Source organism: Levilactobacillus parabrevis ATCC 53295, assembly GCF_001434055.1.
Lineage (GTDB): Bacteria > Bacillota > Bacilli > Lactobacillales > Lactobacillaceae > Levilactobacillus > Levilactobacillus parabrevis.
On record NZ_AZCZ01000015.1, the window covers coordinates 1 to 57,671 of the forward strand.

Genomic DNA, 57,671 nt, shown 5'->3' on the forward strand with positions numbered 1-57,671 from the left:
GAGTCTCGTACAGACCGTTGTTATGTTATTAACAATTTAATACACAACAAACATATTACATGATGGTATGGCTCGGTAGCTCAGTTGGTAGAGCAATGGATTGAAGCTCCATGTGTCGGCGGTTCGATTCCGTCCCGCGCCATTTATGGTGGGGTAGCGAAGTCTGGCTAAACGCGGCGGACTGTAAATCCGCTCCTTCGGGTTCGGTGGTTCGAATCCACTCCCCACCATCATTATAGGGATATAGTTCAATGGTAGAACAACGGTCTCCAAAACCGTCGATGTGGGTTCAACTCCTACTATCCCTGTTTGTAATGTGATGGCGGTATTGGTGAAGTGGTTAACACACCGGATTGTGGTTCCGGCACGCGTGGGTTCGATTCCCACATACCGCCCTTAGATTGGTCATCTTGAATTATTTTCAGCTGATCCAATCAGATTGGATAGGCGATTATGGTGGTATAGCCAAGTGGTAAGGCAGAGGTCTGCAAAACCTTCATCGTCGGTTCAAATCCGATTACCACCTTTGACTGGGTGTATCCAATCAATATTTTTTTGCCGGAGTGGCGGAACTGGCAGACGCGCTGGACTCAAAATCCAGTGACCGTTGAGGTCGTGTGGGTTCGAACCCCACCTCCGGTATCACTAAGAACATGTTCGGTTTTCATAAAAGTAACGACAAGTCCTGTTCATTCAGGCTTGTCGTTTTTTTTATGACTGATTTTAACTAACAGCTTCGTCTATATTCTGTGTCCCGCCTGTGCCTCTTGTAACGGCCTACGGTTAGGCCTAAACTAAGATTATCATACATATATAGATAGGAAGTCTCAGGATAGTGAAAGCAAATAAACTGATTCGTTACGCGTTAATTGGGTTGATTGCTACTGGTGGCGGTATTTTATTGGAGCAAGAGCCTGCTCAGGCGAGTTACAACACCATGTTCGCCAGAGAAGGGTACTTCTCTACGCATGAGAAGGTGGACGCGACGTCTTCCTTTGATCGGAAAGTCAGCACCTATAAGTCGGTCTACATCACCCAGACGAAGCATGGAGCAGTTCGTAATGCCAGTCTTATGTTTTACAGCAAGCCACAGACCAGTAAATTCAATGGTTATGCGAAGCACTGGATCAATGTTCGCCAGTTGAAAAACGGCAAGGTCTACGCCTATAACGACAAGACGGTTTACGGTAATTATTTGGTGAGCTATCATCAGCTGAGCAAGGGACACGGCAGCAACATCAAGGCTGGATCACGAAAGGTCAACGTGCACTTCTCTAAGGCAGGGAACGTCCTATTTAAATACCAGAAAAATTTGCTCACGGTGCACTTGAGGAGTGGTCGGATCACACTCAATGGTAAGGCCACTCAGGCGCGGAATAACCGAGTCTTCAAGCGTGCTGTCCCCAAGCATGGTACTCGGGTAAATCGGCTGGTAGCGGACGCTAAACGCTATCTGAGCGTCCCTTATCGCTATGCTGGTCGTGATGCCTTTGGTGGGCTGGACTGTGCCTCGTTCGTTGATCAAGTCTACTTAGATGTCGAGCATCGTGACATCGGGGGAATGACTGGTGTACAGCAGAAACTCGGCAAACACGTGGCTGTCAGCAAGGCAAAGAAGGGGGACTTGCTCTTCTGGCAGATTGCTGGGCAAAAGTACACCTACCACGTGGCCATGGCGATTGGACACGGCAAGCTGATTGAGGAAGCGGGAAAGTCGGTTCATATTTCTAAGATAAGTCATCGTCATCCGCAGTTTGCTATTCATATGAAGTAGATGATAATAAACCGCTAGTACAGTGGAAGGATTTCCATTCTGTACTAGCGGTTTTTATTGGTGTATCGGGGATTTTTAAGCGGGCGTTTGATCGTAGTGATTGCGGGGATACCCGAAACCTTACAGGGGAGTTGGCGTCCTGCAGGTATTAAAAAATCCTAGCTGGACAGGCTAGGATTTTATCAGTCATATAAGAAAGTTGTTTTGTTAAATAGATTAGCCTTCGTAGGCGTCTTGTAAGCCGACCTTATCTTGATGGTCGATAGAAGCGTAACGATCGGAAGCGTACATTACGCTGGACTTGTCACCGGAGTGGCTCAAGCCTAAGGCATGGCCAATTTCGTGGGTGGCAACGTTGGTCCGTTGGCTCTTGGTGTAACCGTACTTAGTTAAGAGGCTCCGGTTCAACGTGGACTTAGCGGAAACGATTTGGTTGTTGTCGCTCTTCTTTAAGTAAGAGTAGTTCGTGTAACCCGCCAACTTACCGCTCTTAGTGCTTAATGACTTGGAAGAGGTTAAGGTAATGTCAGTTTTTTCGCCGCTCTTGGCAGCCTTTAATTGAACAACGCCAACCTTGTTCCAACGCTTAACGGCGTTCTTCCAAACGCTCTTGTAGTAAGAGGAGGAAGTGTTGGTCTTGTAAGTAATGGTGGTGTCATTCCAACTACCCCATGAAGGCGTTGGCTTGCTTGCGGATGCGAGGATCGTGGTACTGAAGCTTGCGAGGGTCAAGACGATGGTGGCGATTACTAAGACTGTCCATTTAACAACTTTCTTTAACATTTTAATGACCTACTTTCTTAATTCCGAACTATTTGTAATTCGGTTGTGTAATATCTTATTGACTATCGTTAGTATAAAGCGGGTCGTGGATCAGTTGTTATGCCACAATGACGAGTGTGGATAGTTTCCACGGGACAATATTGTGGAAGTGGATATAAACGACCAAAAAAAGCCCGTAACACCGCGAAAAGCGTTACACATCGGGCATTGTGGCCACTTGAAATATCGGTGCTAACTGACTATCTTTGGTTGTCCAAGCGCACAAAAAAAGACTGGATAAAGTAGAACTCTTTTTTTAGAGTCACTTTGTTCAGTCTGTTTAAAACGATATTTATAATCAGAGTGTAACGAACATTTGGTGGTAACACTTTCCCTATTGTGGGGTAATTAGCGATATTTGACGGCGGTTCCGTAAGCGGCAACGGATTGCATGTCTGTGCCAATGGAACCGGAATCAAAACGCATCATCACGACAGCATCTGCGCCCATGTCGATCGCGTTCTGTCGTAGTCGCTCGATGGCGATGTGGCGTGATTCATTCAGCATGGTGGTGTAATCCTTGATTTCACCACCGACCACGTTTTTCAAAGACGCACCGATGTTACGCATGATGTTTTTGGACTGGGTGGTCAGGCCAAAGACCTCACCTAGAACCTCGTAATCTTGTCCGGGAATCTTTTCAGTCGTTGTTACTAGAATTTCTGCCATAGTGTACATCCTCCTCAGATAGGTTACCCCTAATATACCGGTGTTGGGGGGGGAATACAACTTTGATAATTCAGAGAAAATCGTGCGAGAAAGGGGCTGGTCAAATCTCGAAGCCTTGGCAACGGATTTTGACTTGATTCGTCGGGATCTAAACTGCATGAATAGGCGATATCTGGCTGTATATCCAGTGGCACGACCCACTCCTCACCTTTTGCGGCTTAAAATCTTGCATATAACCGGTATCCTAGCGCCAGTATTAGCCAGACTGGCAATGTTATTAGCTGTTAATTGGGATAACCACATGTTAAGCTGTGACTTGTGGAGACCTAATAAGAGGTACCACCTAAGGAGAAAGCATGACGATAGAAGGCAGAGAATCACGACGTCCCCTGGAAGCACTAACGAACGAGACGCTGAATCAGCCATTATCACAGAAACAGCGCGACCAGATTGATACTTTCTTAGCTACCGAAAGGGCTCACCGGGAGGCTGTGATTGTGTTAGAGCAGTCGCTACACGCCCCCCTTGCGAACTACCATGATCAGCGGTTATTTTATCAGAACGTGAGTGACCTGACGCACTTTCGCCGGAACTTCTTCACGCGGATCGGTCGTTTCTTACAGAAGTCCGTTGCGGCAACCTATCAACTGGAGTTCTGGGATCGTGATTCCCATCAGAAATATTGTTTTCCACAGCATGAGCTGTCACGCGCGGACACCTGCGACATCAAGACGGGAACCGCGGTCGAAACGCTCACCTACGTACAACTGGACTATAAGATGCGGCGCACGTATGACATCCAAAATCATCACCTCTACCAGGTTAAAATGCAGTTTTACGTTGAAGGTCAGCCCTGTGACATGGTCGATGGGTTGATGCTCCTGCAGCAGCGGTTAGAGAGCCGTTCAGTGTGGCTCAAAGACGCCATTCTTCACATCAAGGATTTTACCTAAATCAAGTGACTAACCATCTGCTGCGAACGGTGGCAGATACATACGAAGGCAAAGAAAAAATCCAACCGCAAGCACGTTGCTGGTTGGATTCATTAGTTAGCTGACGACTGGGCAGCTAGGATGGTCGCTAATTTACGCTTAGTTGTGCCAACTTCGCCGCGTAACAGCGCTCTGTGACTGACAGGGATAATGTTGGCCATGCTGCGCTGATGGTCGCTAGCGTCTAAAATATGCTCATCCACAACGTAGATGATTGCGGGATTAACAACTAGATCCCAGTGGTGTTCAGCGTGAACGGATTGTGGTGATAGGGCTAGTGCGGTGATTAAGCTCTGACAAAAGCGATCAATCAAGGCAGCGTCCACAATGGTATTACCCGTTAACGTTGGCTGAAACTTACCACTTAGGATGTCACCGATCACTTTGATTTCAGGCATAGGGGTTCCTCCAATTTCAATGATGCCCCATTTTAACACGAGAACTCGGGGAGGGGGACCAAATACCTGTGAGCTTAGCGAAACTTTAAATTTACGCAACTAAATATTACTTTTCTGATGATTTAATCGAAAATCAGTAGGCCCAGGATGAGTTGGACGACACTGGTCGTGACCAGCCGGTAGTTATCGTTGATCTTGGGCTGGAGCCACCAATAAGCGACCGCTAACAGGCCGGCAATGACAATCTGACACGAGAAGCCGAGGGTAAGCAGTGTCAGTATCAAGATAGCGGGGGTGACGAGTGTCCAGCGCCAGTCGCGTTCCTTAGTTAAATAGTAAGGTTCGAAGAAGACCAGGTAGCTAGCGACTAACGGCACCATGGGCATTAGAAATTGCATTGCCAGGTAGTGATTGCGAAGAAAGAATAGGATCACCGGGACGCCACAACCGGCCAAGAAACTGAAGACTACGAGGCCATAGGCGGATTGCAGTCCCAATTGGGGAACGCATGCTAGGACCAGGAAGACGCACAGTAAAATCGCAAACAGTTGTAGCATATGATCGTGCGGGGCCGCCAGCAATCCCAACGTGGCTGCCGCAACCACGAAAATTGGACCGATGCGGGACTGAAAGTGACGTTTAAGAATCAGAAAGTAGCCAGCAGCGACGAGCATACCGTATCCACCAAGGTAGACCTTAATATTCGTAGCCAGGGGCGTTCCCGTTGCGGCGGTCGACCCGGCGACCCACCAAAGTAAATTTTGAAAAAAGGTGAAAATGAATAATTGTTGTACCGTCTTATTTTTTAAGAAGGCCATGATTGTGGTCATGGAATCGCTCCATTTCAACTGATTTAGTCTTATCCTTTATAATAGATATTGTTTTGACCCTGGTCAATCATTCTTTGCAAAAAAACGGCAAGGTTTCTTTTATCCCTCATTAATATATGTTAGAATGCTTAAGTTATGAGTCAATTCCCGATAGGATTCACGCATTCAGTGAAGCTGCCTTGTAACCGACTGGCGCGAGATTATCGGTCAACTCGTCGTCAACACTATCTAGGGGGAATATCCATTGCAAGAAAGACATTTATTTACGTCGGAATCCGTTTCAGAAGGCCATCCAGATAAAATTGCTGATCAGATCAGTGATGCCATCTTAGATGCTCTACTGGCTCAGGATCCGGATTCACGGGTTGCCTGCGAGACGTCCGTTACGACTGGCCTGGTGCTGGTCTTCGGTGAAATCTCTACCAAGGCATACGTGGACATCCAAAAGGTCGTTCGTCAAACCATTAAGGAAATTGGGTACACGGACGGTCAATACGGTTTTGACGGTGACAACTGTGCCGTCCTCGTCGCTATCGACGAACAATCACCCGACATTGCGCAAGGGGTCGATGACTCTTATGAAACGCGTGAAGGTGATGAAGATCCACTGGACAAGATCGGTGCCGGTGACCAAGGGTTAATGTTTGGTTACGCCATCGACGAAACGCCAGAACTGATGCCCCTCCCAATCACGCTGAGCCACGCTTTGATGCGTCGGATCGCCAGCCTGCGGAAAATGGGCACCATTGATTACTTACGGCCAGATGCGAAGGCAGAAGTCACCGTTGAATATGACGATGAGGGTAAGCCATTACGGGTCGACACCGTTGTCTTGAGTACGCAACACGATCCAGACGTTACGTTGGACCGAATTCGTCAAGACGTGATCGATCAAGTGGTTAAGGAAGTTATTCCCGCCCACTTGTTAGACGACAAGACGAAGTACTTCATCAACCCAACTGGTCGTTTCGTTATCGGGGGTCCTCAAGGGGATGCCGGTCTGACCGGTCGGAAGATCATCGTCGACACGTATGGTGGGGCTGCTCACCATGGTGGTGGGGCCTTCTCCGGGAAGGACGCCACGAAGGTGGACCGTTCAGCAAGTTATGCTGCGCGGTACATTGCCAAGAACATTGTGGCTGCCAAGTTGGCAACGGAATGTGAAGTCCAGATTGCCTATGCCATTGGTGTGGCGGAACCCGTTTCCGTTTCCATCAACACGTTCGGCACCGGGGTCGTTACGGAAAGCAAATTAGCTGCTGCCGTTCGTCAACTCTTTGACTTACGTCCAGCCGGCATCATCAAGATGCTCGACTTAAAGCGGCCAATCTACAAGCAAACTGCCGCATACGGCCACTTTGGTCGGACCGACATCGATTTGCCTTGGGAACACACGGACAAGGTCGATGCTTTAAAGGCTGCTTGCAAATAAGTACCACGATTAATTTCTAAAATGAAATCCCATCAGTTTGGCACTCCGCCGGCTGATGGGATTTTTGCGTTCGAGTTGTGTGGGTGAAGGTGGCGTTTCACGTTGCCAGGGGATTATCGGTTCTTAATAAACGTTTAGCCAAATCGGCTTGGGTTAAATGCTGTTGTTTCCGATGAACTATGAGCGATGTCTGTAATTTTAGCTGATCCATGGAAATCCGCCTCCGTTTACGTCTAGCATGCCACATTATGCAGAGCTTGTCTGTCAAAAGTCTTTGACATTGCCGTAAAGTCAGCACTTTGGCTTAGTTAGGTTAGAAAAAAACTAGAAGGTTGAAGATCCTGACCGTCAGCGCTGAAAAAAAACGCGACTTGTCGTAGCCTTAACGCGCAAGCAAAAAAAGACATTGGCTGGACCACCAGATTTATTTTCACCAGAAAGGTGTCCTTTCACCAGCAATCCGTGATAATATAAGATATTACTGTGTCAAACAGAATTTGGGAAGTAGCGCTGTTGGCTACTCAGTTTCGTTGTGTGGTGGGGCCCAACGGTAGGAGGAAAATTATGAAACAAACAAATGTTAAGGTCGTCACCATTGCCGTCTTTGTGGCAACCTTCATGTCTGCCGTTGAAGGAACAATCGTGTCGACCGCCATGCCGACCATCGTTGGTGACTTAAAAGGGGTGGCCCTGATGAACTGGGTCTTCTCCATCTTCTTACTGACCAGTGCCATTGCCACACCCATCTATGGTAAATTGGCCGATACCGTTGGCCGGAAACTGGTCTTTCTCGTGGGGCTGTTCATCTTTGTCCTGGGATCCACGTTATCGGGGATGTCCCACAGCATGGAGACGTTGATTGCTTGGCGTGCCCTGCAGGGAATCGGAGCGGGGGCCATCATGCCCGTGTCGTTCACGATTCTCGCCGATATTTACCCCGTTGAGCAGCGTGCCCGCGTGATGGGCCTCAATGGGTCTGCCTGGGGAATTGCGGCAGTTGTCGCACCACTATTGGGGGGATTCATTGTCGATCAACTGAGCTGGCACTGGATCTTCTTCATTAACATTCCAATTGGGATCGTGACCATGGGATTGATCTGGTTCTTTCTCAATGAGAACACAGAACGTAAGGCGTTTACCATGGATTGGGCCGGTTGTATCTGGCTGTCCGTGGGTCTCTTGGCAGTCATGCTGACGTTTCAGCTACTTGGTGAAGGGGACCTTAATATCGTGTGGGTGATTGGCGGCCTGATTGCTGCCATTGTCGCCTTTTGGGCATTTATTCGCCGCGAGAAGCGCACGGATGACCCACTGATTCCCATGGAATTGTTTAGCAACCGAACCTTTGTGGTCCAAAACCTGATTGCGGCACTCTTAAGTGGCTTTATCATGGGATTCGAAGTGTATCTCCCAACCTGGACGCAGGGGTTACTGGGATTGAAGGCCTCCGAAGCGGGATTTGCTATTACACCGAGCTCGCTGATGTGGATCGTTGGTTCCTTTATTGCTGGTAAATTATTAATGAAACGCTCACCATATCAGATTGTTAATATTAGTCTGACGCTGGTGCTGATTGGGGCGGTTATCATGGCGATTATTCCCGCTACCACGCCATTCTGGAGCTTCTTTGTCATTGCCGCGATCTGTGGGACTGGTTTTGGGATTACGATTACCACCACGACCGTGACGGTGCAGAGTAAGGTACCCGTGGCAGAGATTGGGGTGGCGACCTCCTTTAATACCTTGGCACGAACGTTGGGACAGACCGTGATGGTGTCCGTTTTAGGGATCGTCATGAACGTGGTGATGGCGCATGGCGTTGCCAGTCATCCCGGGACCAGCATGGCGATGATGAATAAGTTAATTAACCCACAAACGGCCAAGAATCTCCCAGCGCACCTGTTACCTACGCTACATGGTATTCTGTATCAAGGGTTACACCTGATTTTCATTACCGGGGCCTGCCTGATTGTGGTTTCATTCTTGGTCAACTTGCTCGACCGCCGAGGCACGCAGAGCTTAAGTGACCATCAAGCGTAATTATTCCCGTTTTAAGGGGAGATACGGTATAATAGTTCTAAATGACTGAGAGTGGAGGCGAAGAAAATGTTTGAAAATAATCATTCACGTTACGCCAGTTACGGTACCGTTGCGGCCTTGCCCGGCGACATGATCGACGCCGTTTGGGAGATCATCGACCAAGACCTCCAAGGGGTATTCCCGTTGGAGAATCTACTGACGTTTAAGCTGCATAACAACCAAGGGACGACTACGTTTGAATACGTCCAATTAGATGAAAATGATCATCCAGGAGCCCTGAGTGCGGGGTTCGATACGGATTTCGCTTATGCTCCCGAACTCCCAGATACTGTTCTGGCCTACGACGATGGTGACAGCCAGATTATCCTGCTGCCATCCGAAACGGCGGACCATTAAATTAAAAAACTCCCCCAAACCATTTCTGGCTTGCGGGAGTTTTTTGTCAATTTAGACCGTTGCGTCGGTCCGAATGTCTTTTAAGGCGTCATCAATTTGAGCCAAGACGAGTTCCGTATTACCTGGTTTGTCCAAGTCGTACTTTTGTAAGTCAATCTTGATCTTAGGACTGATGTCGTAGTCGGCGAACCAACCTTGGTAAGCCGTCCACATCTTTTTGTAGTAGGATTCCAATTCAGGATTGTTGTCGAATTGTTCGTAGTCCCGGCCACGCTTCTTGATCCGGTGAAGAATGGTGTCGAAGTCGGCGTCAGCGTAGACTAACAAGTCTGGTGCCTTCTTTGGGAGTTCGTTCAGTTCAGTCATCATGTTGTCGAGGAGTTGTAAGTAAACCTCGAGTTCGGTATCCGTAATGTTTCCTTCAGCGTTGTTTTCTCGCGTGAACAGGGCGTCTTCGTAGATCGAACGGTCGAGGACATTGTTGTCGTCCGCGAGGGCTCGTTTGATCATACTAAACCGTTTGTTCAAGAAGTAGATCTGTAGCAAGAAACCATATTGCTTTGGGTCCCGGTAGTAGAGTGGTAACACCGGGTTATCACCGACCGGTTCGAAGAATGCTTGCGTATTTAAATGTGATGCGATTTTTCCAGTTAGAGTCGTTTTACCGACCCCGATCATTCCAGCTGTAATTATCACCATGATAGCCCCTCTTTAATTAGAAATACAAGATATAGTGTACCATAAAATGACTGACTACTACATCTGCCGGGAAGAAAAATTTCCGCCATTTCCAGTACTTTGGTCATTGTTGTATAATGAAACCGTTGGTATTAGTGGATTAGGAGGTTGATTAAATGTATCAAGCAATCGTCTTTTTTGACTTGGATGGAACGTTATTTGACGACGACAAGAATGTTTTACCGACAAGTGTCGCAGCCATTCAAGAAATGCAACAACATCATATTCTACCAGTTATTGCGACTGGAAGAAACATTTTTGAGATTCAATATGTCCTGGATGCCACGGGAATCGATGCTGTGGTCAGTGCGAACGGCAGTTACGTCCAATATCAGGGTAAAAAATTAACTGCGGCCGTGATCGATCAGAAGACGTTAACGGCCATTACGGCCTTTGCCAAAGAGCAAGGTGATCCGCTGGGTTACTTTAACAACCAGGGCTTTCGCTTGAGTCAGGCAAACCAGGACACAACCGATAACTTTAAATTATTGCGGTTAGACGCGCGGGTCGATCCTACTTGGTATCAGTCACAAGACATTAACTTTTTGAACGTCTTCAACCGCGACAAGGAAAAAATCTACCGCGAGAAGTTCGCGGGGACACTGTCCTTCGTCCGCAACAATCCGCGCGCCTTGGACACCATGCAGACGGGGGTCACCAAACAGACGGGAATTCGCACGTTCTTGAAGGAAGCCGGCCTCGAGAAGGTTAAGACTTACGCCTTTGGGGATGGCTTGAACGACCTACAGATGTTTGATGAGGTCGATATCCCAATTGCCATGGGTAACGGGGTTTTCCAGGCCAAGAATAAGGCCGCGTACGTCACGGCTAGCAATATGGATGACGGCATCGTCAAGGGTCTGCGTCACTTCGGTTTGATCCAGTAAATCAGGTAACCAGTCTCGTTAGTATAGCGTATTTTGATTAGGAAGAATAGGGTCAAAAAGACGGGCGACACGTAGCCAATCTGCTCACTATTGCAGTGGGGGATGGCGGGTGTTGCCCTTTTATTGTTTAATTTGTGAGAACGTAAATTTTTCTAAAGTTGCCAATAAAGATGCGACTGATTGGCCATTTTTTACATTAGTACTAAGTAGGGGCAAAGCCAAGAGGGCGAAGGCAGCTGTCTTTTGACACACGTTTCTATACCTATAAAACAGCTTAATAAAAGGGCCCAGGGAGTTGGCCCAGGCCCTACTGATAGCAGATTGTTTATTTCAGATTGCGCGTTGTGATTAGCCTAACTTCTTTGCGATGTTCGCCAACGTTACGTCGGCCGTGTCGGCAAAGACCATGTCGGCGGCACCCAGTTCGGTGGCATCGCCGATTCCCAGTGAGACTTCACCGGCAGCGTTGATGGCTTGGACGCCGGCAGCGGCATCTTCGACCCCAATACATTGTTCAGGTGGCAAGTTTAACAACTGTGCCCCCTTGGTGTAGATCTCAGGGTCCGGTTTGCCATGCGTCAGGCTTGCTGGGTCGACAACCTTAGGGAAGTAGTCGGCCAGTTGTAACTTGTCCAAGACACGCGGGGCGTTCTTAGAAGCAGAGGCCAGGGATAATTGGTAACCCTTAGCCCGCAGATCGTCCAGGAAGGCCTTCATGCCAGGGAGAATGTTGGCGGGGGTCATCTTGTCGACTTCGGCCACGTAGTTTGTATTCTTCTTGGTTGCTAATTCTTCCTTTTGGGCTTGGGTGTAGTCGTTTTCCTTGCCCCCAGCCTTGAGAATCATTTCCAGGGAGTCCATTCGGCTAATGCCCTTGAGACCGTTGGCGAGTTCGTCGCTCCAGGCCACGCCGAGGTAGTCGGCCAATTGATGCCAGGCAGTACCGTGTAGGACGGAAGTATCGGTGATGACCCCGTCTAAGTCGAAAACGAATCCTTTAATATCAGCAAATTTTGTCATTGCGAAACACTCCTTAATATGAAATGGTTGCGGGTTGTTGCGGTTTTAGTGAAACTTCATGTTGACCAATAGTTAGTGTGGCGGCGTGATCGGCGGTTACCGTGACTTGACGGTGGTCGATCTCAAAGGTGTAACGGATGCCTCGGACCAGCTGGTGGAACCGAATGGCTCGCCAGTTTTCTGGCAAGTGGGGGTTCACTGTGAGTTGCGGTGCCAGGACATCAACGCCGGCGTAGTGCCGTGTGGACATCAGGGTAACGGCACCCATGACGCCGAGGTGGATGCCTTCAGCGGTGGTGCCGCCCTGAATGTCGTAATAGTCGGATAACAGGGCCTGTGAGAAGAGTTTCCACGACTGGTCCATGTTCCCCGCCATCGCCGTCAAAACAGCGTAGACGATGCGTGAGAGGGTGGAACCATGGGTCGTGCGGTCGAGGTAGAACTGGAGGTTCTTCATCAAGGCTTGCTGTGGTAAGTCATAGCCCAGTTGCTTGAGCAGACCCATGACGGCCGTAGCATCCAGACTGTAGAAGGCCATTAGCGCGTCGGCCTGTTTAGCCACCTGATAAGCGTCGGGCGTCTTACCCTCGGCCTTCAAGATGCGGTCCATCCGCGAGATGTCACCGTACTTCTTCTGATATTTGCTAAAGTCTAAGCGTGGGAGCTTAAAGTAACCCTCGAACTGCCCGATGATGCCATCTGGGTTGATATCGAGCTTGAGATGGTGGCTCACATCGGCGACTTCTTTGATCACGTCTTGGTTAAAGCCGGTCTTCTGGTCGGTGGCGGCAACCTGTGCCTGTGGTAAGGATTGCCGTAAATCAGTCAGCTGATTGAACAGCCAGGTGACCATCAGGTTGGTATAAGCGTTGTTGGCCAGTCCGGTTGAGTCGGCATTGGGATAATTTTCGTGAAATTCATCGGGACCCATGACCTGGTCGATCGTATAGCGACCGGTCTTGGTGTCCAATTTGGCCTTGCTGAGCCAGAACTGCGAGATTTCCTCCAACATTTCCAAACCGTAGTCGGTCATGAAGTCGGTGTCGCCGGTGATGTGCGTGTACATGATCACGTTGTAGGCCACGGCCAATGAGACGTGACGTTGCAGTGAGGAGTAGTCCGGATCCCAGGTGTTGGTCAGCGGATTCAAGTGAACGACTTGCGATTGCTCGTCGCCAACCTCACCAGATTGCCACGGATACATGGCCCCGGCGAAACCCGCGTCCTTGGCGTTCTGCTTAGCTGCGGACAGCCGCCGGTAACGGTACATCAGAAGTTGCTTGGCGAGTTGCGGATCGTGTAGTGCGTAAACGGGAAGATCAAACATTTCATCCCAGAAGACGTGGCCGCGGTAGGCTTCACCGTCGAGTCCTCGGGCGTTGACGGAAGCATCGATCTTGCCAGAGGCGATGGCCTGTGCCGAGGAGAACAGGTGATAGAGATTGACCCGGGTTAACTTCTGCGCGGTAATGTCTCCGGTGATCTGGATGTCGGCGCCGGCCCACCGCTGCTGCCAGTAGGCCGTTGAGCTGGCCAGGGTGTTGTCAAAGCTGGCTTGTTGAAGGTCAGCTGTGGCGGTCGTCATAAGGTCTGTCTTGGTTTCACGGCTGGTGAACAGGACCACGTTTTTTTCAAAGGTGTAGGTTTGATTAGGTTGGACGGCGACCGAGCGCATCTGTTGAATGTGTTGTTCGGCATTTGGTCGGGTATCGACTGGCGCATCGAGGGCCTTGCCGGGACCAACCAGCTGGGAACCAAAGATGAAGTTAACCTTGGAGGAGCGTGTGTGGCCTTCCAGGTAGATGGTATCGGGCTGTTGACCGGTGCCGGTTACCTTGATGTGGTGCTGATCGAAGGCGGCATAGCGGTCGACGTTACTGTTGATAACGCTACCATCAATTTCTGAATAGATCTGCAGGGTGCCCGCAAAGTTGAGGGGGGTCACACTGTAGCGAATGCCGAGACGATGCCAGTCCTTCATATTGGCGAGTTTCGTTGTTCTGATCTGTAGACTATGGCCAGTGGGAAGTTGAACCAGCATGGTCGTGGTTAAAGCCCCAGTATGGAGGTCAAGACTGCGGTAGATGTCTTGAATGTCGCTGGCTTTGATCTGAAATGGATTCTGATGGTCAACGCCAAAGGTCAGGGCCTGTGCATTGGGCAGGTTGACCAAATCCTCATTCGTCACCTGGCGACCGTTGATGTTAGTCGACAGTTGGTCGTAGAGACCCGCGGCGTACATGCCAGGATAGTTGTCGTGATCGGCATGGGCCTCGGTATAGGCCCCTCGTAGACCGAAGAAACCGTTGCCCACGGTGAGCATGGCTTCTTGGCCATAGTTGCGCTTACCTTGGTACTGGCCATAGTAGTCGAGGTGCCAGCTCAGATAGTTGCGCTTGGCAGTGAGAGCCGCATTTAGCCCTTGGTCAGCAATGGCCTGACTGCTGACGACGGGGATGTTAAGCATGTTGGTAATGGCAAGACCGATGTCGATTCGTTGGTGATTGATACCGACGACGGTGTCAGAGAAGGGGTAGCTCAATGCATTGTCGATGACGGCAGCGTCCACATCGAGCCCCGCTAACTTTAGTCGGAGGTTTTCCAAATTTTCACCGATAGCTTGATCCGAGTTGTAGGCAATTGTAAATTGACGCTGGGCAGCGGGTTGGCCGGCCGGTGCGTAACTCACCTGCAAGGAATTGTCTAAAACGTGTAATGTAATTATTTTCAAGCTTGATCGTCGTCCTTTCTGCTAAAACTTAGCGTATTATTCACTATTTATCTTAGGTTACCCACTGACAATAAGCAATTAATTCCCCTTAATTTTGTTAAAATTTACGTGAAGTAAAACGCTAAAGCGGCGCTGTTGCAAGCGATTGCACGATTCGAACTTTTACCTATTGGTTCGACCAATTGAGTGACCGAGCATCGGTAAAATAGGCTTCGATAAATTGGCAGAAACGTGGTAAGCTTTTGATATTGAATTGTGAAGGGAGCTAACGCTGTTGAAAGTGTTAACGATGATCCTAATTGTCCTGGCAACTGGCCTCATTATTGGCGGCACCCTCTGGGGCTTGCTGGCGTGGGCCCTCGTTGGTTGGATAAAGGTTGCGGTCGGTTTTGGTGGCTTGTTGCTGGCAACGGTCGTCAATTTCTTCTTATATTGGACGCTGTGGCCGCATCGACCTTTTGAAGATGACGATGAATAGGGAATTTTCCGGAAGACGAAACGCTTAAAAATAGACACAAAAAAAGCCATTACGATAAGTCGCAATGGCCAAAGAGTAAGGTTACAACATAATTGGGGGATTATGTTGTAAAAATTTCATCTACTTTGGGGGAGTAAAATGAAATCTGTCTGTTGAATGAGGACAGAAGCCTCACGCGTAAGTTGAAGGTTAGTCCAAACTTACCCGCAACCCTATAGTAACGCAGAACAAGAAAAAATGCCATTAAAAAATAAATATTTGGCAAAACTTTTGCGGTTTTAAGGGTGACCCGAGAAACGGCGGTAACCTAGATGGGTTACGGGTTTGTTCGGCAAAAAAACAAAGTGATAGAGGGAATGATAACGTGCAAATTAAGCAGCAACCAGTTAGCTATTGGAATTTTGGATGGGTCCTGATTATGATTGTCGTGACGTCGGTGGTTCAGATTCCACTGAATTTTATGGCGCACGGCACGACACTCCATCGCGGATTGTGGGCAGCTGGCTATCTGGTCGGGTTTACCGTGGCAATCGCGCTGGGTGCTTGGATCTTCCAGCGTGTGCATCCGGTGCACTGGCAGCGATTGACGCGTCAGGACTGGCAGTTGATGGTCAAGGGCTACGCGTTCATTATTGCTGCAGAGATTGTTTTAAACGTGGTCAATAACGTCTTCTTTGGTGAAACCAGTACGAAGAACAACGCCCTGATCGCGGATATCATGGGTCACAGCTCCTTGACGCTGGTGATGCTCAGTCTAACGGCTGTGTTGGCCTCACCCTTTCTGGAGGAACTGACCTTCCGGGGGATTCTGGTCGGGGGATGCTTCCCAGCCAAGATGTTTTGGCTACCGGTTATCACCAGTGGTGTCATCTTCTCGCTGGTCCACCAGAGTGACAATATCATCAGTTGGCTGATCTACGCGCTGATGGGGGGCACGTTCGCCTACATTTACCGGAAGACGGATAAGCTCCAGACAACGATCATTTTGCACGGCTTTAATAATTTGATTGCCGTCGCCGTGATGATTGCGACGCTGCGCTAAGATAATTGGGTGAATCAGAATCGGTGATTGCTTGCTCCAGAGGGGGCAGTCGCCCACCGGAAGCAACAGCTTTTAACCAATAGAAACAACAAAAAGGCCAACGCACTCACAAATGGGGGCGTTGGTCTTCTTTATTCGACGGTGTCGACTTCTTTTGTAATGAGCCGCTCGTTGCTGACCGTATCGAGCTGTTGCTTGACGGTCACCAGTTCAGTCATCATTGAATCAATTTCTTCTGACGACATCCCAAGTAGCGTTTGACATTGACCAATTCGTGAGTAGACTTCGTCACGCTTAGTCGTGGCCATTTCAGTCAAGTGAATCAGGACTTGGCGTTCGTCGGTTTGGCTCCGAACCCGGGTGACCCAACCTTGCTTTTCAAGTCGCTTCAGCAGCGGTGTCAACGTACCACTGTCTAATTCCAAGCGTTCACCAAGCTGGTGAACCGTCAGAGGCGCCTTTTCCCACAGAACAAGCATTGCAATGTATTGGGGATAGGTTAAGCCAAAGGGTGCTAAAGCACTCTGGTAAAAATGATTAAATTTCTTGCTGGCCGAATAGATTGAAAAACATAACTGTTCATCCAACAATACGGGGTTAACGTCTGTCATCGTATTGGCCTCCTTTCGTTTACTTTCCAGTGTATTGTATACAATTAAATTGCCGCTGGCAAGTAAAATACCTCAGCTTGCCCGCCATGGGCCTATCTGGTCGCGTGAATAACCAAAAGGCGAGACAATTCAGCAAAAATGTAACATCACAATAATTATATAGCATATCTATAGGTAAATACAACGATTGTTGACGAAATTAGTTTTATTACACATTTAAAATTTAGGGGAGTAGTTAGTTCGTAAAGGGTATGTGTGGTTGTGCCCAGTAACTTACGATAACTTAAAAACTAAACCACTATTGGTGATCAGGCCGTAATGCTAACTCGGCAGGAAACCTTGTGAAAATATGGTTAAAGTGGTCAATTGATTACCTGGTTGATAAGACCGTCTAAGTATACCAGAAGATTTAAAAATAAAAAGTTAAATTTTATAGATATGATAATGAAAGTCTAGTGAAAGGAATGTGGCTTGGTGCGCGGTGGGGAAGCATCAACGTTGATACTGAATTGAATACTGGGGATAAAAAATAGGAGCCTTGCTAGACGTTAATCTAACAAAGCTCCTATATCAGGTTATTCGTGATGCCCCGAGCAGGATTCGAACCTGTACTTGATCTCTCAAACAGCGACCTGAACGCTGCGCGTCTGCCAGTTCCGCCATCGGGGCAACTCAACAACAAGTAATATATTACACTATCCGTGTATAAATGTGAACCCTTAATTTAAATTTTTTTTATTTAGGGAATTTAACGGCCGTCCCGTAGCCGTGAACCACTAGAAATTTTGGGGCAACATTCATCTGGGCGATCTCGGTATTGAAGCGAACTTCAATCAGACCGTCTGCGCCCATTTCTTGTGCTTTCTTCATCAACGCTTGCTTGGCCTCATCGAATAGGCCATCGAAGAGTTCGAATTGATCCGGCTTTTCCGACCGCAACATGGTGTGTGTCGTCGCGGTCAGGATGCCTTGGATCTGGTGGGACCGGTTTAAGCCCCCAGTTGTCATGAACATCTGTAATTCCTCCTCATTTTAAAACCTGGTAATGGCGTTGCAGGAGCAGCATGCAGGCCGCGCCAATGATGACGCCTGTGCAGTTAGTCAGAACGTCATTGATGTCGACCCAACGGCCCAGACCGACCAGCCAGTTAAAGATGGCCTGACCACTCTCAAGCGTCAAACCAGTGGCAAGACCGGCGAGTAGCCATTGGCGCCACCGATGCTGACTATGGTTGTATTGCCAGATAACGCCTTGCGGAATGGTCATGACAATGTTCAGCCAAAATGACAGGTCGACACTGGCCGGTTGCAGGGGCCAAATGACCCAAGTGCCGCCAGCAATCCAAAAAGTTTGAATTTGGCCAACACTACTCCCCAGCGTAATAGCGACTGGCGTCCACGTCAGGGCGTTTAGTCCCCAGCAACCCAGCCACCACCAGATTCGGCGGTAACGTCGCTGATGCCAGTCCCTGAGGCTCAGTATGGCCCACAGTAGGCTGACACCAATAAATGGAATCCATCGGACCATGTTTAGCGCCTCCTAACATTTCCAGTATACCGATTTGCTGGGAGGGGGACAATTGCTTTTGAAGATTTTATTTTTGCGGATTTGCCGCGAATTGGCCGGTTAGGTTCGATTTCTGCTTGGAAAATCATTTTTGAAAAACGTCCTTGCCATATTCCTTGATCATGGCCTTCCGCCAGTTGCTGTACGTCAGGTAGGGGCCCATTCCTAATTCGCCGGTCTTTGGATCAAGGTACTGTCGATTCGTAGTCGTGGGGAGATCACCCGTACAGGGCGTGGCGATGCAACGACAGCCTTTGTGAAAGGGCGGGTAGTTGATGCCTGGTCTGGCTTCGTCCGTCCGATAGACGCGGCCATCCTGAGCGCCACAGTCCGGACAAGTCTCCTGATCGAGAACGCAGGTAATCTGGTAGTAATCGGTATAAGGCGTCCCGACCGGCTGTTGGGCTTGCGTAACTTGCGGCCGGTTAAGCCCAACTGAGCGCCCAATCTGTGGAAATAACCAGTAGATGATAGCCAAGACCAGTGCGATCACCGTTGACCACGTGATGGCGTATCCTAGTGTATAGAAGATGATGCCAAGAACGACATCCAGAATTAGAAAGACGATAACGCTAATTGAAATACCGCTTCTTTTTTTCACGGGATTGCCTCCATAAGTAGATTTTGAAAGCCCTATCACTGTATTATACACGAGACGCTCGCCAATGTGCGAAACAGTTCGCTGGCACGACGATTATCGCGGGCAGTTACCCGAACTGACGACTACTTCGAGGTTAAAACGATAGTTAAGCCGTAACCCTGAATTTCCAGAGTAAGTAGGGTAGAATGAAAACATTGACTAATTTCGAAAGGGGTCCCTCGTTTTTATGACGAATCAGTTACCGACTAAGATCAAAGTTCGTGGTGCAAAGGTCAATAATCTCAAGAATTTGGATGTTGATATTCCGTTGAATAAGTTTGTGGCAATTACTGGCCGCAGTGGTTCCGGCAAGTCGTCCTTGGCCATGGGGGTGCTCTATGCCGAGGGGGCCCGGCGCTACCTCAATGCGCTTTCAACGTTTACGCGGCGGCGCATCAATCAGATGGGCAAGGCAGCGGTTGAATCCGTTGAGTATCTGCCTTCCGCGTTGGCACTCCGTCAGCGGCCACAGGTTCCTGGTGTGCGCTCGACCGTGGGGACAATGTCGGAAAGCCTCAATATCTTGCGGCTAGTCTTTTCACGGCTGGGGTCACCCGTCTGTCCGAATGGGCATCAGGTGCCACCAACGCTAGCAGTGGCCGAAAATGATGGCTACGTGACCTGCCCAACCTGTGGTGTGACTTTTCGTGCGCCCGGAGCTGAAGACTTCGCGTTTAACTCCGACGGTGCTTGCCCGACCTGCGGCGGTTTAGGCGAGGTGCGGCAATTGGATTCATCGCTGTTGATTGCCAATGAAGACCAGACGATTGAAGAGGGTGCGGTTGCATCCTGGCATTTGCCCGGACGTAATTTTATGCCAATCGTCGCCAACGCTATCGGTATTCCTATCGACGTGCCATACAAGGATCTGAGTGCGGCCGATAAGCAGCGTGTCTTGCACGGTCCTAAGCAGAACGTGGCGATTAACATTCCTAGTAGTAAGGGCAAGATCTTCCATATGGACAATGCGGTCTACGAGAATGCCTTTGCGGCGGTTGAGGATAGCTTAGCCACGACCAAGAATGAACGAACAATTGCGAAACTTAATAAATTTTACACGTTTGACACCTGCCCAACTTGCCACGGTACGCGGTTGAATCCGAAGCTGCTAAAACAATTACTGAATGGTAAGAATCTGGCGGAGGTCAGTGATTTGCCAGTTAAACAGCTACGTGAGTTTGCCGGCACCATTGTTGACTGGCTTCCCGCTAAAATGCATAAGCTGGGAACGGACCTCGTCGATGAACTCGTGCGTAGCCTGCAGCCGATGGTCGACTTGGGCTTAGATTACCTGACACTGAGTCGCCCCGGTGCGACGCTGTCCACTGGTGAGCTCCAACGAATCCAGTTGGGCCGGACCCTGCGGAGCGCAACGACTGGCGTCCTGTACGTGCTAGATGAACCCTCAGTGGGCTTACATCCGGCTAACGTGACTGGACTAATCAAGGCCTTTAGAGGATTGGTTGCACAAGGCAATTCTGTGGTGGTCGTGGATCACGACACCCGGATTATTGGTGCGGCGGATTACGTGATTGAAATCGGTCCTGGTGCCGGGAAAAATGGTGGCACAGTGGTCGATCAGGGGACGGTCGCCGAGGTGGCGCGGAGTCCACATTCACTGATTGCACCATTCTTGAACGGGACGACGCAACTGCGTGAGCGGCCGATGCTGAGTGATCAAGCACTCTGGCAAAAGGGACAGCTCAGTCTGGAAGTGCAGCACCGGTTTAACATCGATGACGTGGCGGTGAAGTTTCCGAAGAATCGGCTAACGACGGTCACGGGGATGAGTGGTGCTGGCAAGACGACGATGATTCTCGACAGCTTGATTCCGGCGATTGAAGCCGAAGTGGCCCATCGGCCGTTACCTAAGCACGTCACCCAACTGGACCGCGCGGGTATTCGTCACGTGATCAAGGTTGACTCGGTTCCCGTGGGAAAGAATGTGCGCTCAACGGTAGCAACCTATACGGATATCTTGAATCGCTTACGGAAGCTGTTCGCAGCAACACCAACAGCGCAGGAACGTGGCTATACTAATAGTCGCTTCTCGTATAACGTTAAGGCTGGGGCTTGTCCCACGTGTAACGGGACCGGTCAGATTTCTCTAGATGTTCAGTATCTGCCGGATATTACGGAAGTCTGCCCGCAGTGTCACGGTCAGCGCTACAACCAAGAAACGTTGGCCGTGAAATGGCAAGGGTACAGTATCGCCGATGTTTTGGCCTTGTCCGTTGATGAAGCCCTACCCGTTTTTGCCGAAGAAGCGGGTATCGAACAGACCTTACAGACGCTTCACGACATGGGATTAGGTTACCTGTTACTCGGTGAAAGTACGCCGGCGCTCTCCGGTGGGGAGGCCCAACGTCTGAAGCTGGTGTCTCGCATCGGTAAGCGGCAGAACGGCACGTTGTTTATCTTTGATGAACCCACGGTCGGGTTGCATCCCCTGGACATTCAGCAGTTGGTCAAGGTCTTCGATCAGCTTCTGCAGCAGGGGGCCACGGTCATTGCCATCGAGCATGACTTGGATCTGATTGCCAACGCGGACTATGTGATCGATATGGGTCCCGGTGGCGGGATTGCTGGGGGACAACTGGTCGCAACCGGTACACCGGCCGCGGTCAGTGAGAACCCGGCGAGTGTGACGGGACGGTATTTGAAGGCCCAGTTAGACCTATTCGCCTAAAATTTAAGACAAAAAAGGGCGCCGACGAACCAATCTTCGTCGACGCTCGTTTCATCTAGATTAAAGTTTCTTGGAAATTTGGTAACGCTCGCTGGCCGCGTGGCCGGTCTGGCCATTTCCCAGTTGTGATTCTGCTAGGAAGATATCAAAGGAAGGCTCACCTTTTTCGCTCTTCACTACCAAAACGTGACCGGCATCGGTGTGCCGTTCTTGATAGATCTGCGCCGATTGGACGGCTTCGTGATAATCGTGAAAGTTACCAATTGAATCGCCAGGATTAAAGAGTACAACTTCATCCATTATAATCATTCCTTTCAGGGCTAGCTGCTAATTTCATTATACCGCACTTGTCCTGAAAACGGTATCAATTCACAAATTCTGGTCCATGGTAAATGACAGCTGTGACTGTTCAGCGTTGGCACAGAGCAATTTGCCGGCTTGATTTTCAATTTCTGTCGCAAAAAGTTGTGCGGTAGCCGCGTTGAAATGGCCTAAGCTGGTGTCATCGTTCGCTGTCAGCGCATCGCCAGCGGTCACACGCTGAATCCCCAATGATTGGGTGTGCTTCAGGAAATCCGCAATGAGCTGGCGATTCTCGTGATAGTGCGCTTCACTCAGATCCTCTAGCAGTTTGCCAGCCCAATAGGGGTTTTGTGGCGAGAACTGCTGATTGGCGGCCGCATACGCCGTGCCGAGCTGGTCGCCGTTGGCGTAGAAGGGGACGTAGGGATTGAAGGCGGGGTTGCCAAAACATTGCCAGATAAGACCGGCTAACTGAGGAATCACGTGACGTCTGATCTGCAGGATGTGGGAATTTTCCGTGCGTGAAAGGCCAATGGCACGGTAGAGGTGGCGTTCGGTTTCGGTGCCATCGCCAAATGGATCGTAGGGCGTTTCCTGGTAGTGTGAACCGAGTAACTCCGCAACGTCCGGCACGCTGATCTTGCGTTCCGCATGACGAATGAAGGGGAGTTCCTGGTCGGTCGGATTTTCAAAGGCACTCGGCGTGAAAAGCTTGTGTCCGTACCAGACTCGTGGCGTATTGTAGTGAGCGTCGAAAACGGTTTGGGTGCCGAAGATGTGGCGGGAGTTGAACCGATTACCGTCCGGGTTAAGATGATTGCGCTGAACGAAGTGCCGGATACCGGTAGAAGTCAGAAAGTCACCGGGACGGTCGAAGTCGATATCCTGAATGGCCAATTGATTGGCGACCACGGCGTACATGTCGTCGGGGATGCGCTGGGCAACCCAGTGATGACCACTGACGATTTCCATGTACCAGACCTCATCGCTGTCGCTAAAGAGAACGCCGTTGGCCTCGGCAGCGCCGTTGGTTTCAACCAGTTGGCCTAGTCGTTTGACACCAGCTTGAGCTGAGTCCACGTAAGGGAGAACGACCGTGACCATCGCGTCTTCAGCAATACCGTCGTCGACGAGTGGATCTACGCCCAGCACGCGGCTGTTAGCGTAAGCGGATTCCGTGGCGCTCATGGCGACGTTGTGACTGTTAATGCCGCTCTCAGCGTAATCACCCTCACTCGGATCACTGTCGGGCACGGCGGTGTAGTGAGCCGCGTGAACTGGAAGAGTGGTGGTGAAGTGATTGTTCTTAGAAATAAAAGTCGTGTTCGGATTGTCGGTTGCTGGGTGCACGACCGCTTGTTTCGGCCAGATGGCGACACCGTTGTCCTCGTTGCGGGCAATCAAGGGGCTACCGTCGATGGTGGCTAGCTTGCCGGCAAGAAATGAGGTGCAGGCCTGGTGGGTTTGACGAGTCATGGGGGTTCCTCCTTCAAAAAGTGCGTAAATATAAGATTCACTATAGCATATTTTGACCGAATAAGCCGTTGACCACCGTTTCTATCCAATTGTTTGCTAGAATAGACTCTGGATAGCTACCGAATTTTGAGAGTGGCGACTGATTAGGCGTCAGGATGGCAAGAGTAGTCACTTCATAGTGGCCGGAAAGCAAGATTTTAAAGGAGATGTCGTGATGGAAAGTGTCCATACGCATGAACATTCGATTGAACGAGAATTAGAGTGTGTTTCACAGGTGCCGATTTTTCAGCGGTTGTCTGCCGAACAGATGACCTCGGTGGCACAAGTGACTCGCCCGATTCATGCCGAAAAGGGCGGTGCCGTCTTTAGCACGGGCGAGGTCTCACAAACGCTGTACATTGTTAATCAGGGACAGGTTCGCTTGTATCATTTGGCCGAGGATGGCCGAGAACAGGTTTTACGGGTCCTGAATCCGGGAGACTTCGTTGGTGAAATTGCGTTGTTCACGGACGAAATCCATGCGTCCTACGCTGAAGCAACCAAAACAACCGAGCTGTGTACCATTTCGCGGGCCTCGCTGACGGCACTGATCAAGAAGTTGCCGCCACTGTCGATGGCCTTACTGGGTGCTTTGGCCGACCGGCTGAAGTCCGCCGAACGTCAAGCAACATTGTTGGCGATTCCAGATGCGTTACCTCGTTTGGCAGGATATTTACAGGAACTCACCGGCCATACGACGGGCACGGTTGACTTACCGATGAGCAAACAGGATCTGGCTGCTTATCTGGGGATGACGCCGGAATCGTTGAGCCGCAAGCTGAGACAGCTGGCAACGTCCGGAATTATTGAGACGATTGGCCGGCGGCAGGTCAAAGTAACCGATTCCATTAAACTCAGCGAATTAGCCCCATCATAGGCCATTTTCAGCGAACCGTTTAAGAATCCTTAATAATATGGTATTCCCGAAATAAATTTGCTAAAATGATGGGTGTTGTGTTTCATTTAAATCTTAATGAACGACCAAATTAGACTTAATAATAAACAGGAAAAAGGGGATACGCACATGTGTGGATTCGTTGGCTACGTGAACCAAAAGGATGTTCCGGCTACCACGATTAATGATATGGCAGACCGCATCAAGCACCGGGGGCCAGATGACGAGGCTTACTTCAGTGATGACCAAGCTGTCATGGGTTTCCGTCGCTTGTCGATCATTGACTTGGCTCACGGTAAGCAACCAATGTACAACCGGGACCAGACGAAGGTCTTAACTTTTAATGGTGAAATTTATAACTATAAAGAAATTCGAGCTGACTTACAAAAGCTCGGCTACGAATTCCAAACGGACGTGGACTCTGAAGTTTTGATCCACGGTTATGATGCTTGGGGTCCTAAGTTATTGGACCGGCTTCGGGGAATGTACGCCTTTGCCATTTACGACAAGACGAAGAACGAAGTCTTTGGTGCCCGGGATCATTTCGGTATCAAGCCAATGTACTACTATGACGATGGTAAGACGTTCCTGTGGGCCTCTGAAATCAAAGCGTTCCTCGAACATCCAAACTTCAAAAAGGAATTCAACGAAACCTTATTGCCAATCCACTTGAGCTTTGAATTTATCCCATCACGGGACACCATGTTCAAGAACGTCTACAAGGTTTTACCTGGACAATACTTCATTCACCACGCAAACGGCGAAACGGAAACGCACCGTTACTTCAAGTTCAACTACGATCACATCGACAACAGCCAAACGGTTGAAGAGGATGCCAAGAAGATTCGCGGTATCGTTGACGAATCTGTAAAGACCCACATGATCGCCGATGTTGAAGTTGGGAGCTTCTTATCCAGTGGGATCGATTCTTCCTACGTGTTGAACGAAGCTTCTAAGCTTAAGCCAATTCAATCCTTCTCCTTAGGGTTCAAGAACTCTAAGTACAGTGAACTGAGTTGGTCCACTGAGTTTGCCAAGGAAATCAAGCAGAAGAACACGCCACTCTACATGACCGGGGAGGATTACTTCGATATCCTGCCAACTATCATGTACTACATGGATGAACCATTGTCTAACCCTTCAGCGATGCAGTTGTACTACCTGTCTAAAGGGACGCGTGAATCCGTGAAGGTTGCCCTGTCTGGTGAAGGGGCCGATGAATTCTTCGGGGGCTACAACACGTATCTCGAAGCGATTCCATTCGAACGTTACCAGAAGTGGGTGCCAAAGGGGATTCGGAAGATGCTGGGTGGCATCGCCGAAAAGTTTCCTCGCTTCCATGGGCGGCGGTTCCTGGTGCGTGGTGCGCAGCCATTGAGCGAACGCTACTACCGGGTCAACTACGTCTTTGACTACCATGATCGGAATAAGATTTTGAAGAATCCTAAGCTCAACCAAGATGCTGGTGCTTACACTAAGCACTTGTTTGATGACGTTAAGGGCTTGGATGAAATGACGCAAATGCAATACTTTGACATCAACACTTGGTTGCCTTATGACATCTTACACAAGGCTGACCGGATGAGTATGGCGAACTCCCTGGAAGTACGGACCCCATTGGTTGATAAGGAAGTGGCGAAATTCGCCGCAACTATGCCAGTGAAGACGCGGATTCACACGGATGAGACCAAGGTTTCTCTGCGGACCGCTGCCGAGGCCGAATTGCCAGAACGGGTAGCGAAGAAGGAAAAGATGGGCTTTCCATCCCCAATCGCTACTTGGATCAAGACGGAACCTTACAAGTCACGAATTATTGAAGCCTTCAATTCTGACGTGGCTCACAAGTTCTTTGATACCGAAGCCTTAATGGATATCTTGCGTGAACACATCAACGGTAAGTCCAGCATGCAAAAGATCTTTACCATCTACACGTTCATTCTCTGGTATGAAGTTTACTTCCCAGAAGACACGACGGCTAAGACGATTGATCTGGTCCACCGGACGCAAGTTTAATAATTTACGATGGCGCCGTGCATTTACACGGCGCGTACATAACGCTCAAGGTTGCTATTGGACTCGTCCGCTAACAACCTTGCTTGCGTTTCATCAGATAAAAGTAGTTGTGAAGGGACTTTTAAATAGTTATGGAAAACAATGGCGTAAAATTCACCCCAATCTTGTTGGGGAGTGACTTCAACGTTTACGGGATGGCCCGGTCATTTTACGACCTGTACCATGAACCCGTTCAGGCCTTCGCCAGCATTCAGTTGGCCCCGACCCGCTACACCAAAGTGGTTAATTTGGAATTGATCCCCGGCTTCGATGAGGACCCCGTGTGGATTGAAACCATGCGGAAACTCAAGGAACGGTATGCCAATCATCCCGAACCCGTTATTTTAATTGGCTGTGGGGATGGTTATGCCCAACTGATCAGTAAGCACAAGGCTGAATTGGAAGATGTCTTTATCTGCCCATACATTGATTACGATAAATTGCGGCACCTAAACAACAAGGAAAACTTCTATAAGGTGTGTGACCAGTACGATTTGCCTTACCCGGCAACGCGGATCATTACCAAGGATGAAGCAACTAGTGGCGATATCGAGCAGCCTTTCGATTACCCGGTTGCCTTGAAGCCAGCTAATAGCGTGGAATGGCTCGACGTGCACTTTGAGGGTCGGAAGAAGGCTTTCCGGATTCAGAGTGAAGCCGAGTTCAAGGACATCGTGGCCAAGGCTTATGCCAATGGCTACACGTCCGATCTGATCTTGCAGGACTTCGTGCCCGGTGATGATAGCAACATGCGGGTGCTGAACGCCTACGTGGATCAGCACCACCACGTGAAGATGATGTGCTTGGGCCATCCCCTGTTGGAAGATCCCGCACCATCGGCCATCGGTAACTACGTGGCCATCATTCCGGAATATAACGAAACGATTTACAAAAACATCCAGACCTTCCTGGAAGCCATCGACTTTACCGGTTATGCCAACTTTGACATGAAGTATGACGTCCGTGACCACAGCTTCAAGTTGTTTGAAATCAACTTGCGGCAGGGGCGGAGCAGTTTCTTCGTGACGTTGAACGGCTACAACCTTGCGGATTGGGTCGTTAAGGACTATGTTAAGGGTGAACTGGTTGATGCACCGACTGTTTACGGAAACAAGGATGAGAGCCAACACGCCCTGTGGCTGGGAGTTCCTGTCAAGGTTTTCAAGCAGTACACGCGTGAAAATGCCGACAAGGAACGCGCCCTCAAGCTGATTGCAGCGGGCAAGTATGGCACCACGTATCGTTATGATCAGGATATGAACCTGAAGCGTTGGGCCTTAATCCAGTGGATGCAACACAACTACACGGTCAACTTTAAGAAGTACTTCGCAGAAAACAAGGGGTAATTGCCATGCAAAAATTCTTTACGATTATTGGCGGCATGGGCACCATGGCCACCGAAAGTTATTTACATCAATTGAACTTACGGACGCCGGCTCACGCCGATCAGGAGTATTTGAATTATATTTTGGTCAACCACGCCACGGTGCCGGACCGGACGGACTATATCTTGGATCACAGTCAGCCCAATCCGTTACCGAGCTTGTTAGAGGATATTCAGCAGCAGAGTCAGCTGAACCCGGCATTCTTCACGTTGCCTTGCAACACGGCGCATTATTTCTATGACGATCTGCAAGCGGCTACCGACATTCCCATCCTGCACATGCCACGCGAGACGGTTAAGGAAATCAAGCGCCGGTATCCGGATGCCAAACGTATCGGAATTACCGGGACGCGAGGAACCATTGCCGATAAGGTCTACGAGGATGAGGTGCAGGCGGCCGGGTTAACGCCCGTTCTGCCAACGGATGCCATCGAAGATGAGACGATGACGCTGATCTACCATTACATTAAAGAAAACAACGAAGTCAACGCCGACCTGTTTCATCGCATCATTCGTGAAATGATGACGGAACAGCACGCCGACGTGGTTATCTTGGGCTGCACGGAGCTTTCACTCGCTCAGGAACGGGAACCCGAGACGACTTTCCCAACGGCCGACAGCCAATCTATTTTGGTCGACCGGACGCTGGAACTGGCTTTGAAGATGCGCGAAGCATAAATTTCGACAGTCAAAAACGGACCTGCTCATAACGAGCGGGTCCGTTTTGCTTACAGGCAACTATTATCGAAAGGCTAAAGTTAGGCCCAGACCAACCGTGATCAGACCCACAACGCCCAGTACCCAGTAGATCAAGTGGGGGGTATCACGTTCCATTTTGCGGCCAAAACTGACTTCAATCAGCGCGATGGTGGCAATCCCCAAGACAAACTTGAGACTGATTAACAGGGGGGCGTGACCGAACGTTCGAATACTCAGGACAACGCCACTAATGATCATGACCAGGTAGGCCAGTCTCGCCAGTAGTAAGAATTGCGTCACGCGTTTTTCCGAGTGACGTGTTAGACCGAAGATCACCAGAATCGTCAGGATGATCCAGGTCCAAAAATGTAAGGCTAACCACATCGTAACCGCTCCCTTAAGCACTATTTACGTCCAGAGTACCATATTGGAGGGGCGAAAGTGAACTAATTTACCCGGTGATAAACGACTTCGGCTAATGGACCATATTGGTTGGTAGTCATTAGCTGATAATTTTGGGGCTGTGTGAGCTCGCCGAATAGGCGTTTGCCAGTACCCAACAGAATGGGCGCAATCTGAATATACAGGTCGTCGACGAGGTTAGCGGCTAGAAGTGGGGTGAGGACGCCGCTGCCACCGACAATCCAGACGTTACCCGACTGCTGAGCCAGCTGAGTGGCCAGAGTGACCACGTCCGTTGACGTAAAGGTGTAGCCGGGCTGGGATGGTCTAGCCTGACGAGACAGCACGTAGCTGACCATAGCGGGATTGTGAGGATTCAGTGGACTTCCTGGCGCCATGGTTTGAACCGCCTCGTAGGTGACCCGGCCCAGGATGGCGCTCGACATGGCGGCGAGGGTGTCAGCGCCCACGTCGGCGGGAATGTTCGGCAGTCCGGTCAGCCAGTCAATGTTATCATCCGTGGTCGCCAGGTAACCATCGAGAGAAATAGCACCGTAGAATTGAATTTTACCCATGTAAGGTCACTCCTTTAGTCAAAAGGGGCGCAACCCCCATGGTGTTGCGCCCCTTAATGTCTATTTGTTAGTTTAAGTTCAGGCTCGTGGACTTGGCCCAGTAAGTGTTACCAGCAACGGCAACACGGTACCAAGTTGATCCATCGCTGGACTTATAGCCCTTTTTATTGATCTTGGCAGTAGTTCCCGCCTTGAAGTCTTGCGTGTGGGCCATCGTCTTGGACAGGTAGTCTGAGTTCAGGACGTGGTTGTATAACGCATAGTTCTTGGTGGTCTTCAGGGTTGGCGTCCCGTTAGCGTCACTGTAGCTGACCTTAGGGAAGTTCAGCACCTTGTTGTAGACCCAGTACTTGTAACCGGAGTTCTTGCTGAAACGAATCCGGTACCAAGTACCACTCCAGCCGCCCTTTTTGACGCCTCGGCTATCGACGTAGACCTTGGCCCCGCGATAGTCGGAACTCAGGTTGGACCAGCCAATCTTCCGGGCGCCATTCGTGCCTTTAACGTGATTGTAGACGGTCCAGTTGGTGTAGTTGTTGGCCAACGTAGCCGTTTCGTTGTTCCCGCCGTGGTAGTACTTCACGGTCTTAGGCTTAGCTACCGTATGCTGTGTGGATTCGTCGGGAGTCTCGTCAGTGGTCGTGTTATCCGTGGTGCCACCGAGACTTGCATACTGTGACTTAACCAGGCTAACAAAGTCAGTCATGTTGTAGGTTGTGCCGAAGTACTTCCGAGCGTTAGTGGACCAGTAACCATCGGGATCGGTATGGTTCGTCCCACCCAGTTGATTAGAGACATCGTGGTGGGAAAGAACTGTCGTGTACCGCTTTGGTGTTAATCCATACTGTTTAAGAATGTAAGCCGTGTAGTAGGCCGCATTGTTTAATTCGGAGGCGAAGGCTGACTTTGAGTGAACCTCGACTTGTTCGAATTGCACGTAACGCTGGTTGGCTACCGGGCCAGCTCCCCAGCACAGGTACTTCGTGTTGGCGATGTTGATGATGTTACTGGCATCAACGAAGGTGTGCACGAAGGCGTTGTTATAGTGGCTAGTCATGTAGCTGATTTCACCAAAAATATTGGAATTAGGGTTGGCCGTTTCGTGGACGACGACCCCTTCAGGCTTGTTGTGCCGGTACTTATTTTGAGGCAAGACCGATTGGTAGGCCTTTTTGATCTTGGGGGTGCTGTAATCTTGATTACCAATGTAGGTATTGATTGCATTGGCACTAGCGGTCGTGGATGACCAGAATAATCCCAGACATCCCGCCGTGAGGGCGATTCCCCGAATCGTCCAGCGTTGCCATTTCTTCATAATAACTTCTCCTCCTACTGAGTATCTCTTATCTTAAAAAAAGATGTAACGCAACGACTCGATTATAACGTATTTTTCAAAGGTTGAATATTGAATAGCTTATGGGGTGATCTATCGGTGAAGTTCGGAGTTTCGACATGCATAGTGAGAAAAGGGCGGATAGTGTCGCTAACTGTCGGATTCTTGCGTGTTTTACATGATATTTACAATAAAAGTTCGGAATTAACTGTTTGTTTCAATGTTCTTACAATTCTGTGGCAGAAATGGCAGACGCATTTGCTTGCGGTCACGCCAGAAGTTGGCTATAATTATTATTTGCATACGAAAGGAGCGACGAACAATGGCTGATGAAACGACTGATACAACAGAGATTAAGATTGGCGATTACGTTGCGGCAAAGAAGTTTGGTCCCCTGGAACACAATTTCACGGGTGAAGTGACCAAAGTGTATGATAATTCAGTTTTAGTTGAGATCCGCGACTACGATCCAGCTGATAAAACGGCGGTCGGGGACATGAATAACCGTGCCGTTGTACGTAAGTCAGCTGCTAAGATTACGGGCAACAAAGCAGACGAAAACTAGTTTTTAACAATTTTTTGAATTTATTTGCAAAAAGATAATGACAACTCACAGATGGTATGCTATACTTTTCTGTGTTGTGCGGGTGTAGTTTAGTGGTAAAATTCAAGCTTCCCAAGCTTGTGTCGCGGGTCCGATTCCCGTCACCCGCTTTCGAATGGGGCGGCCTTTAGGGTCGTCTTTCTTATTATTCGAAAGCACCTCAGACGAATTAGTACGGTGGGTATAATTTTCAGCGAATCCGGGAGGCTGTGAGCCGGGTAATTTCACCATCGGAACGGAGCGGCTGAGTCAATTAAATTGATCATTTAAGTGGACTTTTAAGTCAATCAGAGTGGTACCGCGGGAAATCTCGTCTCTTACAAATATTTTTGTAGGGGACGTTTTTTTATCCCACCGGTGAAATGATGTAAACTAAGAGCACAACGTCATTGATGAAGTGAATTATAGGGAGGAAAATTAGCATGGATTACAAACAAACAGTTACTGCAGCCTTAGCCCAAGCCCTCGACGGCCAATTGACCGCTGACGAGATCAGCGCCAAGCTAGAACGGCCAAAGACATCTGACAAGGGGGACATGGCGTTCCCAACGTTTACGCTGGCTAAAGTTTTACACCGCGCACCCCAACAGATTGCGCAGGACTTAGCTGACAAGCTGGATACGACTGACTTTGAAAAGGTCGAGGTCGTGGGTCCTTACCTGAACTTCTTCTTTGACAAGGGCGCTTACAGTGAAGCTACCCTGGACACGGTTTTGACGGCCGGTGCCAGCTATGGGAAGAACGAAGACGGTAATGGTGGTAACGTGCCCATTGACATGTCTTCACCTAACATTGCGAAGCCAATGTCCATGGGTCATCTGCGTTCAACGGTTATCGGAAATTCGATCGCTGAAATCTTGACCAAGAACGGTTACCATCCAATCAAAGATAATCACCTGGGTGACTGGGGGACCCAATTTGGGAAGCTGATCACCGCCTACAAGTTATGGGGGAATGAAGCCGATGTGAAGGCTGATCCTATCAACAAGTTGGTTGAATATTACGTGCGTTTCCACAAGGAAGACGTCGACAAGCCTGAATTGGACGACGTTGCGCGGGAATGGTTCAAGAAGTTGGAAGATGGTGACGAAGAAGCCCACCGTCTGTGGAAGTGGTTCCGTGAAGCTTCCCTCCAAGAATTCAACGACGTTTATGACGAATTGGGCGTGAAGTTCGATACCTACAACGGTGAAGCCTTCTACAACGACAAGCTGGAAGAAGTTGTCCAGATCTTAAAGGACAAGCACTTACTGGTTGAGTCACAAGGCGCCCAAGTGGTTGATTTGAGCAAATACGACTTGAACCCAGCCTTAATCTTGAAGAGTGACGGGGCATCCCTGTACATCACCCGTGATATCGCCACGGCATTGTACCGTGACCGGACTTACGATCCAGCTAAGAACCTGTACGTGGTTGGTTCCGAACAGACTTACTACTTCAAGCAATTGAAGGCCGTTCTGAAGGAAATGGGCGTTAAATCTGCCGACAACCTGCAGCACGTGCCATTTGGCCTGATCACCGTTGACGGAAAGAAGTTATCGACCCGTTCTGGCCGGATCATCTTGTTGGCCAAGGTTCTGGAAGAATCCGTTAAGTTGGCTGGTGAACAGATCAACGAAAAGAATCCAGAATTGGCAAACAAGCAAGAAGTTGCCAAGCAAGTTGGTGTTGGGGCCATTGTCTTCGGTGATTTGAAGAACGAACGGACGAACAACATTGACTTCGTATTGGCTGACCAATTGAAGTTCGAAGGAGAAACTGGTCCATACGTCCAGTACTCCCATGCTCGTGCCGAAAGTATCTTGCGTAAGGCATCTAACGTTGACGTGCAGGCAGCTGGCAACCAAATCACGGACCCAGAGGCTTGGGATACCATCAAGACGTTGGCTGACTTCCCAGCAATGGTCAAGATGGCTTGCAAGGAACTGGAACCATCCGTCATTGCCAAGTACGCCATTCGCTTAGCGAAGACTTTCAACAAGTACTACGCGCACTCCAAGATCCTGACGGAAGACGCCGAATTACCAGCACGTTTAGCACTGGTCAAGGCCGTTTCCACGGTTCTGAAGGAATCCTTACGCCTGTTGGGTGTTCAAGCACCGGACGAAATGTAGGCTCATAATAAATTTAAAAGTTTAGAAAAGACGATCACCAACTGGGCATAGGCTGAGTTGGTGGTCGTCTTTTTGTGGTGTGGTCACTTGAAAGCTAATTCAACGTTCCTAGTTTCTCGGGACTGGCACCGTTGGCAACGAGCTGGTTGAACTCGGCGTGAACGGCTGGGTCTACTTGGTTGGTACCCGGCAGATAGTGGATGCTTTCGGTGCCGGCCTGAAGCGCCGTCTTGTAGTACCACTTCTTCCACCGCAGGAAATCTAGGGTATGTTGGAGCCGAGCCATCTTGGCTTCCAGCTTAGCCTCGTGGTCGTCTAAGAAATCGTAGCGCGCCTGTAACGTGGCATCCCCGGTCATACAGAGGTCGATGAAGTCCCCGATTTGCTTGACGGGCACACCGGCTTCCTTGAGGCAGACGATGACTTCTAGAAAATTAAAGTCGTTATCCTTGAAGCGCCGGCGCCCGGCAGCATTGCGATCGACGAAGGGTAGCAGGCCCTCCTTATCGTAATAGCGAAGGGTATAGGGGCTGATGGCGAGCTTATCCGCGACTTCCCCGATTGAGTAGCTCATCAGAAAATCTCCTTTATTTTTCAAATTGGTGTTGACTTAGAGTTAACTCTAGATTATATACTACGATTATTCAAGTTATTTCGGAAAAAATAGGAGGATTTATCTGATGTTAAATGCAAAACCATTAGTTGTCATTACCGGTGCCAGTTCAGGATTTGGCGCGGAAGATGCAAAATTATTCAATGCTGCAGGCTACCCCATGTTACTATTGGGTCGGCGTGTAGAGAAAATTAAGGCGTTGCCCCTGAACTTTGATAACGTTCTGGTGGATGCCGTTGATGTGACTGATCAAGCAGCTTTGGCCGCCGCGATTCGTCAAGCTGAAGCACAGTATGGGCCCACGGACCTGTTGATCAACAACGCCGGCGTCATGTTATTGGGAAACGTCACCCGTCAAGATCCTAAGGAATGGCAGACGATGTTAGATACCAATGTAATGGGCGTCTTGAACGGTACGCAAATCGTGTTACCAGGCATGATCGAACGCCAACACGGAACCATCATCAACATGTCGTCAATCGCTGGATTTAAGGCGTTTGCCAACCATGCTGCCTACGTTGCCAGCAAGTTTGGTGTTCACGGCCTGTCGGAAACGATTCGTCAGGAAGTGGCCAACGATAATGTGCGAATTTCCTTGGTTGCGCCGGGTGCTGGTGAGACGGAATTACTGACGCACGTGACGGACGCCAGTGCCTTGAAGGACTACGAAGCCTGGAAGGATACTATGGGTGGTTTAACGTTAGACCCGAAGTATGTGGCCCAGACGGTGAAGTTTATCTATGACATGCCACAGGAAGTTAACGTCCGTGAGATTGATTTAGCTGCAACGCGTCAGGATAGCTAGAGAGCTAGTTAATGGCGTTTGTAGCTATTATCCTTGTTAACTGCTATTTCAATTGGAAATTGATGACTGGATGATTCACTAACGTCGTGATTAAGCTTTAGCATAGCCGAAGGTGGTCAGAGATGGCGCCAGCCGTGAAAACGGTGTTAGGCCGGGCGATTGTTTCTTCCCGGTCTTACACCGCGGGACGCGTTTGGAAACTCGCATGAACTTGGCGAGGTTTCAAACCGAGCCGGAAGCCAGGTTTTCAGGCTGCAGGCGGTCCCCACAGCAGGTGTAATCCCTGGCAGCCGCAAGCGGTAATTTTTAACCAGTGCAGTTCGTTAAGAAGTTTCCCGTTCCTGAGGAAGCTTCTTTTTGCGTTGAAAACGAATATTTGGTACACTTGCTTTATAAATATGCAGAGACGTGTGGCTAAATTCCGCATCCTTTGTTATACTTAATGCAATTTTATGCGGGAAGGGTGGTCGCAATGAAGAAAAGTATGCGTCAATCACGTATCGAGCAGCTGATCAATCAATATCCGATCGGTACGCAGGAAGAGTTAATGGAACACCTCGAGGAGGTTGGCATTCAAGCTACGCAGGCCACCATCTCGCGGGATATTCGGGAAATGCAGATTGTTAAGGCCCAGGATGGTCATGGCCACTTGCGCTACACAATTTTCAAGGCAGGTAATCGTAGCGAGGAAGAACGGCTACGGGAGACCATCAACGAGGTCGTTACGGGCCTGACCCGGGTTGAATTCGTCAATATTTTGAAAACGCTGCCGAGCAACGGGAACCTTTTAGCAGCGATCTTTGACGACTTGAATTTACCAGAGGTGGCCGGAACACTAGCGGGACATGATACCATCTTCATTATCAGTCCTAGCGCCGAAGTGGCGGTCAAGCTCCACGACATGATCGCAGACGAAATGAATCCGGACATCGTCCATTAAACTTACCAGATAATTTGAGAAGGCGTAAAGCGAATAGCCGTTCGCTTTACGCCTTTTTGCCGATTCGGTAAACTTAGTGATCGGAACTGGTGTAGGTCCTGTAGCAACCCAAAGTTAAGCTATTTTAAAGGTTCGTAAAGTTTTCGGGAAACGCCGGGCGGGGCAATGGACTATGCTAAAATAGTGATATTACACGCGGCAGGTTTATTTAGAATCATGTGTGAGCCGTGAGTACGCGTTTGTCGCAAGGCAACACGACTAGCTAACGGATACGCAAGCCAGTGCCGACCGTCCGAACTGATAGTTTGGCGGGGTTAGCCTAACCTGAGTATTCAATTCTAATTGAGATAAGAAGAGGCTATTTATGAATAACCAACAACCTAATCAGAACTTTTGGTCAGGCTTCAAGGCCCGCTTCAAGTACATCTGGCATCGATTCCAATTAACCCGGTGGTTGATCGTCATTGTGATGAGTGGGTTCTTGGTGTTAAGTGGTTACCTGACGTTCATGGCTAAGACAGCCAACGTCGGTGACCTGAAGGCTGCACTGGAGAATCCAACGCAGATCTATGACCGCAGTAATCAAAAAGCCGGGACGCTGTATTCCCAGAAGGGGACCTACGTGCCATTAAAGAGTATCTCGCCGAGCGTCCAGAGCGCCGTCATCTCGACGGAAGATCGAAACTTTTATCATGAGTATGGGTTTTCCTTCAAGGGATATGCGCGGGCTCTACTTTTGTATGCCAAGAATAAGATACTTCGACACAACTACATCAGTGGTGGGGGAAGTACCTTGACCCAACAACTGGCTAAGAATGCCTACCTGACGCAGGAACAGACTTTTACGCGAAAGTTTAAGGAACTCTTTTTGTCGATTGAAATTGAAAATGTTTATACCAAAAAGGATATTCTGTCGATGTATCTGAATAACGCTTACTTCGGTAACGGGGTCTGGGGCGTTCAGGACGCGGCCGAACGGTATTTTGGCACCTCAGCCGAACAGCTGTCTGTGCCCGAGTCTGCTGTCCTGGCGGGGATGTTGACCTCACCGAGTGCGTATAATCCCATTGACCATCCGCAGGCATCACGCGCCCGGCGAAACGTCGTGCTGGGACTGATGGCGGAGACTGGGGCGATTACCTCGGACCAGGCTAAGCAGTATCAAGCCACCGCGCTAACCACTAGTGATAGTTATTCCTATAAGAATACCTATAAGTACCCGTACTTCTTCGATGCCGTGATCAACGAAGCCGTCAGCAAGTATGGCCTGACCGAATCGGAGATCATGAACAAGGGGTACAAGATCTACACGACGCTGGATCAGTCTAATCAGCGGCAGATGCAGACCTTGTTCAAGAACACTAGCTACTTCCCAGCCAATGCGAGTGATGGTACCAAGGTCCAAGCAGCCAGCATCGCCATTGATCCGGATACTGGTGGTGTTGAAGCGGTCGTCGGGGGTCGGGGTAAACACGTCTTCCGGGGGTACAACCGGGCAACGCAGATGCAGCGGCAACCGGGATCGACCATCAAGCCACTGGCCGTTTATACGCCAGCCTTGGAGAACGGGTATTACTATGACTCAGAATTGACCAACAAGAAGAAATCGTATGGGTCTAACAAGTACACGCCAGAAAATTATGGTAACCAGTATACCGGAAAGATGCCAATGTACCAGGCACTTGCGCAGAGTGCCAACGCACCGGCCGTGTGGTTACTGAATAAGATCGGTGTGGACAAGGGATATGAGTCTGTGAAGAAGTTTGGCCTACCCGTGACGAAGTCCGATAAGAATTTGGCGTTAGCGCTGGGTGGCTTGAAGACTGGGGTATCGCCACAACAGTTGGCGCAGGCCTACACGGCATTTGCCAACAACGGGACCATGACCTCGGCACATTACATCCGCAAAATCGTGGATGCTTCGGGGAACGTGGTCGTCAGCACGGATGACAGTCAAGCTAAGCGTTCTAAGGTGATGTCGCAGAAGACCGCTAAGCAGATGACTAGTATGATGATGGGTGTCTTCAACTACGGGACTGGGACCAGTGCCAAGCCTTACGGGTACACGATTGCCGGGAAGACCGGGAGTACCGAAGCCGATGGGGATGCCGATGCGACCCGTGATAAATGGATCGTTGGTTACACGCCTGACGTGGTCGTCACGACCTGGGAAGGGTTTGATAGTACCAGCAGTAAGCATCACTTGGAGAACGTCAGTGGTACCGGCGAAGGCCCACTGTTCCAGGCAGAAATGCAAGGCATCCTGCCCAACACTAAGGGGACGTCGTTTACTACCAAGGATGCATCGACTCTGGCTAGAGCTCAGAATTCCGGAACGACTTCCGCGTCTAGTGACATCTGGGATCAGGTTCAAAGCGGAATCGATAACGCTGGTAAGTCATTTAACAACGCTGCCGATACGGTTAAAGCTTGGTGGGAAAAGGCGAAATCCTACGTGGAATAGCCGATTCTCGCTGGGGTTGCATCGGAAAGCATGGTACAATAGTTGGTGATTAACTTATCCGGGCGAAGGCCCATCAAGGAGGAACACTAATGGCAGACATGCACGCACTGGGCGAACAAGTAGCCCAAACCTTGCAAGAAACGCAAGAATTCAAGGATCTTCAAGCAGCTTTCGACACGATGAAGGCTGACGATGAAACGTACAAGTTGTTTAAAGAATTTGAACAAATTCAAATGGACTTACAACAAAAACAAATGACGGGTCAACAACCTACGGACGAAGACATGAAGCACGTCCAAGAAGTTGCCGGTCGCGTTTCCGAAAAGGATGCCATCAAGGCCTTGATGGATAAGGAACGGGGCGTTAACGACCTGTTGACTGATTTAAACAAGATGATTACCGAACCCATCCAAGCTATCTACAAGGGCTAGGCAAAAAGAATCGTCGGCGCAACCATTCCGTTGGGAAGGTCGGCGCCGACGATTTTTTTACCCGACCATGTTTTGGAACGGGTTCAGAGGAGATTGGAATTTATTGTTGGTTGTGCCTATCGTTTTTGGTTGAAGTTTGTGCGGGTGAAACCTCGTGAAGCTCACAAAGGCTTTAAGTCCAACACCATAGATAATGCTGGGTGGCAATTGCGTTCGATCAGAGATTAATGAGCTGACTGTGTGAAACTAAATTCGCATGGTGATTGTGCAAGTAATGATTGGAGACCACAATATAAGCCGTGAGGGGGGCGCAAATAGACTCAGCCGTGGGAATTCTCTTAGCAGCTGGTTTTGCTGCTTAGAGAATTGGTGCTTTGAAACTCGGTCCACAGAGGTTCAAAGCAAGTTCAGAGACCGCTCTTTGGCTCTGGACGTCCGCCCCAGCGTTCCAGTCTATTTGCGCCCCCCGGTAAGGCGCGGCAAAAATCAATGGATGTTTCTTCCAATCTAGACTTAACCCAAAGGAAATAAGGAAAGGCAGGCCCGAACCATGAAATTCATTCATGCGGCTGATTTACATTTAGATAGCCCGTTTTTGGGGCTGCAACATTTACCCAACGCCCTGTTGGCGCAAGTGCGGGCATCAACTTTTACTGCGGCAACTAAGGTTTTTGACAAGGCGATTGCCGAACACGTGGACTTTGTGCTACTTGCTGGAGATCTCTTTGATCGGGCGGAACAGAGCGTGGCCGCGCAGGCCTATTTATTCGAGCAGTTTGGCCGACTCAATGATGCGGGAATTCCAGCGTTGATCAGCTTTGGGAATCACGATTATCTCGCCGATCAGCATCAGACGGTGGCGTATCCGGCCAATGTGACCGTGTTTGGTCCGGAAGTCGGCACACAAATGCTGACGTTAGCTTCTGGAGAGACCGTGGCGATCAGTGGTTTCAGTTATCCGCAACGCTGGGTGCCGGAGGATCAAGTCATTCAATTTCCCACGCACGCGGCGACAGACTGGCACATTGGCATGCTCCACGGCGCTGTCAGTACGGGGAGTGGCGACCACTACGCGCCGTTTACGGTGGCCGAGTTATTGGCAAAACACTACGATTACTGGGCGCTGGGCCATATTCATCATCGACAGGCATTGAATGACCAGCCACCAATCCTGTACGCGGGAAATACGCAGGGGCGGGCGATCACCGAGACGGGCACCAAGGGCGCTTATTTGGTGACCAGCCGGACTGGCCAACTGGTCCCAGAATTCTTTGAAACGTCGACAATCAACTGGGAAATGGCTAACTTGTCTGGCGGCGATTCCCTCCAGGCCTTGAGTCAGCAGCTAGCGGACTGGTTAACGGCGCATCCCGCGGACCGCACGACACTCACGGCCGTCACGGTCCAATTGACGCAGCCACTGACCGGTGAGGATGCCGCGCAACTTCAGAGTGGGGATTGGTTAGCGCTGTGGCAACGAACGCAGCAGCGGGTGATGCGAGCAGCTCAGCGCTACGTGGTTACGGTTAATGTGGCGACCCAGATGGCTAGTGTTGCGGCGCCCCAACTGGACCAGCATTATTGGGAACAGGGAGCAGCTGGCGTCTTTACGCCGGAAAACTTACAACAGCTATTTGGCAAGCTCAATCAGGATCCCGCATTGGCAGAGTGGTTCACGCAGCCACAGACAACGAAGGCTGTGGAAGCTCTGGCGCGGCAGCAATTAGCAGAATTAATGGGAGAGGAGGGGAACCATGAGGCTTAACCAGTTGACGATTTATGGTTTTGGTAAATTTCATGATCGGACTTTTCCGCTGAATGCAGGCTTAAACGTTCTGTTGGGGCCAAATGAGGCGGGAAAGTCCACGCTGACGCAGTTTATCAGCGCCATCCTCTTTGGTTTTCCCACGAAGAAGCATCCGGAACTCCGCTATGAACCCCTTGATGGCAGTCGGTTTGGCGGTGAGATTGCTTTCACTCAGGACGGAACGGATTACCTGGTCAGCCGGGTCGATGGTCCCCGTGGGGGTAAGGTGACATTGCGCAACGTGACGCTTGATTTGGCCCTGCCAGCTACCACACTCACTCACTTGTTGGCGCCGGTCGATGCTCAGCTCTTTAGCAACGTTTACGCAATCAATGAGCCCCGTTTGGGAACCGTCTTTGCGGCGTCTAAACAGGCACTGATCGATCGGTTACGTCACGTGGGGGCTGTCGGCAGTGACTTCTGGTTGGCCCAGGCGCATCAACTGGATGATGCGGCGGATGAGTTGTATAAGCCGCAGGGCCGCAAGCCCCGCCTGAATCAGCAACTTCAGGAGTATCAAGATTTGACGGAAAAATTAAATCGGGCGAATGCCAGTTATGCGACCTATTGGGAGCTTTTACAAACGCAACAGCAACAGCGTTCGCAGCAGAAAGACATACAACGACAACTTGCGGTGCAACGGCAGGTAGCTAACCAATACGATCAGCAGTTGTCACTGTGGTCGACATATCAGCAGTGGCTAGACTTGGATGATACGGCTGTGCCAGTCGTCAGTGGTTTTCAGCAGAACGATGCCACGACTCTGGAACGATTGACCAATCAGGTAAATGCCACGGCGGCGACTCTTCAAGGAGACCAGGAACAACTGGCGAGCTTGCAAGACCAGGCCCAATTACCGCCACTCTTTCAACAATACTTATTAGTCGCGGGCCAGGTCGACCCCCTGATTGCGCAGTTTCCCGATGTAACGATTGCTGCGCGGGAGCAGGAACGTTTGCAGACCGATCAGGCAGAGCTTCAGCGGCAGGCTGGTGATATTGAACGCCAGTACGCAAAGCACGGTCAGATGCCACGGGCGTTTTCACTGGCAACCACGCAGCGGGTTCAGGAGTTAACCGCGAGTCTATCGTTGGCAAACCAGAAGCGCCGGCGGCTCCAGCAACAACTGAATCAACTTAACGAGCAGTACCGTCAGCAACAGCCAACCCGTCAGCAACGTCAGAATCCGCTGGCCGATAAGCAGGTCGGTTGGTTGGCAGCGGGATTGATCGTGCTGATTGGCGCAATGTTTCTTCCCGGCGCGCTATTTAAGCTGGGCGGTGCGTTACTTGGTGTGGCCGTGGGCTACTATGGTGTCTTCATCGTGGATAGCAGTACGCCAGCCAGCCGGCAAATGCAGACGTTAGAGGAGGATATCCGTGACGTTCAGGCGCAGCTACGAGAGGGTGGTAAAGCTATTGATCACCTGACTCAGCAGCTCGATGATATTGGGGATGCTCACGGTCTAGGCGACTTGGCACCTGCACAGTGGAACGCGGCTCAGGACGCCATCGTGATGTGGGATCGCCTCACACAACGTTTGGAGAATGTAGCCGAGCAGTTGGCAACGGTGGTAGCAACGGTCACGGACTTTCAGGCAGCCGTTCGGCGGGTACTGCCGGCGGCGACAGCGGCCGATTTTACGAAATTGGCGCGTGAGTTACAGGATTTACAGAGCACACAACAACGCTTGCGAACCCAAGAGAGCGATGTCACGGCGGTAGCTAGTCGGTTAAAACGCGACCAGAATGCGCTAGACCAAGCTCAACGAGCCGTCACGACCTTTTTACAAACGCGTAATTTACGAAGCACGGATGCCTTTTATCAGCAGTATCAGCAGGTGCGTGAACAGGGGAATCGGACGCAACAACGGGCAGCCTTGGCCGAGCAACTGGGTGCGCGTAACTTAGCGGCACTTCAACAGGTTGCTAGCCACGCGGACCTCAGTCAACGTGCGCAGTCGGCGACGACACAGGTCGCAGATTTACAGCAACAGTTAGATGCCGTAACGGAACAGCTCGCGACGATTGCTGGTCAGCTAGACCATTTGACCGCCAGCGGCACGCAGGCTGGCTTACGACAAAAGTTAGCGAACCTGGCGGCACAGATGCAGGCGACCGCGCAGCAGTGGCTGGTCGATCGCCTGGTGAGTCAGTGGATCGCGGCAACTCTAGCAGCGGCATCCGGCGACCGTTTGCCCCAAATCGTCAAAACGGCTAGCCAATTCTATGGTAAATTAACGGAAAACCGGTATACTGAAATTGAACTCACACCAACCACGCTCCGGGTCAAACGTGCGGATGGTGATTGGCGTACGGTGGGACAATTGTCGCGGGGAACGGCCGAGCAGCTCGACTTCGCCGTGAAATTGGCCTTCGCTGTGGTCATGGCGCAACAGGTGGCTATGCCGGTAGTCATCGACGACGGCTTCGTTAATTTTGATGCCGATCGGCGACGGGCAGCTTACCAGTTACTGGCAACCATCAGTGACACGATTCAAGTGATTCTATTGACCGCGGATGACGGGGTCGCAGATAAATTACCCACAGAAAATTTAATTCGATTAACTGATTAGGAGGGTCTAACATGGCGGCAACAAAACAATTAATGGACTATGCAGTGGACGAAGCGGTCGACTTATTTGTGTTATTAAAGTCAGCGGACGTCCGGATGGCTAAGAATGGGAAGCAATACATCGCTTTGATTTTTGAGGACCGATCTGGGGAGATCTCAGGTAAGTACTGGGATGCTTCCGAAGAGGATGTCAAAAACTACGTGTCGGGGCAGGTCGTGCACTTGCAAGGTAAGCGGGAGAATTACCAGACCCATCCGCAAATTAAGATTTTTCACCTGCGGTTAGCCAAGCCAGGCGAGCCAACCGATCCAGAAATGTTTATTGAACAGGCGCCAATGGACCGGGCAGCCATGGAAGACTATATTAACCAAACGATTTTTGAAATTACTCAGCCAACTTGGAATCGGTTGGTGCGCAAGCTTCTGGGGGAATATCAAGATCAATTCTTCACGTTCCCAGCGGCCAAAAGCAATCATCACGCATTCAAGGGGGGACTAGCCTTCCACACGATTTCAATTTTGAAGTTAGCCCATTCGGTAGTCAAACAGTATCCAGATTTAAACGCGCCGTTGCTCTTTGCTGGTGCAATCCTGCATGATCTGGGCAAGACGATTGAGTTGTCTGGGCCGCAGTCAACGACCTACACCTTGGCCGGTAACCTGATTGGCCACATTGTCTTGATCGATGGTGAATTGGTCCGGGCTTGTGATCCACTCAAATTGGACCCACAGGCTGAGGATGTCTTGCTGTTGCGGCACATGATTTTGAGTCACCATGGCCTACTAGAATACGGCTCCCCCGTGCGCCCAGCTCTGCGTGAAGCCGATGTGCTCCACCAACTGGACGAATTGGACGCCTCCATCATGATGTTGGATACGGTCGTGGACCACACGGAACCAGGAGAATTCTCGGAACGAGTCTTCGCTTTAGACGGCCGTCGCTTCTACCGGCCAACGACGGATGCACCGGAAAAGAAGCAGGATTAGGACGTAAGATTTAAGTCAGACATGGCTCAAAATTTTTCGATAACATCTGAATAGAATAGAAAATCACGCCAGTTAATTTTGGGCGTGGTTTTTATTTCAAGTTATGGTGTCTTTGAGTGGTTATAGTAATTGATTCAATCTGGGGGATGGGCGGAGAGGAAGTACTACTTAGACGATGAGGACAAGAACAGCGATTTTTTAGCAAGTGTCAGCCTTGAGGGCGGTGAAAATAAACTCAGCCGTGGGAATTCTCTTAGTGACTTGTCGCTTAGAGAATTGGTGACTTTGAAACTCGCTTCTTATAGGTTCAAAGCAAGTTCCGAGACCGCTCTTTGGCTTGAGACGTCCGCCCACCGCGTTCCAGTTTATTTTCACTGCCCGGCAAGGCGAAGGGCAAAGACGACAAAAAAATCCCCGGTAAGCCGACGGAAATCGGTGTACCGGGGATTCGTTTAATTCAGAAATTACTTAGTTGCGGATGAAGTCGTCTTTGAAGACTTGCTTGATGATAAGTAATCAGACAAGATGTTCTTCAAATCGTTATCCTTGATGGAAACGTCACCCTTCTTCAAGACCTTGGCAACCACGTTGTGCAGAACAGTAGAATCGTTCATGTCGTTGTCAATGATTTGCTTCTTAAGTTCAGCCTTGTGTTGGTTCATAGTACCCTTACCAGGGTTCTTCAACATTAAGATGACGTGGTAACCGTATTGCGTCTTAACAGGCGTAGCGGTGTATTCACCAGTCTTCAGCTTGAAGGCAGCCTTCTTGAAGGTTGAGTCCAGAGAAGTATCAGTGCTATCGAAGGCACTCAACTTACCACCCTTGTTCTTGGTAGCTGTATCAGTAGAGTACTTCTTAGCTAACTTCGTGAATTCAGACGTCATGTCGCTCTTCTTGGTGTCCTTCAAGTCGTTGATAACAGTGTTAGCAGTAGACTTCTTGGATACTAAGATGTGGGCAACAGTAACTTCTGGTTCGTAGCTCTTGAATTGCTTCTTGTATTGCGCATCAGTAACCGTTACGTTGTCCTTAACGGCTTCCTTCAACAGTAAGTTAGAACGGATTTCAGTCTTTAAGCTGGATTCCGTCATCCCACTTTGTGCAAGAACGCTCTTGAATGATGACCCGTATTGGGCTTTGTAGGTATTGAATTGCTTAGTAACAGCGGTCTTCTTGACCTTGCTACCGTATTGCTTTTCCAAGACCTTGTTCAGGATCATTTGTTGCAGAACTTGCTTACCAGATGAAGTTCCCTTCAAACTGCTGTAGTAAGCACTTTCGGTGATCTTGCCACCGCTAGTGGTTGCAACGGTTTGGTTCCCACAACCAGCAAGCGTTACAGTCAGTAACAAGCCAGCAAGGGCGATAAACCATTTCTTCATATTACTCAACACATCCATTCATCAAAATTGGTGTAAACACCATACTTGGATATCATAACACAAATATAGCGAAACCTAAAAAGGTACGCGAAGCTTTACAAAAAGTTCAAATTTAGAGCTTATCCCAGCGTGAGACGGTATCCTGAATTTCTTCCACGCGGGGGCCAATTTTAAACGCAAACTTTTCAACGTCGCTTTGGATGTCTTCAATGGCAGGGGTGGCAGCAGTGACAGCGGCGTCAAGGGCGGCCACCTTTGTTGTCACGTTATCTTTAGCCGTTTTGACGTCATCAACCTTGTTAACAGTGTCTTTGATTTGGTCACCGAGTTGCTGGGCCCAGACGCGTGGGTCTTGCTTGGTCAACGTAAAGTAGGCTGCCAAACCAACGCCGGTTGCCAGGGTAACGCCCGTTAGAAATTTACCAAATCCCATGATTAATCCTCCACGTGTGCTTTGATCTTAGCTTGAATAGCGGCGTAGTCGTCTGGTGTGTAGTTGCCGGAGTTATCCTTAAAGATCATTTGGAAATCATCGTCGTCGGTGTAGCGGGGAACCAGGTGGAAGTGGGAATGGAACACGGATTGATAGGCCACCTTACCATTGTTATTGACGATGTTCATCCCAGTAATGGCGGGATCTGACGCCTGAACGGCACGGGCGATTCGCGGAATCCGGGAGAAGACGGCTGCTGCGAGATCACTGTCGTAGGCGAAGATGTCCTTGACGTGGGTCTTCGGAATGACCAGTGTGTGGCCGGGAGTCCCTTGTGAAATGTCTAGGAAAGCCTTCACGATATTATCTTCGTAAACGGTGTAGCTCGGGATGTCTCCCTTTAAGATTTTGCAAAAAATACAGTCGTCATCATAGTGCGGTTCGAGTGTCATTTTATCCATGAAATCTCCTTCTTTCGGGTTGATTTCGTCTATTATACACCATCGTTAGGGGCGGATTCATCTCCACCGTTCGTTCACAGTCTACGCTATGGTATAATAGCTGAGTTATCACCGACCACTAGGGTATCCGTTGGACTTGGAATTGTGTGGGCTGTCGCCTTACCGGGTGGTGCAAATAAACCGGGACGCTGTGGGCGGACGCCTGGAGCCAAAGGGCGGTCTCCAGCCTTGCTTTTAACCTCTGAAAGGCGAGTTTCAAAAGCACCAATTCTCTAAGCGGCATGACCCATGCCACTAAGAGAATTCCCACGGCTGAGTTTATTTGCGCCACCCTCACGGCTTAAATGCGTTTAAGAAAGTTCCGCTTACGCTAACGGTCGGGTGCATACCTGAGAATTTTTAGCTAGGTAGCTGGACCTCGGGTGTGGCGACAACGGTAGCGTTCATTAAATTTAGAAAAAATTAAAGACCGCCTAGTTAACAGCAGGGTGGTCAAGAAATGAGGGAATGTTTATGGCTTTAGAAGTTAGCCACGTTGTGGGAGGGTACTCCCAGATTCCCGTCTTAAAGGATATTAGTTTTGACGTTAAGGACGGCGAATTGGTTGGTTTGATCGGGCTGAATGGTGCCGGTAAATCAACGACGATCAATCATGTTATTGGGTTATTAACACCCCATAAGGGAACGATTACGCTTAACGGCGTGACCATCGATCAGGATAGTCAGGCGTATAAGCAACAGATTGCTTACATTCCTGAAACGCCCGTGCTGTATCAAGAATTGACGCTGCGGGAACATCTGGAAGTGACCATGATGGCCTATGATTTGGACCATGATCAAGCTTGGACGACGGCTCATGAGTTATTGAAGACCTTCCGGCTGGATAATAAGCTGGACTGGTTCCCCGCGAACTTCTCCAAGGGGATGAAGCAAAAGGTCATGATCGTCTGTGCCTTCTTGACACAGGCCAAACTGTTTATCATTGATGAGCCCTTCCTGGGGCTAGATCCGTTGGCCGTTAACGATCTGTTGAATCTGATTGAGGATCGCAAGAAGAAGGGTGCTAGCATTCTGATGTCGACCCACGTGCTGGACACGGCGCAACGTTACTGTGACCGCTTCGTTCTATTGCATGATGGTCAAGTTAAGACTGAAGGGACTCTCAGTGAGTTACAAGCCGCTCTTCCCGAAGCGGGGGAATCGCTGAATGATATTTACCTGTCCATGACGAAGGTCGACCGCGCATGACCGGTTTATTCAAGACGCGGCTGCAGCGCCATCTCCGGGAAATGGCGAAGTATTTGCGGCTCGTGTTCAATGATTTCTTTGTCTTTGCCCTGCTCTTCTTAATGGGGGGCTTGGGATACGGCTATTCAAATATGTTAAAGACGCTGAAGACCGGCTACTGGTGGGCACCCGTTGTGGCGCTGCTGGTGTTGGTAATTGTGGCACAGATTGGGCGGTTTGCGACGCTGATTGAAGATGCCGATCGCGTCTTCCTATTGCCAAAGGAACGGGCGATGCACGCTTACTTGGTGGCCGCTCGGCGGTACAGCCAAGGTTTGGCACAGGCTACCCAGGTGATTGCCGTCTTCCTGTTGGCACCATTTATGAGTGTGACCATGGCTTGGCCGGTGTTGAGCCTCGTTGAATTGGGCTTGGCGCAGATCATCTTAAAGGATGCGCTGCTCCGGCTTGACTTGGCGAGTGCCTACCAGGTCACGGGACAGACGCGGATGAATCGTTGGGAGTTCAAGTGGCTGCTGAGTATTGTTGTCTTGGCGGCGGGGTTGTGGACGCTACCCTTGGTGGCCGTTGGCTTAGCCTTGATTCTCGATATCGCCGTGGCCGTCTGGTACGCCCAGCACTGGCAAAAACAACAGATTCGTTGGCGTGAACAGATTAAGATTGAAGATAATCGGATGCTGGGCATTTATCGCTTCTTCAACATGTTTACTGAAGTACCTATGCTGGCCGGCACGATTAAACGCCGGCGCTATCTCGATGGCCTATTCAAACTGATCAAGCCACGACACGATAAGTTCTATCTCTACCTCTACAGTCGGGGTATGGTGCGGGGCAGTGAGTTCAGTGGGCTAGTCGTTCGGTTAACGGTGATCGGTATGTTGCTGCTGTACTTTGTCCGGGGTGAGTGGTTGCCAGTGATTCTGGCGGCTCTGTTCATCTACCTGATTGGGTTTCAACTGCTCCCATTCTTCCAGCAATACGAGGATATCGTCTTTACCCACGTCTATCCAATCTTACCGGCACAGCGCTTAAAGAGCTTCGTGACGCTGATTACGCTGATTCTGAGTGTGGCGGCGTTGCTCCTGTGGCTCGTGGTCGTTGTGGCCAATCCACACCTGATGACGGCTGGGATAACGCTGCTGGTCGAGGTCGTTGAGGTCTGGTACCTCGCCAGAATCTATACACCGCAACGGTTAGCTCGGTCGATTGAAAATAGGGCTTGACGTGGCTCTAATTTCCCCATAGAATTAATAATAGCTGACAAATCGAGGAGGGGTGACCATGGCACTGGATATCAGTGACGGCTGGAGTCTGTATCCGCTGGGCGGGAATACCGGTACAGCGTATATGGGGACGAAGGCTTCACAAAAAGTGTTCTTAAAACAAAATGCGTCACCGTTTCTTGCCGCGCTCTCGATGGAGGGCATCACACCCCGGTTGGTGTGGACGAAGCGGCTTGCCAGTGGGGATGTCATGACGGCTCAGGAATGGCTGAACGGTCGCACGTTGCATCGCGAAGAAATGCGCGAACAGCGGGTCGCTCGGCTCCTGCATCGGGTCCATCATTCTCACCTGCTTCATGATATGTTATTAAAAGTCGGCGGACGATTTACCACGCCCGCCCAGTTGTTGACTCGCTTACAGCCAGCCCTAGCTGCTGACTTACGGCGCCATCCGCTGATTCAATCGGCGTTTGCCGCGTTACAAGCTGAGCAACCACAACTGCCCAAGACGCATTACGAAGTATGTCATGGTGATTTAAACCATAAAAATTGGCTGTTGTCTGATCGGCGACGGCTGTACCTAGTCGACTGGGATGCAGCAACGTTTGCCGATCCCGCTTATGATCTCGGCGCCTTGCTCTGTGAATACGTGCCACTGGAAGAGTGGCAACGGTGGTTACAGGACTATGGCGAGAAGATCACGGCGGATTTAACGGCGCGGGTCAACTGGTATGCGCGGATTCACTGTTTAACGGTGATTGCCGACAGTTACCACCAACAGCGTTTTCAAATTATGAATCAACATTTAATTTTATTAGAAAAGCTGACGAGAGAGTCAGTGACGGACTAAGCGTCGGCGGGAGCGAGGAAGGACCTTGCGCCCGCCGTTGTGATTGAAGGAGGAATTGGACATTGCGCGTGCGAAATAAACCGTGGGCCAAGGATTATGTGGCCGAACACACTGAACGACTCGTTGAGGAACCAGAACCACTGAAGGGGAAGTGGCAGAGCCGTTTCCCTAAGGACCAACCGTTGTATGTTGAGATTGGAACGGGTAAGGGGCAGTTCATCGTTGAAATGGCGAAGGCCCATCCCGACCGAAACTTCATTGGGATCGAAATTCAGTTCTCCGTGATTGCAGCGGCTTTGAAGAAGGTCGTTGCCAGTGAACTGACTAACATTCAATTGGTTCACACGGATGGCGAAGCAGTCAACACGTTCTTTGCGGCTGGCGAAATTGCCGGCCTGTACCTGAACTTTTCCGATCCGTGGCCTAAGTCGCGGCATGCTAAGCGGCGGTTGACGTCACCAGTCTTTCTGGCGCACTACGCCGATGTTTTACAGCCTGAAGGCGCAATTCAATTTAAGACCGATAACCGGGGCCTGTTCGAATATTCCTTAGGGAGTTTGAACAACTTTGGCTTGGTCTTCGATGGGGTCTGGCTCGATCTTCACGCCGCTACGGATGACGTGGAAGATATTCAGACGGAATACGAACAAAAATTTTCAGCGAAGGGGCCAATCTATCAAGTGATTGCCCACTTCCCGACTGAAACTAAAGATTAAGCTTGCGGGTCCGTGGGGACAGACAGTGGTGATGACACCGGTGTTTGTTCGCACGGATTTTTTTGAAATAAATTGCAGAAATAAAATATATTTTGGCCCTTTTTACGGAGTTAGAGAGTAAAGGGGGACGGCGACCATGTTGATTGCTTTACTGAAGGGGAAGTTGATTGACGCGGCGTATGCAAAGCGGCTGCAAGACTATTGCTGTCCCGCTTGCCGACAACGCGTGACCTTACATCATGGGACGCGGGTCCAGCCGTACTTTGCCCATCGACCCAGGGCAGCCTGCACAATTCTAGGTGAGGGCGAGACCCAACAACATTTGATGGGCAAACGACAATTAATGGCATTCTTTGACTCGTGGGGAACGGTATCCTTGGAACGGATCTTACCGGATATTCAGCAACGCGCGGACTGTTGGGTGGAACGAAAGGGGCAACGACCGGTTGCTATCGAGTTTCAATGCAGTCCAATCATGACGAGACAGGTTGCTTGGCGAACCAGGGGGTATCAGAAACTGAACGTTTATCCTTTTTGGATTTTGGGGAGTCGCTATAGTAAGCAAAAGCTAGGGTGGTCGCTGATTGAGCGATTTGCCACTTGGCTGCGTGGGTGGGGCCTGTGTCTCTTATTTTGGGATGTCCAACACCAGCGCATGCGGATCGACCATCATCTCTATCAAGATGCGCTCGGCAACTATCATCGTCGGACAACCTGGTTGCTAAATATTGACGAATTAATTGCCGGTAATCAGGTACCACTGCCTAAGTTGGTCCTGGACTATCCTAAATGGCGTTCTCAATTGGCTCGTGATTTACATACGAAGCGGCCCGCAGTGTTGGCGATTCAGGAGGCCCTTTATGCCACGGGACATCATGTATTGGATGTGCCCAACTTCTTGATGACCACGACAGTTACGCTACCGGTTTTTGGGCAGGGGTTGTTGCTGTGGCGTGCGTTGGTCATGGCCCAACTGTTTGCGTTGCCGGTATTGCGAATCACGGGGACCACGATAGATTCGCTTGCGGTAAAAAGTTTTAAAACAGTTGGCGGCCACCAACGAGCGGTTTGGTTTTCGGCGGACAAAGCGCTACATAAAGCACAATGTAGCTTGCTAGTGGATTTGGTGGCGCTGGGCTATTTGCGACCAATTGATGAAAACTGGCAGATTTGTCGACGACCGAAGTGGGTCGGTGAAACAAAGAGTGTTAGAGAACGATGAGAAAAAATAGAGGCGCAGTACCCAACTCCCACACCAGAAGTGGTAAACTATTGTTATGCAAAAATTAAAGGAGGATTAGGAAAATGAAACAAATTCCCGAACGCGCGGCAGTTCCCGAGGCTTTGACCTGGGATCTGACCCCAATTTATGCCGATGACGCGGCCTTTAAGCAGGCCGTTGCTGCAATCAAGGCGCAAGCCAAACAGGTGGCGACCAAGCAAGACCAACTCGCAGAAAGTGCGGGCGACCTTTATGAAGTAACCGCCGCCATTTTTGACCTTAACCGTCAGCTGGAAAAGGTGTACGTGTATGCCTCCCTTAAAAACGATCAAGATACCAGTGATGCCAATGCCCAAGCTTTATCCGGCCAAGCCGAAAGCTTAGTTGCAACGGTGGCTGCGGCTACCTCCTGGTACGAACCAGAAGTGCTCGCTTTGCCACAGGTCGTCTTGCAGGCGTTGATTGACGCGGAACCACGCTTAACTGAATATCAACACTTCTTTGATGTCTTAGGGAAACAACGCGATCACACGTTGTCTGCGACTGAGGAAAAGCTGCTGGCCGGTGCCAGTGATATTTTCGGGGCTTCCGCCAAGACCTACAGCGTTTTGAGCGATGCCGACTTGAAGTTCCCCGTAGTTCAGGACGAAGCGGGCAATGACGTTCAGCTTTCCGAAGGCTTATACGGCGTCTTACTGCAATCAACCCAACCAAAGGTCCGTGAACAAGCTTTTAAAGCCCTGTACAGCGTTTATCAACAATTCCGGCATACATTTGCCAGCACGCTGTCCAGCGAGGTTAAAACGCATAATTTCAGTGCTGAGGTCCGGCATTACGGGAGCGCTCGTGAGGCTGCGATGAGCAGTAATAGCGTGCCTGCTGTCGTTTATGATACGCTGGTCAAGACGGTCAATGACCACTTGGATTCCCTACATCAGTACGTGAACCTGCGTAAAGAGATTCTCGGGTTGCCCGAGCTCCACATGTATGACCTGTATACGCCGATTACGGGGGAACCCAGCCTGTCGTATACCTATCCAGAGGCTCAGCAGGAAGCGCTCAAGGCCCTCAGTGTGCTGGGCCCAGATTACGTGGCTAACGTGCAGAAGATGTTTGATGGGCGCGCAATTGATGTGGTCGAAAACAAGGGGAAGCGGACTGGTGCTTATTCCGGTGGGATGTACGACACCAAGCCTTACATCCTCCTGAACTGGCAGGATAGTCTGGAAAGTCTATTCACGTTGGTTCACGAAATGGGTCACAGCATGCACAGCCACTATACCCGGACTAATCAACCTTACCAGTACGGGGATTACTCGATCTTTGTGGCAGAAATTGCATCAACGACTAACGAAAATCTTCTAACGGATTACCTATTAAAGACGCAGACGGACCCACAAGTTAGAGCTTACGTCCTGAACCATTATCTGGACGGCTTCAAGGGAACGGTCTACCGTCAAACCCAGTTTGCTGAATTTGAAGATTACATTCACCAACAAGCAGCAGCCGGTGAGACGTTGACCGCGGACTTCATGAGTAAGTTCTACGGCGACCTGAACCAGCGCTACTATGGCGATGGGGTCATCTCTGATCCCCAGATTGCGGACGAATGGACGCGAATCCCACACTTCTATTATGACTACTACGTTTATCAGTATTCCACTGGATTTGCGGCCGCAACCACATTGGCCCAACGCGTCCTGAGTGGGGATGTCGCTAAGCGCGATGCCTACCTGAACTACTTGAAGTCTGGGAGCTCCGCTTTACCAATTGAAGTGATGCAAAAGGCAGGGGTCGACATGACCAAGCCAGATTATTTGGAAACGGCATTTAAGACCTTCGACGATCGACTGGCTGAATTCAGTAAGTTAGCGCGTGAGTTGAAGAAGTAAAGCACAGTAACGTTGCGTGACCGGCATGGACGGTTGGCAATAAAAAAAACTGGTATCATCACTGCGTATTTGGCAGTGATGATACCAGTTTTTAGGTTAATCGTACGAGCTAAAACTAAATTGATTGCCAATCTCGTTGCCACAGCACGCCCATCGTCTTTTCGCCAGTGTGCACACTGATGGCGGGGCCCAGCGCACTCCGGGAGACGCGAACCTGTGGGAACTGTTCATGAAGGGCTTGCTGCCATCGGCGTGCGGTCTCTTCATTATTGGCGTCAATGACCGTTGCGTGGAGTGGGTAATCGATCTCCTGTAGGCGCGCGGTCAGGTGGGCAGTGATGAAGCCAAAGGCCTTGCGCATCGTCCGCTCTTTGTCGATGGCGATGATCTTACCCGCGTCGTCGAAGGTCAGTAGTGGTTTGATGTTGAGGAGGTTACCGATCATTGCTGAGCGATTACTCAATCGTCCGGTCCGTGCCAAATGACTCAGGTTGTCCACGGCGAAGTAGACCTGCTGCGTATCGCGAAGGGCGTTCAGCTGGGGAACAATCTGCTCGGCGGTCTGACCAGCCTTAATCAACTTGCCCGCCAGCAAGCACAGATTGGCCTCACCGGCACTGGCAACCAGGGAATCTACCGGATAGATCTTAGCCTTGGTGTAAGTCTGACAGAACATCTTCAGATTGCTAAGAAATGATGTGATGCCACTGGAAAGGTGAATCGAGATGATCTCATCGACGCCCTGGCTAGCCAGCTCATCGTAAGCATCCTCAATCTGTCCCAAAGAGACTTGCGCAGTCGTTGGCAGTTCGTTATCGGTTTTTAAATAATCGTAAAAAGTTTGTGAGCTTAATTCAGACTCGGGATACTGCTGTCCACCGAGAATTACGGTGATGGGCAACACCGTGATCGGATTTTGTGCAATCTGGTCGGCGGTGAGATAGGAAGCAGTATCGGTAACGATGGCAGTTGTCATAAGCGTTCCCCTTTAAAAATCCAAAATAGTTGGGTCAATCATACCATATTGGGTGGGGCAACGGGGGAATATTGGACCACTTTTTTAGGGCCACCGTAATCCATACAAAAAGGCCCACGCAAACGCACGTGGACCTTGCTGTAAAACGATTTATAACACCCGCAGATGCGGTGGAAAAGCACCCAATGATGCTGAATTAGCTTGGTCATTTTTGGGGTAATTAGGTTCAGCCATTAACATTTCTCGCGTAGCAACACCCTGGCTCTCACAGACGTCACACAGGGAGTCGTAAGTCACATCGTTTAAGAGTAATCCGCATTCGGAAACGTCACAATTGAAGATAACTGCAGATGAAGATTGTTGGATCTTCATTTCGGCTGCGAGCTTTTGATCCGTCTTAAAGGCTTGTTTCGCCAAGTCGGAGTCACAGTCTTCCGTGAACATGTCGAGGTCTAAGCGACAGTCTTTCGCCACTTCCACTGCCAAGTTCTGTGAGAACTTTTGGTGGTCGTTGACAACGGCCGTTTGCATGTCGAGTAGGAATTTCCGTCCTTTACGTTTGCCCTGGAAAAGGGCTGCTTTATAGGCTAAAATAGCCTGATAGTAAACGTTGAAGTAGGCGTTACGTTGGGCCAACGTGGGCCGTTCAGGCAAGGCCTGTTCAATGATTTGTTGATTTAGCAGTGGGACGAATTGAAACGACACCTTGCTATTTAAATGGTCGGCCAACCGCATAATATTCTGTTCTGAACGTATGCAACGTGCGCCCAGGGGGTTGACGAACAAATAGACTTCTAACACATTGCTTCCTCCTAATATCTATCCTGCTTGGTAACCAGCAAGGGTCACCAAACAAAAAGTAACAATAGCACTACTTTAGCAAATTTTCAAAAAATAGCAATCCAAACGTTTGTTTGAGGTGAATCCCGTCCGTTTAAAACGCAACCTAATCATGCAACATTTTTGGCTGGAGGTAAAGCTAAACGCCTCGTGAAATCAAAACTGGCAGGAACTTTGAAATTTAACGGGAGGATACCGAGTAATTAGTCTCGGTTCCGGCCGAATTATGGTAAAATTCAAAGGTAAGCTGTGTATTAAAGGTTGGGGGATAGTCGTCATGATAGCAAATTGGGATCAATTTTTATTGCCCTATCAACAGGCCGTGAGCGAGCTGAAAGTTAAGCTCCGCGGTATCCGAAAGCAATTTGAGAATCGCAATCAGCGGCCGCCCATTGAGTTTGTTACCGGACGGGTCAAACCGGTACCTAGTATCGTGGAAAAGATGACCCGGCGGCATGTGGCCGAGGAACGTTTGGAACAAGATATGCAAGACATTGCGGGACTACGCATCATGTGCCAATTTGTTGAGGATATCTACCAAGTGGTTGACCTGCTACGGCAGCGGACGGACCTTACGATTCTTGAGGAACGTGATTACATCCATAACGAAAAGCCCAGTGGCTACCGGTCTTATCACATTGTGATCGAGTATCCGGTTCAGTTGGTCACGGGGGAAAAGAAAATTTTAGCAGAGATTCAGGTGCGGACACTGGCTATGAATTTCTGGGCAACGATTGAGCATTCATTGAATTATAAGTACCAAGGTGACTTCCCGACAGAGCTGAGCGCACGACTCCAGCGAGCGGCGGAGGCCGCTTTCAAGCTGGACACGGAAATGTCCGAAATTCGAGAAGAGATTCAGGAGGCCCAACACTATACACCGCAAAACGGTGCTGGTGGGGATTCTCCGGACGCACCTCACAGTAAGGAAGATTGACGCAATGAAGGTTTCCATTTATGGCAATAACGGCCAGGCCTCAGTGAAGGTCGCGACGGCTTTAAAAAAAGGACTTACGGCGGCGGGAATCGAGCTAGATAGTCTCGATCCAGACATCGTCATCACGGTGGGGGGCGATGGAACGCTGTTGTCGGCGTTTCACCACTACAGTGATCGGTTGGATAGAGTACGCTTCGTGGGGATTCACACGGGACACTTAGGCTTCTATACCGATTGGCGTGATTATGAGGTTCAGGAGCTGATCGATAGTCTAGTCGAAGACAACGGTCAGAGTGTCAGCTACCCGTTGCTCACGATTAAAGTGGAGTATGCGGATGGCACGCATCCCGATAAGGCCTTGGCGTTAAACGAATCGACGATTAAGAAGGTCTCTGGAACCATGGTGGCCGATGTCTATATCAAGGGCGAATTCTTCGAAAGTTTTCGGGGGGATGGCCTGTGTATCTCGACGCCGACTGGCTCGACGGCCTACAATAAGGCCGTTGGTGGTGCTGTGTTGAGTCCGCAATTCAACGCGATTCAGATGGCGGAAATTGCCTCAATCAACAACCTTGTCTTCAGAACGTTGGGGTCACCACTGATTTTACCGGCCGATGAGTGGATTCGCGTGGAACCAGCCAGCTCGGCTAATAATGTTTTGATGTGTGACCAGTTGAGCATTGAAGGGCGGCCAATCAAGGCCATCACCTACCAGATTGCGCAGCAGCGGATTTCCTTTGCGGAGTATCGGCATACGCACTTCTGGCAGCGCGTTGAGTCTTCCTTTATTGGGAGGGACAACGGATGACGGCCTTTGCCTGGCGCGTGACGGGGACCAGCCCGATTCACGTGCGGACGGTCTTAATGGACCACGGGGTGACGCGGACCTTCCTGAAGAAAGTGAAATTTCACGGTGGAATTGTCACTTTGGATGGCGTAGAGGTTCGCGTCATTGCGATGGCTAATCCCGGTCAGACCGTGGGACTACAACTGCCACCAGAGCAGGCAAACGATCACGTTTCAACGTCATTTGCTCCGCTGGAGATTCTCTATGAGGACCCCCACTTTTTAGTGGTGAATAAGCCGGCTGGAATGGCGTCTGTGCCATCGCACCTCTATCCAGATGATACGTTGGCCAATCGCGTCAAAGGGCACCTGACGGCAATTAAGGCCGATAGCACGGTGACCCACATTGTGACGCGACTGGATCGTGAGACCAGTGGCGCTGTCATCTT

53 protein-coding genes, 8 tRNA genes and 1 riboswitch (1 of these 62 running past the window's edge) are annotated in these 57,671 nt (G+C 50.0%); of the genes, 38 read left to right on the forward strand and 23 right to left on the reverse strand.

The annotated features are described in order from the left end of the window. Positions 1–69: 69 nt before the first annotated feature. From FD07_RS05300 to FD07_RS05330, 7 genes are all read left to right on the forward strand, one after another. Positions 70–142 (forward strand) — tRNA-Phe (locus FD07_RS05300). A 5-nt stretch (positions 143–147) separates the two neighbouring features. After that, positions 148–230 (forward strand) — tRNA-Tyr (locus tag FD07_RS05305). Between the two features lie 7 nt (positions 231–237). Beyond that, positions 238–308, forward strand: a tRNA-Trp gene (locus FD07_RS05310). A 14-nt stretch (positions 309–322) separates the two neighbouring features. Continuing rightward, positions 323–395 (forward strand) — tRNA-His (locus FD07_RS05315). Between the two features lie 60 nt (positions 396–455). Continuing rightward, a tRNA-Cys gene (locus FD07_RS05320) sits at positions 456–526 on the forward strand. 31 nt (positions 527–557) lie between these two features. Beyond that, a tRNA-Leu gene (locus FD07_RS05325) sits at positions 558–642 on the forward strand. Between the two features lie 193 nt (positions 643–835). Continuing rightward, the gene (locus FD07_RS05330) at positions 836–1,774 is read left to right on the forward strand and encodes a C40 family peptidase (protein ID WP_020089209.1); all 939 of its coding nucleotides are present in this window, start codon (positions 836–838) and stop codon (positions 1,772–1,774) included. A 216-nt stretch (positions 1,775–1,990) separates the two neighbouring features. Here FD07_RS05330 and FD07_RS05335 read toward each other — a convergent pair whose 3' ends face one another. Together FD07_RS05335 and FD07_RS05340 are read right to left on the reverse strand one after the other, a co-directional pair. Then, positions 1,991–2,557, reverse strand: coding sequence for a matrixin family metalloprotease (locus FD07_RS05335; RefSeq protein WP_020089210.1), 567 nt, complete (start codon positions 2,555–2,557; stop codon positions 1,991–1,993). 387 nt (positions 2,558–2,944) lie between these two features. Further along, positions 2,945–3,265, reverse strand: a complete 321-nt coding sequence (locus FD07_RS05340) for a heavy metal-binding domain-containing protein (protein WP_020089211.1) — start codon at positions 3,263–3,265, stop codon at positions 2,945–2,947. A gap of 356 nt (positions 3,266–3,621) precedes the next feature. Between FD07_RS05340 and FD07_RS05345 the strand changes: the two genes are divergently transcribed. Next, positions 3,622–4,218, forward strand: a complete 597-nt coding sequence (locus FD07_RS05345; protein ID WP_020089212.1) for a hypothetical protein — start codon at positions 3,622–3,624, stop codon at positions 4,216–4,218. Between the two features lie 92 nt (positions 4,219–4,310). On the opposite strand, the gene FD07_RS05350 is transcribed toward FD07_RS05345, so the two are convergent. Together FD07_RS05350 and FD07_RS05355 are read right to left on the reverse strand one after the other, a co-directional pair. Beyond that, positions 4,311–4,655: a hypothetical protein gene (locus FD07_RS05350; RefSeq protein WP_020089213.1), complete on the reverse strand. Its 345-nt coding sequence runs from the start codon at positions 4,653–4,655 to the stop codon at positions 4,311–4,313. A gap of 122 nt (positions 4,656–4,777) precedes the next feature. Then, positions 4,778–5,485 (reverse strand): hypothetical protein, encoded by a 708-nt coding sequence (locus tag FD07_RS05355; protein ID WP_020089214.1) that lies wholly within the window; start codon positions 5,483–5,485, stop codon positions 4,778–4,780. A gap of 128 nt (positions 5,486–5,613) precedes the next feature. Beyond that, positions 5,614–5,732: riboswitch (SMK box riboswitch) on the forward strand. On the opposite strand from FD07_RS05355, the gene metK reads away from it, so the two are divergent. The 3 genes from metK (at position 5,730) to FD07_RS05370 (ending at position 9,353) form a co-directional block, all read left to right on the forward strand. Then, positions 5,730–6,917, forward strand: coding sequence for a methionine adenosyltransferase (metK, locus tag FD07_RS05360; RefSeq protein WP_020089215.1), 1,188 nt, complete (start codon positions 5,730–5,732; stop codon positions 6,915–6,917). Its footprint overlaps the riboswitch before it by 3 nt. 564 nt (positions 6,918–7,481) lie before the next feature. Next, the gene (locus FD07_RS05365) at positions 7,482–8,957 is read left to right on the forward strand and encodes an MDR family MFS transporter (RefSeq protein WP_020089216.1); all 1,476 of its coding nucleotides are present in this window, start codon (positions 7,482–7,484) and stop codon (positions 8,955–8,957) included. Between the two features lie 66 nt (positions 8,958–9,023). Next, positions 9,024–9,353 carry a DUF960 domain-containing protein gene (locus tag FD07_RS05370; protein ID WP_020089217.1) on the forward strand — a complete coding sequence of 110 codons (330 nt, stop codon included), beginning with the start codon at positions 9,024–9,026 and terminating at the stop codon, positions 9,351–9,353. A gap of 51 nt (positions 9,354–9,404) precedes the next feature. Here the strand turns inward: FD07_RS05370 and FD07_RS05375 are convergent, their stop codons facing one another. Continuing rightward, complete coding sequence (locus FD07_RS05375) at positions 9,405–10,052, reverse strand: deoxynucleoside kinase (RefSeq protein ID WP_020089218.1); 648 nt, start codon at positions 10,050–10,052, stop codon at positions 9,405–9,407. Between the two features lie 155 nt (positions 10,053–10,207). On the opposite strand from FD07_RS05375, the gene FD07_RS05380 reads away from it, so the two are divergent. Next, positions 10,208–10,978 carry a Cof-type HAD-IIB family hydrolase gene (locus tag FD07_RS05380; RefSeq protein WP_020089219.1) on the forward strand — a complete coding sequence of 257 codons (771 nt, stop codon included), beginning with the start codon at positions 10,208–10,210 and terminating at the stop codon, positions 10,976–10,978. Positions 10,979–11,326: 348 nt separating this feature from the next. Here FD07_RS05380 and pgmB read toward each other — a convergent pair whose 3' ends face one another. Next, positions 11,327–11,998, reverse strand: coding sequence for a beta-phosphoglucomutase (pgmB, locus tag FD07_RS05385; RefSeq protein ID WP_020089220.1), 672 nt, complete (start codon positions 11,996–11,998; stop codon positions 11,327–11,329). Between the two features lie 13 nt (positions 11,999–12,011). After that, positions 12,012–14,729, reverse strand: coding sequence for a glycoside hydrolase family 65 protein (locus FD07_RS05390; RefSeq protein ID WP_020089221.1), 2,718 nt, complete (start codon positions 14,727–14,729; stop codon positions 12,012–12,014). A 280-nt stretch (positions 14,730–15,009) separates the two neighbouring features. On the opposite strand from FD07_RS05390, the gene FD07_RS05395 reads away from it, so the two are divergent. Both FD07_RS05395 and FD07_RS05400 read left to right on the forward strand, forming a co-directional pair. Beyond that, entirely contained in the window at positions 15,010–15,207 is a 198-nt protein-coding gene (locus tag FD07_RS05395; protein WP_373879002.1) for a hypothetical protein, read from the forward strand. 364 nt (positions 15,208–15,571) lie between these two features. After that, positions 15,572–16,249: a CPBP family intramembrane glutamic endopeptidase gene (locus FD07_RS05400; protein ID WP_020089223.1), complete on the forward strand. Its 678-nt coding sequence runs from the start codon at positions 15,572–15,574 to the stop codon at positions 16,247–16,249. Positions 16,250–16,380: 131 nt separating this feature from the next. Here the strand turns inward: FD07_RS05400 and FD07_RS05405 are convergent, their stop codons facing one another. From FD07_RS05405 to FD07_RS05425, 5 genes are all read right to left on the reverse strand, one after another. Next, entirely contained in the window at positions 16,381–16,860 is a 480-nt protein-coding gene (locus FD07_RS05405) for a MarR family winged helix-turn-helix transcriptional regulator (RefSeq protein ID WP_020089224.1), read from the reverse strand. A 585-nt stretch (positions 16,861–17,445) separates the two neighbouring features. Beyond that, a tRNA-Leu gene (locus tag FD07_RS05410) sits at positions 17,446–17,529 on the reverse strand. A gap of 66 nt (positions 17,530–17,595) precedes the next feature. Then, positions 17,596–17,874: a heavy metal-binding domain-containing protein gene (locus FD07_RS05415; protein ID WP_020089225.1), complete on the reverse strand. Its 279-nt coding sequence runs from the start codon at positions 17,872–17,874 to the stop codon at positions 17,596–17,598. Positions 17,875–17,887: 13 nt separating this feature from the next. Continuing rightward, positions 17,888–18,388 (reverse strand): VanZ family protein, encoded by a 501-nt coding sequence (locus tag FD07_RS05420; protein WP_020089226.1) that lies wholly within the window; start codon positions 18,386–18,388, stop codon positions 17,888–17,890. 124 nt (positions 18,389–18,512) lie between these two features. Beyond that, a complete protein-coding gene (locus tag FD07_RS05425) occupies positions 18,513–19,028 on the reverse strand; it encodes a phage head morphogenesis protein (RefSeq protein WP_020089227.1) in 516 nt (171 codons plus the stop codon). 226 nt (positions 19,029–19,254) lie between these two features. Here FD07_RS05425 and FD07_RS05430 point away from each other — a divergent pair, with 226 nt between their 5' ends. Further along, entirely contained in the window at positions 19,255–21,756 is a 2,502-nt protein-coding gene (locus FD07_RS05430; protein ID WP_020089228.1) for an ATP-binding cassette domain-containing protein, read from the forward strand. A gap of 60 nt (positions 21,757–21,816) precedes the next feature. Here the strand turns inward: FD07_RS05430 and FD07_RS05435 are convergent, their stop codons facing one another. Both FD07_RS05435 and FD07_RS05440 read right to left on the reverse strand, forming a co-directional pair. Further along, complete coding sequence (locus tag FD07_RS05435; RefSeq protein WP_020089229.1) at positions 21,817–22,056, reverse strand: hypothetical protein; 240 nt, start codon at positions 22,054–22,056, stop codon at positions 21,817–21,819. A gap of 69 nt (positions 22,057–22,125) precedes the next feature. Further along, positions 22,126–23,535 (reverse strand): C69 family dipeptidase, encoded by a 1,410-nt coding sequence (locus FD07_RS05440; protein ID WP_020089230.1) that lies wholly within the window; start codon positions 23,533–23,535, stop codon positions 22,126–22,128. Between the two features lie 214 nt (positions 23,536–23,749). Between FD07_RS05440 and FD07_RS05445 the strand changes: the two genes are divergently transcribed. From FD07_RS05445 to FD07_RS05460, 4 genes are all read left to right on the forward strand, one after another. Beyond that, positions 23,750–24,451, forward strand: a complete 702-nt coding sequence (locus tag FD07_RS05445; protein WP_020089231.1) for a Crp/Fnr family transcriptional regulator — start codon at positions 23,750–23,752, stop codon at positions 24,449–24,451. Positions 24,452–24,598: 147 nt separating this feature from the next. Next, on the forward strand, positions 24,599–26,482 hold the full coding sequence (gene asnB / locus FD07_RS05450; protein WP_020089232.1) for an asparagine synthase (glutamine-hydrolyzing): 1,884 nt from the start codon (positions 24,599–24,601) through the stop codon (positions 26,480–26,482). 131 nt (positions 26,483–26,613) lie between these two features. After that, the gene (locus FD07_RS05455; RefSeq protein ID WP_020089233.1) at positions 26,614–27,867 is read left to right on the forward strand and encodes a carboxylate--amine ligase; all 1,254 of its coding nucleotides are present in this window, start codon (positions 26,614–26,616) and stop codon (positions 27,865–27,867) included. A 5-nt stretch (positions 27,868–27,872) separates the two neighbouring features. After that, positions 27,873–28,583, forward strand: coding sequence for an aspartate/glutamate racemase family protein (locus tag FD07_RS05460; protein WP_020089234.1), 711 nt, complete (start codon positions 27,873–27,875; stop codon positions 28,581–28,583). Positions 28,584–28,646: 63 nt separating this feature from the next. On the opposite strand, the gene FD07_RS05465 is transcribed toward FD07_RS05460, so the two are convergent. From FD07_RS05465 to FD07_RS05475, 3 genes are all read right to left on the reverse strand, one after another. Then, complete coding sequence (locus tag FD07_RS05465) at positions 28,647–28,988, reverse strand: DUF1516 family protein (RefSeq protein ID WP_020089235.1); 342 nt, start codon at positions 28,986–28,988, stop codon at positions 28,647–28,649. Between the two features lie 62 nt (positions 28,989–29,050). After that, a complete protein-coding gene (locus FD07_RS05470) occupies positions 29,051–29,581 on the reverse strand; it encodes a dihydrofolate reductase family protein (protein ID WP_020089236.1) in 531 nt (176 codons plus the stop codon). A gap of 67 nt (positions 29,582–29,648) precedes the next feature. Then, on the reverse strand, positions 29,649–30,896 hold the full coding sequence (locus FD07_RS05475; RefSeq protein WP_020089237.1) for a peptidoglycan recognition protein family protein: 1,248 nt from the start codon (positions 30,894–30,896) through the stop codon (positions 29,649–29,651). A gap of 340 nt (positions 30,897–31,236) precedes the next feature. Here FD07_RS05475 and FD07_RS05480 point away from each other — a divergent pair, with 340 nt between their 5' ends. From FD07_RS05480 to argS, 3 genes are all read left to right on the forward strand, one after another. After that, positions 31,237–31,479: a DUF2187 domain-containing protein gene (locus FD07_RS05480; RefSeq protein ID WP_020089238.1), complete on the forward strand. Its 243-nt coding sequence runs from the start codon at positions 31,237–31,239 to the stop codon at positions 31,477–31,479. 78 nt (positions 31,480–31,557) lie between these two features. Then, a tRNA-Gly gene (locus FD07_RS05485) sits at positions 31,558–31,628 on the forward strand. Positions 31,629–31,940: 312 nt separating this feature from the next. Then, entirely contained in the window at positions 31,941–33,632 is a 1,692-nt protein-coding gene (argS, locus tag FD07_RS05490) for an arginine--tRNA ligase (RefSeq protein WP_020089239.1), read from the forward strand. 94 nt (positions 33,633–33,726) lie between these two features. Here argS and FD07_RS05495 read toward each other — a convergent pair whose 3' ends face one another. Beyond that, the gene (locus FD07_RS05495) at positions 33,727–34,206 is read right to left on the reverse strand and encodes a MerR family transcriptional regulator (RefSeq protein ID WP_020089240.1); all 480 of its coding nucleotides are present in this window, start codon (positions 34,204–34,206) and stop codon (positions 33,727–33,729) included. 106 nt (positions 34,207–34,312) lie between these two features. Here FD07_RS05495 and FD07_RS05500 point away from each other — a divergent pair, with 106 nt between their 5' ends. The 7 genes from FD07_RS05500 to FD07_RS05530 all read left to right on the forward strand — a co-directional run bounded on the left by FD07_RS05500 (position 34,313) and on the right by FD07_RS05530 (position 44,253). After that, positions 34,313–35,050, forward strand: a complete 738-nt coding sequence (locus FD07_RS05500) for an SDR family oxidoreductase (protein ID WP_020089241.1) — start codon at positions 34,313–34,315, stop codon at positions 35,048–35,050. Between the two features lie 472 nt (positions 35,051–35,522). After that, positions 35,523–35,990 carry an arginine repressor gene (locus FD07_RS05505; RefSeq protein ID WP_020089242.1) on the forward strand — a complete coding sequence of 156 codons (468 nt, stop codon included), beginning with the start codon at positions 35,523–35,525 and terminating at the stop codon, positions 35,988–35,990. A 364-nt stretch (positions 35,991–36,354) separates the two neighbouring features. Further along, on the forward strand, positions 36,355–38,454 hold the full coding sequence (locus FD07_RS05510) for a PBP1A family penicillin-binding protein (RefSeq protein ID WP_020089243.1): 2,100 nt from the start codon (positions 36,355–36,357) through the stop codon (positions 38,452–38,454). A gap of 89 nt (positions 38,455–38,543) precedes the next feature. Then, positions 38,544–38,885, forward strand: coding sequence for a YlbF family regulator (locus FD07_RS05515; RefSeq protein ID WP_020089244.1), 342 nt, complete (start codon positions 38,544–38,546; stop codon positions 38,883–38,885). 550 nt (positions 38,886–39,435) lie between these two features. Then, positions 39,436–40,650, forward strand: a complete 1,215-nt coding sequence (locus tag FD07_RS05520) for a metallophosphoesterase family protein (RefSeq protein ID WP_020089245.1) — start codon at positions 39,436–39,438, stop codon at positions 40,648–40,650. Next, positions 40,640–43,267 (forward strand): ATP-binding protein, encoded by a 2,628-nt coding sequence (locus tag FD07_RS05525; RefSeq protein ID WP_020089246.1) that lies wholly within the window; start codon positions 40,640–40,642, stop codon positions 43,265–43,267. The genes FD07_RS05520 and FD07_RS05525 overlap by 11 nt, the downstream gene beginning before the upstream one ends. An 11-nt stretch (positions 43,268–43,278) precedes the next feature. Then, entirely contained in the window at positions 43,279–44,253 is a 975-nt protein-coding gene (locus FD07_RS05530; protein ID WP_020089247.1) for a 3'-5' exoribonuclease YhaM family protein, read from the forward strand. A gap of 464 nt (positions 44,254–44,717) precedes the next feature. Here the strand turns inward: FD07_RS05530 and FD07_RS05535 are convergent, their stop codons facing one another. The 3 genes from FD07_RS05535 to FD07_RS05545 form a co-directional block, all read right to left on the reverse strand. Next, positions 44,718–45,638, reverse strand: coding sequence for a peptidylprolyl isomerase PrsA (locus FD07_RS05535; protein ID WP_020089248.1), 921 nt, complete (start codon positions 45,636–45,638; stop codon positions 44,718–44,720). 112 nt (positions 45,639–45,750) lie between these two features. Next, entirely contained in the window at positions 45,751–46,071 is a 321-nt protein-coding gene (locus FD07_RS05540; RefSeq protein ID WP_020089249.1) for a hypothetical protein, read from the reverse strand. A 2-nt stretch (positions 46,072–46,073) separates the two neighbouring features. Beyond that, a complete protein-coding gene (locus FD07_RS05545; protein WP_020089250.1) occupies positions 46,074–46,532 on the reverse strand; it encodes an HIT family protein in 459 nt (152 codons plus the stop codon). 513 nt (positions 46,533–47,045) lie between these two features. Between FD07_RS05545 and FD07_RS05550 the strand changes: the two genes are divergently transcribed. The 6 genes from FD07_RS05550 to pepF all read left to right on the forward strand — a co-directional run bounded on the left by FD07_RS05550 (position 47,046) and on the right by pepF (position 53,683). Beyond that, positions 47,046–47,780, forward strand: a complete 735-nt coding sequence (locus FD07_RS05550) for an ABC transporter ATP-binding protein (RefSeq protein ID WP_020089251.1) — start codon at positions 47,046–47,048, stop codon at positions 47,778–47,780. After that, positions 47,777–49,003, forward strand: coding sequence for an ABC transporter permease (locus FD07_RS05555; protein ID WP_020089252.1), 1,227 nt, complete (start codon positions 47,777–47,779; stop codon positions 49,001–49,003). Before FD07_RS05550 ends, FD07_RS05555 begins: the two co-directional genes overlap by 4 nt. Before the next feature lie 58 nt (positions 49,004–49,061). Beyond that, positions 49,062–49,853, forward strand: coding sequence for a phosphotransferase family protein (locus FD07_RS05560; RefSeq protein ID WP_020089253.1), 792 nt, complete (start codon positions 49,062–49,064; stop codon positions 49,851–49,853). A 62-nt stretch (positions 49,854–49,915) separates the two neighbouring features. Then, a complete protein-coding gene (trmB, locus tag FD07_RS05565; protein WP_020089254.1) occupies positions 49,916–50,569 on the forward strand; it encodes a tRNA (guanosine(46)-N7)-methyltransferase TrmB in 654 nt (217 codons plus the stop codon). A 136-nt stretch (positions 50,570–50,705) separates the two neighbouring features. Then, positions 50,706–51,791 (forward strand): competence protein CoiA, encoded by a 1,086-nt coding sequence (locus FD07_RS05570; RefSeq protein ID WP_020089255.1) that lies wholly within the window; start codon positions 50,706–50,708, stop codon positions 51,789–51,791. Between the two features lie 83 nt (positions 51,792–51,874). Continuing rightward, positions 51,875–53,683 (forward strand): oligoendopeptidase F, encoded by a 1,809-nt coding sequence (pepF, locus tag FD07_RS05575; protein WP_020089256.1) that lies wholly within the window; start codon positions 51,875–51,877, stop codon positions 53,681–53,683. 115 nt (positions 53,684–53,798) lie between these two features. On the opposite strand, the gene FD07_RS05580 is transcribed toward pepF, so the two are convergent. Both FD07_RS05580 and FD07_RS05585 read right to left on the reverse strand, forming a co-directional pair. Continuing rightward, positions 53,799–54,659 (reverse strand): DegV family protein, encoded by an 861-nt coding sequence (locus tag FD07_RS05580; RefSeq protein WP_020089257.1) that lies wholly within the window; start codon positions 54,657–54,659, stop codon positions 53,799–53,801. A 150-nt stretch (positions 54,660–54,809) separates the two neighbouring features. Further along, positions 54,810–55,460 (reverse strand): DsbA family protein, encoded by a 651-nt coding sequence (locus FD07_RS05585; RefSeq protein WP_020089258.1) that lies wholly within the window; start codon positions 55,458–55,460, stop codon positions 54,810–54,812. A gap of 316 nt (positions 55,461–55,776) precedes the next feature. On the opposite strand from FD07_RS05585, the gene FD07_RS05590 reads away from it, so the two are divergent. The 3 genes in view from FD07_RS05590 to FD07_RS05600 are tightly spaced (at most 4 nt apart) and all read left to right on the forward strand, a layout consistent with a single transcriptional unit that may run on beyond the window. Continuing rightward, positions 55,777–56,436 (forward strand): GTP pyrophosphokinase, encoded by a 660-nt coding sequence (locus FD07_RS05590; RefSeq protein WP_020089259.1) that lies wholly within the window; start codon positions 55,777–55,779, stop codon positions 56,434–56,436. 4 nt (positions 56,437–56,440) lie between these two features. Beyond that, positions 56,441–57,244, forward strand: a complete 804-nt coding sequence (locus FD07_RS05595; protein WP_020089260.1) for an NAD kinase — start codon at positions 56,441–56,443, stop codon at positions 57,242–57,244. Continuing rightward, a protein-coding gene (locus tag FD07_RS05600) for an RluA family pseudouridine synthase (RefSeq protein ID WP_020089261.1) crosses the window boundary here: on the forward strand, positions 57,241–57,671 show its 5' end (the start). 481 nt of this gene lie beyond the right edge of the window; 431 of the gene's 912 nt are visible here — the first part of the coding sequence; the start codon lies at positions 57,241–57,243; its stop codon lies off the right edge, out of view. Before FD07_RS05595 ends, FD07_RS05600 begins: the two co-directional genes overlap by 4 nt.

Excerpts from the sequence above, each read along its gene's own strand:
- FD07_RS05335 (WP_020089210.1), bottom strand. The coding sequence starts at position 2,557 with ATGTTAAAGAAAGTTGTTAAATGGACAGTCTTAGTAATCGCCACCATC.
- FD07_RS05340 (WP_020089211.1), bottom strand. The coding sequence starts at position 3,265 with ATGGCAGAAATTCTAGTAACAACGACTGAAAAGATTCCCGGACAAGAT.
- FD07_RS05345 (WP_020089212.1), top strand. The coding sequence starts at position 3,622 with ATGACGATAGAAGGCAGAGAATCACGACGTCCCCTGGAAGCACTAACG.
- FD07_RS05350 (WP_020089213.1), bottom strand. The coding sequence starts at position 4,655 with ATGCCTGAAATCAAAGTGATCGGTGACATCCTAAGTGGTAAGTTTCAG.
- FD07_RS05355 (WP_020089214.1), bottom strand. The coding sequence starts at position 5,485 with ATGACCACAATCATGGCCTTCTTAAAAAATAAGACGGTACAACAATTA.
- FD07_RS05365 (WP_020089216.1), top strand. The coding sequence starts at position 7,482 with ATGAAACAAACAAATGTTAAGGTCGTCACCATTGCCGTCTTTGTGGCA.
- FD07_RS05370 (WP_020089217.1), top strand. The coding sequence starts at position 9,024 with ATGTTTGAAAATAATCATTCACGTTACGCCAGTTACGGTACCGTTGCG.
- FD07_RS05375 (WP_020089218.1), bottom strand. The coding sequence starts at position 10,052 with ATGGTGATAATTACAGCTGGAATGATCGGGGTCGGTAAAACGACTCTA.
- FD07_RS05380 (WP_020089219.1), top strand. The coding sequence starts at position 10,208 with ATGTATCAAGCAATCGTCTTTTTTGACTTGGATGGAACGTTATTTGAC.
- pgmB (WP_020089220.1), bottom strand. The coding sequence starts at position 11,998 with ATGACAAAATTTGCTGATATTAAAGGATTCGTTTTCGACTTAGACGGG.
- FD07_RS05405 (WP_020089224.1), bottom strand. The coding sequence starts at position 16,860 with ATGACAGACGTTAACCCCGTATTGTTGGATGAACAGTTATGTTTTTCA.
- FD07_RS05415 (WP_020089225.1), bottom strand. The coding sequence starts at position 17,874 with ATGTTCATGACAACTGGGGGCTTAAACCGGTCCCACCAGATCCAAGGC.
- FD07_RS05420 (WP_020089226.1), bottom strand. The coding sequence starts at position 18,388 with ATGGTCCGATGGATTCCATTTATTGGTGTCAGCCTACTGTGGGCCATA.
- FD07_RS05430 (WP_020089228.1), top strand. The coding sequence starts at position 19,255 with ATGACGAATCAGTTACCGACTAAGATCAAAGTTCGTGGTGCAAAGGTC.
- FD07_RS05435 (WP_020089229.1), bottom strand. The coding sequence starts at position 22,056 with ATGGATGAAGTTGTACTCTTTAATCCTGGCGATTCAATTGGTAACTTT.
- FD07_RS05440 (WP_020089230.1), bottom strand. The coding sequence starts at position 23,535 with ATGACTCGTCAAACCCACCAGGCCTGCACCTCATTTCTTGCCGGCAAG.
- FD07_RS05445 (WP_020089231.1), top strand. The coding sequence starts at position 23,750 with ATGGAAAGTGTCCATACGCATGAACATTCGATTGAACGAGAATTAGAG.
- asnB (WP_020089232.1), top strand. The coding sequence starts at position 24,599 with ATGTGTGGATTCGTTGGCTACGTGAACCAAAAGGATGTTCCGGCTACC.
- FD07_RS05455 (WP_020089233.1), top strand. The coding sequence starts at position 26,614 with ATGGAAAACAATGGCGTAAAATTCACCCCAATCTTGTTGGGGAGTGAC.
- FD07_RS05460 (WP_020089234.1), top strand. The coding sequence starts at position 27,873 with ATGCAAAAATTCTTTACGATTATTGGCGGCATGGGCACCATGGCCACC.
- FD07_RS05465 (WP_020089235.1), bottom strand. The coding sequence starts at position 28,988 with ATGTGGTTAGCCTTACATTTTTGGACCTGGATCATCCTGACGATTCTG.
- FD07_RS05470 (WP_020089236.1), bottom strand. The coding sequence starts at position 29,581 with ATGGGTAAAATTCAATTCTACGGTGCTATTTCTCTCGATGGTTACCTG.
- FD07_RS05475 (WP_020089237.1), bottom strand. The coding sequence starts at position 30,896 with ATGAAGAAATGGCAACGCTGGACGATTCGGGGAATCGCCCTCACGGCG.
- FD07_RS05480 (WP_020089238.1), top strand. The coding sequence starts at position 31,237 with ATGGCTGATGAAACGACTGATACAACAGAGATTAAGATTGGCGATTAC.
- argS (WP_020089239.1), top strand. The coding sequence starts at position 31,941 with ATGGATTACAAACAAACAGTTACTGCAGCCTTAGCCCAAGCCCTCGAC.
- FD07_RS05495 (WP_020089240.1), bottom strand. The coding sequence starts at position 34,206 with ATGAGCTACTCAATCGGGGAAGTCGCGGATAAGCTCGCCATCAGCCCC.
- FD07_RS05500 (WP_020089241.1), top strand. The coding sequence starts at position 34,313 with ATGTTAAATGCAAAACCATTAGTTGTCATTACCGGTGCCAGTTCAGGA.
- FD07_RS05505 (WP_020089242.1), top strand. The coding sequence starts at position 35,523 with ATGAAGAAAAGTATGCGTCAATCACGTATCGAGCAGCTGATCAATCAA.
- FD07_RS05510 (WP_020089243.1), top strand. The coding sequence starts at position 36,355 with ATGAATAACCAACAACCTAATCAGAACTTTTGGTCAGGCTTCAAGGCC.
- FD07_RS05515 (WP_020089244.1), top strand. The coding sequence starts at position 38,544 with ATGGCAGACATGCACGCACTGGGCGAACAAGTAGCCCAAACCTTGCAA.
- FD07_RS05520 (WP_020089245.1), top strand. The coding sequence starts at position 39,436 with ATGAAATTCATTCATGCGGCTGATTTACATTTAGATAGCCCGTTTTTG.
- FD07_RS05525 (WP_020089246.1), top strand. The coding sequence starts at position 40,640 with ATGAGGCTTAACCAGTTGACGATTTATGGTTTTGGTAAATTTCATGAT.
- FD07_RS05530 (WP_020089247.1), top strand. The coding sequence starts at position 43,279 with ATGGCGGCAACAAAACAATTAATGGACTATGCAGTGGACGAAGCGGTC.
- FD07_RS05535 (WP_020089248.1), bottom strand. The coding sequence starts at position 45,638 with ATGAAGAAATGGTTTATCGCCCTTGCTGGCTTGTTACTGACTGTAACG.
- FD07_RS05540 (WP_020089249.1), bottom strand. The coding sequence starts at position 46,071 with ATGGGATTTGGTAAATTTCTAACGGGCGTTACCCTGGCAACCGGCGTT.
- FD07_RS05545 (WP_020089250.1), bottom strand. The coding sequence starts at position 46,532 with ATGGATAAAATGACACTCGAACCGCACTATGATGACGACTGTATTTTT.
- FD07_RS05550 (WP_020089251.1), top strand. The coding sequence starts at position 47,046 with ATGGCTTTAGAAGTTAGCCACGTTGTGGGAGGGTACTCCCAGATTCCC.
- FD07_RS05555 (WP_020089252.1), top strand. The coding sequence starts at position 47,777 with ATGACCGGTTTATTCAAGACGCGGCTGCAGCGCCATCTCCGGGAAATG.
- FD07_RS05560 (WP_020089253.1), top strand. The coding sequence starts at position 49,062 with ATGGCACTGGATATCAGTGACGGCTGGAGTCTGTATCCGCTGGGCGGG.
- FD07_RS05570 (WP_020089255.1), top strand. The coding sequence starts at position 50,706 with ATGTTGATTGCTTTACTGAAGGGGAAGTTGATTGACGCGGCGTATGCA.
- pepF (WP_020089256.1), top strand. The coding sequence starts at position 51,875 with ATGAAACAAATTCCCGAACGCGCGGCAGTTCCCGAGGCTTTGACCTGG.
- FD07_RS05580 (WP_020089257.1), bottom strand. The coding sequence starts at position 54,659 with ATGACAACTGCCATCGTTACCGATACTGCTTCCTATCTCACCGCCGAC.
- FD07_RS05590 (WP_020089259.1), top strand. The coding sequence starts at position 55,777 with ATGATAGCAAATTGGGATCAATTTTTATTGCCCTATCAACAGGCCGTG.
- FD07_RS05595 (WP_020089260.1), top strand. The coding sequence starts at position 56,441 with ATGAAGGTTTCCATTTATGGCAATAACGGCCAGGCCTCAGTGAAGGTC.